The sequence below is a fragment of the Rhodanobacter sp. LX-99 genome (assembly GCF_018599185.1).
In the GTDB taxonomy this organism is placed as follows: Bacteria; Pseudomonadota; Gammaproteobacteria; order Xanthomonadales; family Rhodanobacteraceae; genus Rhodanobacter.
Genome location: NZ_JAHFVL010000001.1, coordinates 496,077 through 552,135, shown reverse-complemented (window position 1 = coordinate 552,135; position 56,059 = coordinate 496,077). Strand labels below are relative to the sequence as shown.

Genomic DNA, 56,059 nt, shown 5'->3' with positions numbered 1-56,059 from the left:
GATCTCCGCCGGCGGCGGCGTCTATCCGCGCAGCGCCAAGTCGATCCCGATCTCGCCGGAAGTGCGCGTGGCGCTGGGGCTCAAGCCCGACGTCGAGCACCTGGCGCCGACCGACCTGCTCAGTGCGGTGCTCAAGGCGCCGGTCGACCTGTTGTGGAACGGCGGCATCGGCACCTACATCAAGTCGTCCGGTGAAACGCACGCCGAGGTGAGCGATCGCGCCAACAACGGCTTGCGCATCAACGGCGCCGACGTCCGCGCGAAGATCATCGGCGAGGGCGGCAACCTGGGCATGACCCAGAAAGGCCGCATCGAGGCGGCGCAGCACGGCGTGCTGCTGAATACCGACTTCATCGACAACTCCGCCGGCGTGGACACCTCCGACCATGAGGTGAACATCAAGATCCTGCTGAACGACGCCGTGCAGCGCGGCGAGCTGGGCTTCGACGCGCGCAACGCGCAGCTCGCCGCGATGACCGACGAGGTGGGCCAGCTGGTGCTGTGGGACAACTACCGGCAGAACCAGGCGATCACCCTGATGGAGCACCAGTCGGTGCACCGCATCGGTTCGATGGCGCACTTCATCCGCACGCTGGAGGCCGAGGGCACGCTCGATCGTCAGGTCGAGAACCTGCCGTCGGAAGCCGAACTGGCCGAGCGCAAGAGCCGCGGGCTGGGCCTGACCCGGCCGGAGCTGGCGGTGCTGCTGTCGTACGACAAGATGCGCCTGTTCCAGCAGCTGCTGGACTCGGACGTGCCGGAAGACCCGTACCTGTCGAAGGAACTGGTGCGCTACTTCCCCGTGCCGCTGCACGAGAAGTACGCCGCGCACATGCAGCGCCACCGGCTGAAGCGCGAGATCATCGCCACGGCGGTGACCAATTCGACGATCAACCGCATGGGCGCCACCTTCATGATGCGCATGCAGGAAGACACCGGGCAGGGGCCGGCGGCGATCGCCAAGGCCTATACCGCGGCACGCGAGATCCTCGAAGCGCGCGAGCTGTGGGCGGAGATCGAGGCGCTGGACGCCAAGGTCGCCGAGAACACCCAGATCGACGCGATCAAGCAGATCTGGTCGCTGCTGCGCCACATGACCCGCTGGCTGCTGAACCGTCCCGGTGGTTCGCTGGACATCGCCGCCAACGTCGAGCGTTACCAGGCCGGCGTGTCGGCCCTGCGCAAGGCGTTGCCGGGCGTGCTGACGCCGACCGGCAAGGGCGATTTCTCCTCCAGCCAGGAAAAGTGGGAAGGCCTGGGCCTGCCGGCGGAACTGGCGCTGCGGATGGCCCGCATGCCGGAGCTGCGCGCGGCGCTGGACATGGTCGAGGTAAGCCAGCAGAGCGGCCAGCCGATCGAGAAGGTGGCCGGCGTGTTCTACGAACTGGGCGAGGCGCTGGACCTGGAGTGGCTGCGCGACCAGATCGAGGCGCTGCCGGTGGAAGGTCACTGGCACGCGCAGGCTCGCGGCTCGCTGCTGGACGAACTCAACCACCAGCACCGGGCGTTGTCGCTGCAGGTGTTGAGCCTCGGCGGCGGCAACAAGGATGTCTCGCCGGTGCAGGCGTGGCTGCAGCGCGACGACGCCACGCTGCAGTACACCCGCGGCATGCTGGCGGAAATCCTCACCCAGAACGCGGACTACCCGATCGCCTCGGTCGCGGTCCGTCGCCTGGCGCAGTTGGCACAGGTGCCGGTCTGAGCAAGCTCGCATCGTAAAGCGGTATGAAACGCCCGGCGCCCGCAAGGTCGCCGGGCGTTTCTTTTATCCCACGCCTTTCGCGTGTCGCTGCTGTTGCCGTAGGAGCCCGCTCGCGGGCGATGCTCTTCCGAATCCAGAATCAAGAGCATCGCCCGCGAGCGGGCTCCTACGGTAAGCTCGGCTGACCTCCGCAACGGATTCCCGCGTATGCGCTTCGCCTTCGTCGCCAGTGACATCAGCGTCGCCCAGCAGGCGCGGCGCAAACTGGTGGATCGCTATGGCGACGTGCCGCCGGAGCAGGCGGAGCTGATCGTGGCGCTGGGCGGCGACGGCTTCATGCTGCGCACCCTGCACGCGTACCGCGCGGTGGAAGTGCCGGTCTACGGCATGAAGCTGGGCCGGGTCGGCTTCCTGATGAACAAGCACAGGCTCGATGGCCTGCCGGAGCGGATCGCGCGCGCGCACACGGCGTCGCTGTTCCCGTTGCAGATGGAGGTCGTCGACGCGGCCGGCAACCAGCACACGGCGCTGGCGTTCAACGAGGTCTCGCTGCTGCGCCAGAGCAACCAGGCCGCGCACCTGGAAGTGCAACTCAACGGCACCGTGAAGCTGCCGAACCTGATCTGCGACGGCATCATGGTGGCGACTCCGGCCGGCTCCACCGCCTACAACCTGTCCGCGCACGGCCCTATCCTGCCGCTGGACGCGAACGTGCTGGCGCTCACCCCGATCAGCCCGTTCCGACCCCGGCGCTGGCGTGGCGCGATCCTGCCGCACCGCACCGAGGTGATCCTGCGCGTGCTCGACCCGGGCAAGCGCCCGGTCAGCGCCACCGCCGATTTCCACGAGGTGCGCGACGTGCGCACGGTGGCGATCCGCCAGTCCGGCGGGCAGGGCGTGCGGCTGTTGTTCGATCCCGAGCACAATCTGGAGCAGCGCATCCTCGACGAGCAGTTCGCGGCTGATTGAGGAGCGAGTGAAGAGGAGCGAGAAAAGAGAGAAGGCAGGGCTCGCGCATTTCTCTCTTCACTCACTCCTCGCTCAATGCGCTAGATTCGCGTCATGACCCAGCCAACCGTCCACGCCCCCGACTCGCCTGTCGACAACCGCCTGGTCGTGGCGATTTCCTCGCGCGCGCTGTTCGACCTCGGCGACAGCCACGCGCTGTTCGAGCGCGAAGGCCTCGACGCCTACCGCTCGTTCCAGATCGAGCACGAGGACGAAATCCTGCGGCCCGGCGTGGCCTTCCCGCTGGTGCAGAAGCTGCTCGGCCTCAACAAGCTGGCCGGCGACGTGCCGCCGGTCGAGGTGATCCTGCTGTCGCGCAACTCCGGCGACACCGGCCTGCGCATCTTCAACGCGATCCAGCATTACGGCCTGGAAATCAGCCGTGCCGCGTTCACCAGTGGCGCGCCGACGTCCGACTACATCGCGCCGTTCAAGGCCGACCTGTTCCTCTCGGCCAACGCCGAGGACGTCGGCCGCGCGCTCGCCGCCGGCGTGGCCGCGGCCACCATCCTGCCCAGCACCGCGCCGCCGCGCGCCGGCGAGCAGCTGCGCATCGCGTTCGACGGCGACGCGGTGATCTTCGGCGACGAGGGCGAACGCGTATCGCGCGAGGAGGGCCTGGAAGCCTTCCACCGCAGCGAAACCGAACACGCCGCCGAGCCGTTGTCGGTGGGCCCGTTCCGCGGCTTCCTCACCGCGCTGCATCGCCTGCAGACCGCGTTCCCGGCCGAGGACTCGCCGATCCGCACCGCCCTGGTCACCGCCCGTTCCGCGCCCGCGCACAAACGCGTGATCCTCACCCTGCGTCGCTGGGGCGTGCGCATCGACGAGGCGCTGTTCCTCGGCGGCCGCGACAAGGGGCCGTTCCTCGACGCGTTCGGCGCCGACATCTTCTTCGACGACTCGCCGGCCAACGTGGAGTCCGCGCGCAAGCACGTGGCGACCGGGCACGTGCCGCACGGGGTCAGCAACCACTGAGCGAGGTGTCGGCCGGGAATGGCGCGCGCCGGCTTACGCCCCGCGCCATCCCTCGAAGCCGGTGAACATGGCCGCCGCGATCAGCAAGGCGCCCACGCAGCGGGTCGCCAGCGTTCCGGCCTTCGGCTTGCCTTGCAGCCATGCGCGGGCGCGGTCGGCCATCAACGCCAGCCCGCCGTAAACGCATAGCTGGTTGAGCGCGATGATCAGCCACAGCACCAGCGCCTGCGCCGCGATCGGGCCGTGCTCCGGGCGCAGGAACTGCGGAAAGACCGCCAGCATGAACAGGTAGGCCTTGGGGTTGAGCAGGCAGGTCAGCATGCCCTGGCGGAACGTCGCCGCGTGCGAGCGCCGTGGGGCATCCGGCTGCAGGGCCGGCGCAGCGTCGCTGCGCATCAGCGAGAGGCCGATCCAGGCGATGTACAGCGCGCCGGCCAGCAGCAGCGCGTTGAATGCGCCGGGGATCAATTCCAGCAGCACGCTGATGCCCAGCGCGGTCATCACGACATGGCACACGCCGCCGGCGACGATGCCGGCCAGCGCGGCGAAGCCGCGGCGGCGCCCGCCGGCCAGCGTGCTGCCCAGCACGAAGGCCATGTCCAGGCCGGGCAGCACCATGATGCCGAAGACCAGCGCGAAGAACAGCCATAGTTGCTCGACGTGGTTCATGGCGAAACCCCGGCGCCCGTGCCGGCAAGCCAGCGCAGGCGCGAGCGCGGGGTCGGGTCCATCACCACGCGCTCCGGCGCGCCGCGCAGGAGGCCACCCGCCGCCAGCGATCGTTCGGCGGACGTCAGGATCGGCGCGAGCCGCCGGTCCAGCGTGGCCTCGTCCCGGATCACGCCCAGCCAGACCAGGAACGGTCCGTCGGTGCGGATCGGCAACTGCGGGAAGTTGTTCGGCACATCCAGCGACACCAGCACGCCGGCCGGGTGCACGCCCTCGATGCGGTAGGCGTCGAACGCGGCCTCGGCCTGTTTCGCGAAGGTGTCCTCGCTGCCTTTCTTCACCGCGAAGATCTGCGCGACCACGATGCCCTGCGCGCCGCGTTCCTCGGTCACCGGATCGACCGCCGGCAGCACGCTGATGCCGTGTTCCGGATGCAGCGGGCGCAGCAGCATCACGTTGTCGCTGTCCGGCAGGATCGCGTTGACCTTGATCCGGTGCTCCTTCCACAGCGGCCCGTAGTAGAACGCCGCGTTGACGATCGGGCGCGCATTGATGTCGTGGAAGCCGCGCAGCCAGGTGAACCGGTTCGAGTGCCCGCGCTCGGTGAACTGGCCGAACACCATCGCACCGAGCTGCTCGAATGCTTCCGGGAAATACGCGTCGAAGTATTTGGCGAAGTGCGCCAGCTCGCCGTCCGCCGTGACGTAGCGGCGGAATTCGACGACCTGGTAGTCCTTGAGGTGCTGCACGCTTTCCGTCATGGGGGCCTCGTTCGCGGGTTTGCCGTGTGCCGGCATGGCTGCAGCGAGCGCGATGCCCGCGACGATGCCGGGTAACAGTCGTTTGAAGTGGTTCATGGGTTCCCTGGCCTGGGCGCCGGGTGGCGCAGGACACACGCTAAAACCCATACAGGGCAAATTACGCCCTGATTTGTCGCTACCATGGCCGCCATGGCGAAACCCACCACCCGCGTGCTGGCGGTGCTCGACCTGCTGCAGAGCCACGGCCGCATGAGCGGCCCCGAACTGGCGCGCCGGGTCGGCGTCGACGTGCGCACGCTGCGACGCTACATCGTGATGCTGGAGGACCTCGGCATTCCGCTCACCGCCGAGCGCGGCCGCCACGGCGCCTACATGCTGGTCGCCGGCTTCAGGCTGCCGCCGATGATGTTCACCAACGACGAGGCGGTGGCGCTGTCGGTAGGCATGGTGGCGGCGCGCGGGCTGGGCCTGGCCGAGGCGGCGCCGGCGGTGGAAAGCGTGCAGGCGAAACTGGCGCGGGTCATGCCCGATGGCCTGAAGCGCCACGTGCGCGCGATCGCCGACACGGTCAAGGTCGACCTGCTGCCGGCCTCGAGTACGCCCGGCAGCAATGCGGCGCTGATCGCGTTGACCGGCGCGGCGCAGGCGCAGCGGCGCGTGTCCATGGGCTACGACTCCGCCGCGGGTGCCCACACCGAGCGCGAGTTCGACCCGTACGGCCTGGCTTGGCGGGCGGGTGCCTGGTACGCGGTGGGCATGTGCCACCTGCGCCACGGCCTGCGCTCGTTCCGGCTGGATCGGGTCGGCGAGGTGCGCCTGCTCGATCGATCGTTCCGCCGGCCGCCCGGTTTCGACGCCCTGGACCAGCTGCAGCGGAGCATCGCCACGATACCTCACGCCCACGCGATCGAGGTGCTGCTGCACGCGGATCTGCCGACGGCGCGCAAGGCGTTCTCGCTGGCGTTCGGCCTGCTCGAACCGGTGCCGGGCGGCGTGCTGCTGCGTACCGGCGCCGACGACCTGGGCTGGTTCGCGCGCCAGCTCGCCGGTTTGCCGTTCGGCTTCGAGATACGCGCGCCGGCGGCGTTGCGCGCCGAACTCGCGCGCTGCGCCACGCGCCTGCGCGAACTGGCGCGTCCGCGTCGACGCTGACGGCGGCGGCTTTCAGGCGTGGAACGCGCGGCTGTCCGCGGGCGCCTGTTCGCGCTCGCGCATGCCGTAGTCGCGGTCGACGCTGGCCACGCGCAGCCGGTAGTCGCTGAAGATGCCGGCGCGGCCCTGGCCCTGGGCGAGGCGGTGCGCCTCCGTTCGGCGCCAGCCCGCCACCGCCTCCTCGTCGCGCCAGAACGACAGCGAGAGGATTTTCCCCGGGGTCGAGAGGCTCTGGAAGCGCTCGATCGAAAGGAAGCCGTCGATGCCGTCGAGCAGCGGGCGCAGGCCGGCGGCGATGTCCAGATAGTCCTGTCCGCGTCCATCGGCCGGCACGAGTTCGAAGATCACCGCGATCATGGCTGCATGTCCTGCGCTGCGCGGATGAAGGCGTTCACGCTGCGGTACAGGGAGTGACGGTTGCGCTCCAGGTGCATCACGTGGCTGCCGTGGCCGATGCGCATGCGCCAGGTGAGCGGGCTGGCGCTGAACTTCGCCAGGAAGGCCGTGGCACCGGCGTCGTCGGTGACCGTGTCGTAGTCGCCGTACACCACGAAGACCGGAACCCTGACGGTCGAGGGGTCGTACGGATAGCCGCCGCCGGATGCCACCGCGTCGATGTCCGCCGCGGGGCCGGCGGGAATGCGCAGATCGCCCGGCGGGTCGCCCGCCACGTGCGGCACCGACGCGTCGAATTCGCCGGCCCAGCGCCGCGCGACGGCCGGTTCCAGCAAGGTCAGCCCCGGCGGCAGGACATGCTTGAAGCGCAGCTGTTGATAGCGTGCCTCGGCACTGATCGTCCACCACGCTTCGTGCACGGGTTCGGCAGGCTCGCCCGGCTTCGGCACGACCGGGCCGAACAGGGTGAGCGAGGCCAGCGCGCCGGGATGTTTCGCGGCGAACGTGGCGGCCGGAAGGGTGCCCCAGGAATGCGCGACCAGATGGACGCGGCCCATCCCGCGCTTCTTGCGCAGATAGTCGATGGCCACGCCGATTTCCCGCGCGGCTTCCGGGGCGCGGGTCACCGGCGAGGCATCTGCGGCGGCGTGTGCCATGGCCGCGGGGCGGCTGGACGCGCCAAAGCCGACGAAGTCCAGGCCGCAGGCGAGAAAACCCTGCCGCGCCATGAAGTCCATCCACGAATCACCGGGCGCGAATTCGAAACCGAACGCCAGCATGGTCGGGAAACTGGCGCCGTGCACGAACAGCACGACCTGGCCGTTCGCCTGCGCCGGAGTCACGCAGTGCAGGGCGACTTGCTGGCTGGCGTCGTGCGCGACGGGCAGGTGGATCGTGCTTGCGGAAAGGGCGGAGATCAGTCCGAGTGCCAGTAATCCCGACATGCATGCGGCCTTCATGGGTGAGCGATGCAGCCATGATGGGTCCGGTCCGCCGGCACATGTTTCGGCGGGCGGCGAAACATGCGCGTGTCCCGTTGTGGCAGCAGATCGCGCCGGCCGGGTCGTGCCGGCCTGCCGTCAGAGCATGCGCATGCGCTTCCACCATTGCGTGACCTGCTCCTCGCGCACGAAGGTGAACAGGCCGGCGCCGAGGATGATCGCGATGCCGATCGCCATCGGCCAGTCCAGGCGGTCGTGGAACAGCACGTAGCCGAGCAGCACGGCCCACAGCATCTGGCTGTACTGGGTGGGCGCGACGTGGTTGGCGGGCGCCTTCTGGGTAGCCAGCATCAGCAGCACCGAGGCGAGCGCGGCGAGCAGGCCGTAGCCGAGCAGGAGCAGCCATTGGTGCAGGGACGGCCAGACGAAGGCCGGCAGCATCAGCACGCCGGTCAGCAGGATCGAGCCGACCACGCCGGCGCCGTACAGGGTGACGCGCTTTTCGTGCGAGCCGGACAGGCGCAGGGCGATCATCGAGACGGCGCCGGAAAGGCCGCAGACGATCGCCGCCAGGTGGCCGACGCCGAGCACCCGGAAGCCCGGCCGCAGCACCACCAGCACGCCGATGAAGCCGGCCACCACCGCCGACCAGCGGCGCCAGCCCACGTGCTCCCCCAGCACCAGCACCGACAGGATGGTGACGAAGATCGGCAGCAGGAAGATCAGAGCGAACGCCTCGGCCATCGGCAGCGCGGTGAAGGCGATCACCGCCGCCGTGCTGCCCACCGCGCTGGCGAGCGCGCGCACCAGCCACAGCCCCTGGCGCTGCGCGACCAGCACCTCGTGCCAGCGGTCGTCGCGCTTGCGGATGAAGGGCAGGGCGCTCAGGCCCAGCACGGCGCCGAAGAACACCGCCTCGTAGGCCGGCAGCGAGCCGCGCAGCGATTTCACGAACGCGTCGCTGATGGCGTAGGCGGCAAATGCCGCGAAACCGAGCAGTACACCTTTGAACATGGGTTTTCGTCAGGGGGGACGTGGCGTGGGGGCGGGAGTCGTAGGGCCATCGTGGGCCGCGCTACAATACCGGCTTTTACGCCCCCTCTCCGGAGCTCCCATGGCTGTCAGTCTGAATCCGCTCGATCTGTACGATGTCCGTTCGCTGCTCACCGACGAGGAACGCATGGTGCAGGACACCGTCGGCCGCTTCGTCGACGAGCGCGTGCTGCCGATCATCGGCGACTGCTTCGACCAGGCGCGTTTCCCGAAGGAACTGATCCCGGAGATCGCCGCGCTCGGCCTGCTCGGCGCCACGATTCCCGAGACCTACGGCGGCGCCGGCATGAACGGCGTGAGCTATGGCCTGATCTGCCAGGAGCTGGAGCGCGGCGATTCGGGCCTGCGCAGCTTTGCCTCGGTGCAGAGCTCGCTGTGCATGTACCCGATCTACGCCTACGGCAGCGAGGAGCAGAAGCAGCACTACCTGCCGCAGATGTCGGCCGGCGAAGTGATCGGCTGCTTCGGCCTGACCGAACCGCACGGCGGTTCCGATCCGGCGAACATGAAGACCCACGCGAAGAAGGATGGCGGCGACTGGGTCATCAACGGCGCCAAGATGTGGATCACCAACGGCAACCTGGCGCACATCGCCATCGTGTGGGCGCAGACCGGGGACGGCATCCAGGGCTTCGTGGTGCCGACCGACACGGCCGGCTTCAAGGCGCAGGAAATCCACAAGAAGATGAGCCTGCGCGCCTCGGTCACCAGCGCGCTGTTCTTCGACAACGTGCGTGTGCCGGACAGCGCGCGGCTGCCGAACGCGAAGGGCCTGAAGGGGCCGCTGGGTTGCCTGACCCAGGCGCGCTACGGCATCACCTGGGGCCCGATCGGCGCCGCGCAGGCTTGCCTCAAGGAAGTGCTCGACTACACGAAGGAGCGCATCCTGTTCGGCCGTCCGCTCGCCTCCAACCAGGCGGTGCAGCTGAAGATGGCCGACATGGCCCGCCGCATCACCACCGCGCAGCTGCTGTCGCTGCAGCTGGGTCGGCTGAAGGATGCCGGCAGGATACAGCCGACCCAGGTCTCGCTGGCGAAGTGGAACAACTGCCGCATGGCGATCGACATCGCGCGCCAGTGCCGCGACATCCTCGGCGGCGCCGGCATCACCACCGAACACGGCGCGATCCGCCACGCGCTGAACCTGGAATCGGTGATCACCTATGAAGGCACCGAGACGGTGCACGAGCTGGTGGTGGGCCGCGAGCTGACCGGCATCAACGCATTCTGAGCGGAGCGTGGCGCGCATGGACCTCGATTCGCTGCGCATCGAAACCGATCGGCTGATCCTGCGTCCGCCGCGGGCGGAGGATTTCGATGCCTACGCGGCCAACATGGCCGACGCCGAGGCGGCGCAGTTCATCGGTGGCCAACAATCACGCGCCGCCGCCTGGCGCGGTTTCCTGACCCTGGCGGGCGCCTGGTCGATCCAGGGTTTTGCGATGTTCTCGGTGATCGAGAAAAGCAGCGGCCAGTGGATCGGCCGGCTCGGGCCATGGCATCCGGCCGACTGGCCCGGTACGGAAGTGGGCTGGGGCCTGGCGCGCGCCGCCTGGGGCAAGGGCTACGCGCTGGAAGGCTGCGTGGCGGCGGTCGACTGGACGTTCGACCGACTGGGCTGGAGCGAGATGATCCATTCGATCCATCCGGACAACCACGCCTCGCAGGCGCTGGCGCAGCGGCTCGGCTCGACCTGCCGCGGGCCGGGCAAGCTGCCGGCGCCGTACGAGGATTCGCCGACCGAGATATGGGCACAGACGCGCGAGCAATGGCGCCGTCGCCGCGCACGGCCATGAGTGCCTCCGTCCATGTCGACACGGCGGCGGCATTGCGCGAGGTACTCGCTGCGGCGGTACCGGACCTGCATCGCCTTTGCCGCGATCCGTGGACGCTGATCGGCAGCGCCGCGGCGCGGCTGGCCGGCGCGGAGGTGACGGTGGCCGATCTCGACGTGTTGACCAGCGTGCGCGATGCGGAAACCCTGATCGGGCATTGGCGGGCCCGGCGCGATGATACTTATGTGCCGCGCGGCGAAGAGCGTTTCCGTTCGTGTTTCGCCCGCTTCCGTTTCCCCGGGTTGCCGGTGGAAGTGATGGGCGGCCTCGAACTCTGCGGCGAACGCGGCTGGGAGCCGGTGCGGGTCGACCGGATCGTCACGCTGGATAGGGGCGGCCTCGCGGTCCCGATTCCCGTGGTGGCGGAACAGATCCGCGTGCTGGAAAGTTTCGGACGCCCCAAGGACCTGCAGCGCGCGGCGCTGCTGAAGCGCTTGAGCGAGGAACGGCAATGATCACCATCTACGGCATGCGTGCCTCCGGCAACTGCTACAAGCTGCAGCTGCTGCTGGACCAGCTGGGCCGCGACTACCGCTGGGTCGACGTGGACAGCGCACATGGCGAGACGCGCACGCCGGGCTACCTGGCGAAGAACCCGAACGGCAAGGTGCCGCTGCTGGAGCTGGACGACGGCCGCCGGCTGGCCGAATCCGACGCGATCCTCTGTTACCTCGCCGAAGGCACGCCGTTCCTGCCGGACGATCGCTGGCTGCGCGCGCAGACGCTGCAGTGGCTGTTCTTCGAGCAGTACAGCCACGAGCCGTGCATCGCGGTGGCGCGCTTCATCCGCGGCTGGCTGCCGCCCGACCACCCGCGCCAGGCCGAGGTTCCGGCGCTGCTGCAGAAGGGCGCGCAGGTACTGGCGGTGATGGAACGGCACCTGGCCGGGCGCGAGTGGTTCGTGGGCGAGCGCTACGGCATCGCCGACATCGCGCTGTACGCATACACCCATTGCGCCGGCGACGGCGGGTTCGATCTGTCCGCCTTCCCGAACATCCGTGACTGGCTGGCCCGCGTGCGGGCACAGCCTGGCCACACCCCGATGCAACATTGACCCTACCCACCTTGCCGATAACCGCCATGTCCCTACCGTTCACCCTCAGCGCTCGCCACAAGGGTTTCAACCGTGCCGAGATCGTCGACCAGAACTTCATCGAGTTCGTGCAGCTGTGGCGGGGCGACGTGCGCGCCGCGCCGCGCGACAGCGAGGCGGTGCTGCCGGGCAGCGCGCTGGATGCACGGGGGTTTCGCGAGCTGCTGGAATCGCAGCTGATCTCGCGCCACCTCGACCTGATGGCGCGCGTGCTGCGCGTGCAGAACAAGGTGTTCTACACGATCGGCTCCAGCGGCCACGAGGGCAACGCGATGGTGGCGCGGCTGGCCCGGCATACCGATCCGGCGTTCCTGCATTACCGCTCGGGCGGGTTCATGGCCGAGCGCTTCCGCAAGATCCCGGGGATGGACCCGGTGATGGATTCGGCGCTGAGCTTCGCCGCCAGCAAGGACGATCCGGCCTCCGGCGGCCGCCACAAGGTGTGGGGCAGCAAGCCGTTGTGGGTGCTGCCGCAGACCTCCACGATCGCCTCGCACCTGCCCAAGGCGCTGGGTACCGCCGTGGCGATCGAGCAGGCCCGGCGCATCGGCCACCCGCTGCCGATTCCCGAGGACAGCATCACGATCTGCTCGTTCGGCGACGCTTCCAGCAACCATGCCACCGCACAGACCGCGTTCAACACCGCGGCGTGGACGGCGTACCAGAAGCTGCCCGCGCCGGTGCTGTTCGTGTGCGAGGACAACGGCATCGGCATCTCGGTGAAGACGCCCAGCGGCTGGATCGCGAACAACTACCAGCATCGCGCGAACCTGGATTATTTCTTCGCCGACGGCCTCGACCTGGCCGAAGGCTACGCCCAGGTGCGGCGCGCGGTGGAGCATTGCCGCGGCACGCGCCGGCCCACCTTCCTGCACCTCAAGACCACCCGCGTGATGGGCCACGCCGGCACCGACTTCGAGATCGAGTGGCGCTCGATCGAAGAACTCTTTGCGGTGGAGGCGACCGATCCGCTGCTGCGCTCGGCCGGCATCGCGCTGGAGTCGGGCCTGTATTCGAAGGATGCGTTGCTGGACCTGTACGAGGCCACCCGCAAGCGCTGCTTCGCCGCCGCCGAGGACGCGGATTCGCGCCATCGGCTGACCTCGCTGGAAGACGTGATGAAGCCGCTGGCGCCGTACACGCCGGCCGCGGTGAAGGCCGAGGCCGAGCGCGCCGACTACGCGGAGAAGCGCCTGGCGGTGTTCGGCGGCGAGGCGAAGCTGCCGGAGAAACTGCCGCCGCGGCATCTGGCGATCCAGATCGGGCAGGCGCTGCACGACCTGCTGGCGAAGTATCCCGAGGCGCTGCTGTTCGGCGAGGACGTGGCGCAGAAGGGCGGTGTGTACACCGTCACCAAGGGCCTCAACAAGGTCTTCAAGGGCAGCCGCGTGTTCAACACGCTGCTGGACGAGACGATGATCCTGGGCCTGGCCCAGGGCTACGCGAACATGGGCATGCTGCCGCTGCCGGAGATCCAGTACCTGGCGTACTTCCACAACGCCTGCGACCAGATCCGCGGCGAGGCGGCGTCGCTGCAGTTCTTCTCCAACGGCCAGTACCGCAACCCGATGGTGATGCGCGTCGCCTCGCTGGGCTACCAGAAGGGCTTCGGCGGCCACTTCCACAACGACAACTCGATCACCGCGCTGCGCGACATTCCCGGGCTGGTGGTGGGTTGCCCCAGCCGCGGCGACGACGCGGCGATGATGTTGCGCACGTTGATGGCGCTGGCGAAAGTGGACGGCCGCGTGTGCGCCTTTCTCGAACCGATCGCGCTGTACATGACCAAGGACCTGTACGAAGCCGGCGACGGCCAGTGGCAGTTCGACTATCCCGCACCCGATCAGGCGATGACGCTGGGCGAAGGCCGCATCTACAACGAGGCGGCGAACGACCTGGTGGTGTTCACCTTCGGCAACGGCGTGCCGATGGCGCTGCGCGCCGCGCGCACGATCGAAAAGGAGCTGGGCTGGCAGGTGCGCGTGGTCGACCTGCGCTGGCTGGCGCCGCTCAACGACGCCTTCATCGCGGCGCAGGCGAAGACCGCCAAACGCATCCTGGTGCTGGACGAAGGCCGCAAGAGCGCCGGTGTGGGCGAGGGCGTGATCACCGCGATTGTCGAAGGCGGCTGCGGTGCCACGCCGCTCAAGCGCGTGGTCGGCGCTGACACCTTCACCCCGCTGGCCGGGGCGGCGCTGCTGGTGCTGCCGGGCGAGGCCGAGGTGGCGGCGGCGGCGCGGGAGCTGGCGAAGCGCTGACGGCAGCGGTCAACGCTCGCGCGTTTCCACCACGTGCAGGCGCGGGCCGGCCGGTGTGCTGTTGGCGTGCAGCGAGACCCGGTTGCGGCCGCCCAGCTTGGCGTCGTACATGGCCTGGTCGGCGCGATCGACCAGGGACTCCACGTCGTCGCCTTCCCGGCGCGCGGCGACGCCGATGCTGACGCTGAGCAGCAGCGAATCCTCGCTGACGGGTATTTCCAGCCGGTGCACGCGCCGGCACAGGCGGGTCGCCACCTGCATGGCCTGTTGCGCCGGGATGCCGTCGAGAAGGGCGACGAACTCCTCGCCGCCGTAGCGGCCGAGCAGGTCGGCGGGTCGCAGCTCGGTGGCCAGCGCCTTGGCCACGGCGACCAGGGCGCGGTCGCCGGCGTTGTGGCCCTGGCGATCGTTCAGCAGCTTGAAATGATCCAGGTCGAGGAACAGCAGCGCGATAGGCCGCGGCGGTCCGCTGGACAGCAGGGCGCTGGCGCGCTCGGTCCAGGCGCGGCGGTTCAGCACGTTGGTGAGCGCGTCGTGGTCGGCCAGCACCCGCACGATGTCGCGGTCGTGGCGCAACCTGAGCGCACGGTCGGCCAGGCCGATCGACAGCACGATCGCCTCGAACGCACCGCCGGCCAGGCTGGCGTCGTTGAGCCAGTCCAGTTGCGGCAGCGCGCCGCCGACCTGGGCGCTGGTCAGCGCGGTGAGCAGCAGCAGCGGCGTCCAGCCGGCCAGGAAGAACCATGCCTGGCGCGAACCGCGCGCCGCGGCGACGATGGCGGCCACCAGCAGCAAGGCGGCGCCGATCATCAGCAAGGGGTTGAGCAGGATCTGCGCCACCTCGACCAGCAACGGGATCCGGCTGCTGCGCATCAGCACCAGCTGGATCATGCCCACCGCCAGCGCCATGATCGGCACCCGCAGCAGCGGCGCGTAACTCTGCAGTTCGCAGAACCGCATCATGAACAGCGAGGCGAACGCGACCGACAGCGCCACGGCGGCCGAACCGGCCAGCAAGGCCATGCCCGACAGCCATTCCCACTCCATCGGATGGAACACGAAGCCGGTCTGGATGCCCTGGATCAGCGCGTAGCAGAGGATGTAGCCGGCGTACCAGGCGTAGGTGACGTCGCGCAGCATCAGCGCGAAGCACAGCGCCATCAGCACCATGGCCAGCATCACCGCGAAACAGGCGCTGGCGAAGACCAGCCACTGCGCGTCGGCGCGCGCGTACTCGTTCCAGGATTCCAGGTGGAAGCGTACCGGTGCGCTCAGCGTCTGCGACGGTTCGAACTTCAGCAGGATCGGCGCCGAGCCGGCCATGCTGGCGGGCAGTTGCCAGGCCAGCCGGCCGTGGCCGTGGGTCGATGCGCTGAAGTCGTCCAGCGCCAGTGTCTGCGGCTGATCGCTGCCGAACACGGTGACCGAGCCCAGCGTGGGCGGGTAGATCGTCAGCACCCGTGTCGTGTTGTTGTCCCAGGGCGGCTGTGGCGCGATCACCACCCAGCTGCCGGTGCTGTTCTGCGGGAACCGCTGCAGCAGGGACGGATCGAAACTCTTCAGCAGGCCGGCATGGTATTCGTGCAGCACGGATTGCGGCGTGTCGCCAGCGTGCGCCTCGCGCCAGGCACCGTTCAGCGGCGTGGCGGCGTGGACCACGCCCAGTCCGAACCAGAACAGGCCCAGCACGAAGCCGCACCATGATCGCCTTGGGCGGATCGATGTCGGCATTGTGACCAGCCTCTCCATTTGCCTCTCCCCGCTGTGCGAGCATCTTGCAGGACTGCAGGTGGATGGTGCGCGTGCAGGCCGCTCCGCGGCATCACGCCCCGGCATGCTCCAGGGCACAGGGCCGCCTGTCTCCTTGCCCGCCGGATCCCCGCCCCGTGACCTGCCATGGAGCGGGCGACAACAGCCGAACGTGCATCATCTTTTGTCCCCGTGTCAAGCACGGGCCGTGCCAATGCCACGGCCCGTGCCGCACAGCCAGGCCACGCGCCGTTTGCGGGCTCCCGGACGGACGGCACCCGGCATGGGGCGGCCGAAGTGGTTCAATCCGGACGCGGAGGGTCATCCGTCGCGGTATCGGGGGTGCATTGTGCGGAGCAGGGATATCGACGGCCAGTGACCATCGTCCTGCCGGCGCGAAGCCGCTCCGCCGGCCAGCCGGCCCGCAAAAGCCATCCAGGCCGGAGTGCCGGCCAGCCACAGGCGCAGCGGTTGCGACACGATGATCACGGCGGCTCCTCAGCCGAACGCCGGATGCAGGCGGCGTTGCCGGATCGTGTCGATGGCGATGCAGGCGAGGATGAGCAGGTCGGCAAGGCCGAAGCACACGAGCGGGCCGCCGTGGCGGATTCGGGATGGATGCGCGCCCCTGTCGCACGGCCGCGATGCTGGGCCGGTTGCCAGGGGCAGGCGAGCCGCGGCGCTGCGACCACTCACCCAGGCCGGCGCGCGCCCAGCGTCACCAGCAGTTCCTGCGCGCTGCGGATGCGCTCGCTGGCACCGGGCAGGTCGAGGATCACCTTCAGCTTGTCCTGGCCGTCCAGCTTGTACACGCGCGGCTGGCGCTGGATCAGCTGGATGATGGTCATCGGGTTCACCTCGGGCTTCTCGCGGAACACGATGCGGCCGCCGTTCGCGTCGAAGTCGAGCTTGCGGATGCCGAGCGGGGTGGCCATCAGTTTCAGGCTGGCCACGGCGAACAGCTGCTTGGTCGGACCGGGCAGCAGGCCGAAGCGGTCGATCATCTCCACCTGCAGGTCGCGCAGGTCGTCCTCGCTGCGTGCGCTGGCGATGCGCTTGTACAGGGTGAGGCGTGCGTGCACGTCAGGCAGGTAGTCGTCGGGGATCAGCGCGGGCAGGTGCAGCTCGACTTCGGTTTCGTGCTCGCTGCTGAGGTCGAAGTCCGGCACCTTGCCCGACTTCAGCGCGCGCACCGCGCGGTCCAGCAATTCGGTGTACAGGCCGAAGCCGATCTCCTGGATCTGGCCGGACTGCTCGTCGCCGAGCAGCTCGCCGGCGCCGCGGATCTCCAGGTCGTGCGTGGCCAGGGTGAAGCCGGCGCCGAGTTCTTCCAGCGAGGCGAGGGCTTCCAGCCGCTTCTGCGCGTCCGCGGTGATCGAGCGGCGGTCGGGCACCACCAGGTATGCATACGCGCGGTGGTGCGAGCGCCCCACGCGGCCGCGCAGCTGGTGCAGTTGCGCGAGGCCGAAGCGGTCGGCGCGGTCGATGATGATGGTGTTGGCGGTGGGGATGTCGATGCCGGTTTCGATGATGGTGGTGCACACCAGCACGTTGAAGCGCTGGCGGTGGAAGTCCGCCATCACGCCTTCCAGTTCGCGCTCCGGCATCTGGCCGTGGGCGATGCGGATGCGCGCGTCCGGCACCAGTTCCTCCAGCTCGCGCACGGTACGTTCGATGCTCTGCACCTCGTTGTGCAGGAAGTACACCTGGCCGCCGCGCGACAGCTCGCGCTGCAGCGCCTCGCGGATCGTCGCCGGGTCCCACGCCGAGATGAAGGTGCGCACGGCGCTGCGGTGCGCCGGCGGCGTGGCGATCAGCGACAGGTCGCGCAGGCCGGCCATCGCCATGTTCAGCGTGCGCGGGATCGGTGTGGCGGTCATCGTCAGCAGGTCGACCTCGGCGCGCAGCTTCTTCAGCTGTTCCTTCTGGCGCACGCCGAAGCGCTGCTCCTCGTCGACGATGACCAGGCCGAGGTTCTTGAACTTGACGTCCGGCTGCAACAGCTTGTGCGTGCCTACGATCACGTCGATCTGGCCGTCGGCGAGGCGCTTCAGCGCCTCGTTCACTTCCTTGGTCGACTTGAAGCGCGACAGCACGTCCACGCGCACCGGCCAGTCGGCGAAACGGTCGGCGAAATTGCGGTAGTGCTGCTGGGCGAGCAGGGTGGTCGGCACCAGCACGGCGACCTGCTTGCCGGCGGTGGCGGTGGCGAACGCGGCGCGCAGCGCCACCTCGGTCTTGCCGAAGCCGACGTCGCCGCAGATCACCCGGTCCATCGCGCGCGCTGCGGCAAGATCGTTCAGCACCGCCTCGATCGCGCTTTCCTGGTCGGGAGTTTCCTCGAACGGGAAAGTGCTGCCGAACTCTTCCACCAGCTGGCGATCGATCGGCAGCGATTCGCCGCCGCGGGCCTGGCGCTGCGCGTAGATCGCCAGCAGCTCGGCGGCGACGTCGCGCACCTTCTCGGCGGCCTTGCGGCGCGCGCGCTCCCACGCGTCGCCGCCCAGCGAATGCAGCGGCGCCAGCTCCGGCGCGGTGCCGGAGTAGCGGCTGACCAGGCCCAGCTGCGCCACCGGCACGTACAGCTTGTCGCCCTTGGCGTACTCGATGGTGAGGAACTCGCCGTCCATGCCGCCCACGTCCATCGACACCAGGCCCTGGTAGCGGCCCACGCCGTGGTCGACGTGCACGATCGGCGCGCCGGGGGTGAGCTCGGTGAGGTCGCGGATGATCGCTTCGGGGTCGCGCGCGGTGCCGCGGCGGCGCTTGCGGTCGCGCTCGCTGCGCACCCGTTCGCCGTACAGCTCGCGCTCGGTGAGCACGGTGATCGCGGGTTTGGTCAGCGCAAAACCTTGTTCGAGCGGGGCGATGGTGATGACGAAGCGTGGAAGGTTTTTTTCGTCATTCCGGCGAAAGCCGGAAGAGCTCTTCAACAGCGAATGCTGGTCATCCAGTGCCTTTTGGGCGTCCAGAGTCGCGGGATCCCAGTTTTCGCTGGGATGACGAACAAGAAAAGCTGCCCAGTTTTCGACGTGCTCGGGCTTCAGTCCCGCACTCGCCAGCGTCTCGATCAATGCTTCGCGCCGCCCCGCCGAATCCGCGGCGATCAACACCCGGCCCGGATAGCTGGCCAGGAAATGCCGCAGCGACGTGCCCAGCTCCTCGCCCTTGCGATTGAGCGGCAACTCCGGCGCCGGCTGGGTGCCGGTGTCGACGGCGTGCTCGTGGCCTGGATCGACCACCTCCACGCGCAGCCGCTTGTTGAGCCGCTCGCGCAACTGTTCCGGCGGCAGATAGAGTTCGGCCGGAGGCAGTACCGGGCGTTCGATGTCATGCGCACGCTGGTCGTAGCGTTCGGCGGTCTGCGCCCAGAACTGGTCGGCCGCTTCGCCGGCGCCTTCGCCGAGCACGAACAGCGCATCGTCGGCGAGGTAATCAAACAAGGTTGCCGTCTGGGGGAAGAACAGTGGCAGGTAGTACTCGATGCCGCCGGGCGTCACACCTTCCTTCATGTCCTGGTACAGCGGGCAGCGGCGCACGTCGATCGGGAAGCGCTCGCGCAGGTTGCCGCGGAACTCCTTCGCCGCTTCGTCGGTGAGCGGAAACTCGCGCGCGGGCAGCAGCTCGACCCGGTCCACCTGCTGCTGCGAGCGCTGGGTTTCCGGGTCGAAGCTGCGGATCGACTCCACTTCGTCGTCGAACAGCTCGATGCGGTACGGCTCGGCCGTGCCCATCGGGAAGATGTCCAGCAATGCGCCGCGTACCGCGAAGTCGCCCGGTTCGGCCACCTGCGGCACGTTGCGGTAGCCGGATGCTTCCAGCCGGCGCTGTTCGCTGGCGAGATCCAGCTTCTGCCGTTTCGCCAGCACCAGCCCGGAGCCGGTGATGTGCGAACGCGGCGCGATCCGCTGCATCAGCGTGGCCACCGGCACCACCAGCACGCCGCGCTTCACGTTCGGCAGCTGGTACAGCGTGGCGATGCGCTGCGAGACGATCTCCGGGTGCGGGCTGAACGCGTCGTAGGGCAGGGTTTCCCAGTCCGGGAAATGCAGCACCGGCAGGCCGCCGGCGAAGATCTTCAGTTCGGACTCCAGCGCCTGCGCGCGCTGGGTGTCGCGCGCCACCACCACCAGCAGGCCCTCGTGCGTGCGCGCCGCCTCGGCGAGCAGCAGCGCCCGGCCGGAACCGTGTGGCGGCGTCCAGTAGCGGCGTTGCTTGGGGGTGGTCGGCAGGGGCGGGTGCTTGATCGGACTGGTCATGGGGACGCATGGTCAAGGCGCCGCCATCGAGCCGCGCCGGGGAAAGCGGGCAAGTGTAACGCGATGGCTCCGACAGGCCCCACCCGCCGTTGCGGTTCTACAGCTTCAACGTGATCTGCGCCGTGCCCGGTTCGTCCGGCATCATCCGCTGAGTGAAGCCCAGTTCCTTGCACAGCTGCAGCATCGGCCGGTTCTCCTGCAGCACGTAGCCCCACAGCTCGGCGAGACCGCGACGGCGGCAGTCGTCGACCAGCCGCTGCATCAGTAGCGCGCCCAGGCCGAGCCGGCTCCAGTCCTGTTCCACCAGTACCGAGAACTCGGCGCTGTCGGTGGCCTCGTCGACGAAGATCCGGCCCACGCCGCGCATCTCGGCCGGCTTGATGGACTCGTCCATCAGCACATAGGCAGTCTCCAGCGCGGGGTCGATGCGGCACAGCCGCTGCGCCATCGGCGCGGGCAGCTCGGACATCGCATGCAGGAAGCGGCGGCGGATGTCCTCCGGCGACAGCCGGGTGAAGCAGCGTTGCATCGCGGCCACGTCACCCGGTTCGATCGGCCGCAACACCAGCTCGCGGCCGTCCTGGGTACGCACCTGCTCGCCGTGCGACGACGGCGCCACCTTGGGGCGCGCAAAGCGCTCGCTGCTGCGTGGCGGCAACGAGGCGTAACGGGACGGGGCAGAGAAGTCGATGGCAGGAATCATGGCAGTTCCATACTTTTGCGTATTGTGTGCAATGCAACATGAATTTGCAATGACGGGCCCTGCGGTGAGCTGCCGCATACACCGGAGCCACCGCTGTGATCGACCGGCCCATGTTGCAGTACGGGATAATGTGGCCATGGCAGACAGGGCACGTATCACGCCCGCACAATGCGAGGCTGGATTTCCTCGGAGCACGGCATGACCCGCAAACCGGCAAATGGTCTCACCGCGGCCCAGTTGGAAGCGCTGTGCGGCCACTGGCCCGGCGTCACCCGCGATACCAAGTGGGGCGTCGACATGGTGTTCAGCGTCGGCGGCAAGATGTTCGCCGTGATGCCGTCGGACGGCAGTGAAGGCGGGCGGTTGTCATTCAAGGTGGCCGACGACCGTTTCCTCGAACTCACCGACCAGCCCGGCATCATCCCGGCGCCGTACCTGGCCCGCGCGCACTGGATCTCGATCACCGAACCGCAGCGTTTCGCCACCGTGGAATTGGAGACCTTCATCCTCGATGCCTACACGCTGATCCGCGCGAAGCTGACGAAAAAATTGCAGACGGAGCTGGGGCCGCTGCCGACAGTCAAGGCAAGAAAATGAAACAGCATCTCGGCGCATTGGCGCTGCTGGTCGCCGACTACGACGAGGCGATCGCCTGGTACACCCGCGCGCTCGGTTTCGAGCTGGTCGAAGACACCGACATGGGCGGCGGCAAGCGCTGGGTGCTGCTGGCGCCGCCTGGTTCGCGCGAAACCCGTTTGCTGCTGGCCAGGGCGAAAGGCGACGAGCAGGCCTCGCGCATCGGCAACCAGACCGGCGGCCGCGTGTTCCTGCTGCTCCACACCGACGACTTCCAGCGCGACTGGCAACGCATGCGCGCCGCCGGCGTGCATTTCCGCGAGGAGCCGCGCCACGAGGCCTACGGCACGGTGGCGGTGTTCGAGGATCTGTACGGCAATGGCTGGGATCTGCTGGAACTGAAGCGCGACTGATCCAGCACGCAAACGTAGAGAAAACCGTTCTCCCTGAGCGTAGCGCAGCGGAGTCGAAGGGCCTCGTGACTACGGATGGCGCTTTCAAGCACTACCAGACCAGGTCGTCCGGCACCTGGAACTGCTTGTAGTACTCGTCGTCCGCGTCATTGCCGCTGCCGGTTTCGGCACGGCCGTGGTCGAGCACGATCATCGCTGCGTCGCGTTCATACACCTTGTCCGCGGCCGCACGCGGCAGCAGCTCGTAGCCATGGTCGTGACGCACGATCACCAGAGTGCCGCTGGCCAACTGCGCACGCAGCGCCTCGTTCACCAGCACGTCCTTGATCTTGTCGCCGTCGGTAAAGCGATAGGCGATCTCGCCCTCGCGCTTCACCTTGTGCGTCTCGACGATCTGCCGCACCTGCGCGCGCGCCTCGTGGGCCCGCGCCTGCGCATTGCGCTCGGCGGCCAGCGCGCGATCGCGCTCGGCCTTCTCCGCCTGCAACCGCTGCGCCTCCACCTGCTCGGCACTCGGCGCCACCGGCCCCTTGCCCTTGTGCTTCTTCGCCTGCTCGCGCACGACCTGCGCGGCCTTAGCCTTGTTGACCAGGCCAGCCTTGAGCAGTTGTTCTTGCAGGGGGTTGCGCATGGGGGGCGAGAGAGGCGGGCGGAACTGGGGGTGGGATTGTAGCGTGGGCTCGCGCGTTCAACCGTTACCGGTCAATCCGCATCGTCCGGCTCGAAGAAGCTCCAGCGCACATCGCCGAATTCTGTTTTCATGGCGGCCTCGACGGTGTTGATCGCCTCGATCAGGTGGTGGTTGCCGGCGGTGGGCTGCATGCGCGCCTTCACCGCGACCATCACGTCCGGGCCCATCTGCAGGGTGATCAGGTTCAGCACTTCGGCAACTTCCGGGCGCGCGTTGAGGAAGGCCAGCAGTTCCTCGCGGCGGCGCGGTTCCACGCCTTGGCCGATCAACAACGCCTTGACCTCGATCGCCACCAGCACCGCCACCACGATCAGCAGCACGCCGATCGCGATGGTGCCGGCGGCGTCGAACATCAGGTTGCCGGTGAGCATGGTGGCGCCCACGGCGATCGCGGCCAGGCACAGGCCGACAAGAGCGGCGAGGTCTTCGCCGAAGATCACCAGCAGCTCGCTGGAGCGCGTCTGGCGGAACCACGTCCACAGATCCTGGTCGCCGCGGGCCTTGTTCACTTCCTGCAGGCAGCCGCGCATCGAGATGCCCTCGACCACGATGCCGAAAATGAGCACGCCCAGCGCCAGCCACGGCCACTTGAGCGGCTCGGGATTCGTGAGCTTGTGGATGCCTTCGTAGATCGAGAACATGCCGCCCACGCTGAACAGCAGGATGGCGACGAGGAACGACCAGAAGTACAGCGCACGGCCCCAGCCCAGCGGGAACTCGTCGGACGGTGGGCGCCTGGCCTGGCGGATGCCGAGCAGCAGCAGGCCCTGGTTGCCGCAGTCGGCCAGAGAGTGCACCGCCTCGGCCATCATCGCGCCGGAACCGGTGACGAAGGCGGCGAACAGCTTGGCCACGAAGATGGCGAAATTGGCGCCCAGCGCGAGCAGGATGGCTTTGATCGGGTTGGCGGCGTGGCCGGACATGTGCGGTTCCTTCGGCAGTGGCCGTGAAGTGTAAGGCACCGCAAGAAATCCCGGCCAGCACCCATCGGCACCGTGGCAAGATGCGCGCATGACTTATCGGGAATCCCCGCCATCGCCGCGCCTGCACGGGCTGGTTGCCGCCTATTGGGGCGTCGACAGCGCGGTCGACGGCGAGCGGGCGGCGCAACGGATTCTTCCCGATGGCTGCGCCGACCTGATCTGCGATTTTGCCGGTGCATCGCCGCGGATGCGCTGGGTCGGCACGATGACCCGCGCCATCGAGGTGCAAGCCGGCGGCCGGCAGGACCTGTTCGGCATCCGCTTCGTGCCCGGTGGGTTGTTCCCGTTGCTGGGTGCGCCATTGTCGCTGCTGACCGACGGCAGCGCCGAATTTGCCGCGTTGCCGGCGCGCGCGTGGCGCCCACCGCTGGATGGGTGGTGCGAGGATCGCGATTTTGTCGCGCGGTGTCGTCGCGCCGACGCGAGTCTGCTGGCGATCCTGCCGCAGCTGCGACTGACGGATACGGCAAGGCTGCTGTGGCGGCTGCAGGCGGAACCGGCGCTGCCGTCGACGACCGCCGCGCTTGCCGAGGACATGGGCGTGGGCATGCGCACGTTGCAGCGGCGTTTCATGGAGCATGTCGGGGTCAGCCCGCGGCAGCATCTGCGCTGGCTGCGCTTCGAGCGGGCGAGGCAACTGCTGCAGCGGCGCGACCAGCGGCCCGTCGATGTCGCCCTGGCCGCGGGCTACAGCGACCAGGCGCATTTCGTGCGCGAGTTCCGCCGCTTCGCCGGCGTCACGCCCGGACGCTGGCGCTGACGCATTCGTTCAAGACGGCCGGGGCGCCACGATGCATGCTGGCGCCTCCATCCACTCGAGGAGTTCCATCATGACATCGCCCGTTTGCCGCAAGGCCACGCCCGTGTTGTACGTCGAAACCATCGCGCCCAGCCTCGCGTTCTGGCGCGACCGGCTGGGCTTTGCGGTCACCGCCGAGGTGCCGGGCGAGGGCGGGCCGGCGTTCGTGATCCTGCTCGGCAACGGCATCGAACTGATGCTGCAGACCACCGCCTCGCTCGCGGCCGATCCGCACGCGGCGGCGATGGGTTGGCGTGGCGATCGCAGCTGCCTGTTCGTCGAGGTGGACGACATCGACGAGCTGGCTGCCGCGCTGGAAAGCTGCGAGATCGTGGCGCCGCGGCACGACACGTTCTACGGCGCCACCGAGATCGGCTATCGCGAACCGGGCGGCCACTTCGTGACGTTCGCGCAATTCCGGCGCTGATGCGGCGTCGGGCCGGCGAAGTGCCGGTGCGTGGGCGGGATCAGCGGATGCCGACGCCCAGGCCCACGCCGAAGCGGACGTTGTTGCGGCCCTTGTTCATTTCCTCGGCGGTCCACACGTGCGATTGCGCCACGCTGACCAGCGGGAACACGTAGTCGGCCTCGCCGACCTTGCCGGCGCGGCTGCCGTTGAGCTTGCCGTCGACCGTCATGAGCGCGCCGGAGGGATAGTCCAGCGGCTCCACGTAGCCGGGCATCACCGCGATGAAGCGGCCGTTGCCGCTGTCGTTCGCCTTCGGCCGCTGCGAGGAGTCCAGCGGATAGGCCAGCAGTTCGATCTCGCTGTGGTCGGCGAGCACCTTGACCTGCACGATGCGGCCACCCCAGATCACCTCGCTGTTGCTGAAGTTCTCGGGTGATTGCGCCACCTGGAACGGCGCGGCGGTGACCGCGGCGCCGGTGGCCTTGTAGATCGGCGCCGGTGCGCAGGCGGCCAGCATCAGCAGGGCGGCCGGCACGGCGAGACGGGTCAGCATGAAGGCGGGGCGGGTGCGCATGGTCGTGCTCCTGGAGGAACGCTGGCTGGGTGCGTCGAGCTTAGCGGCGGCCCGGCGGCCGCGGTAGTCGCGAGGCGGGCAACGGGCTGGGCGTGTTCAGCTGGCTGCCGGCTTCGTCCAGCAGCCAGTCCAGCTTCCATTCGGCCGGGCGATCCTGCGACAGCAGGCTGGCCAGCACGCGCAGCGGTTCGCGCAGGGTGTCGTCGAGGTTCCACGGTGCGTTGAGGATGACCATGCCCGAACCGTTGAGGCGCAACGGCGTATCGTCCGGATGCACCAGCAGCTCGGCGCGCAGGATGCGCTTCACCCCGCTGTGCTGCAGACGGCGCAGGAACGGCTGCACCTGGCTGCGCAGCTTGATCGGGTACCACACGGCGTAGACGCCGGTGGGCCAGCGCAGCAGGGCCGACTTCAGCGCCTGCTCGATCAGCTTGTACTCGGCTTCCTGCGCCTCGTACGGCGGGTCGATCAGCACCAGGCCGCGCTTTTCCTTCGGCGGCAGCAGCGCTTTCAGCGCCTCGTAGCCGTCGCGCTGATGCACGTGCACTTGCGGGTTGCCGCGGAACAGCTCGCGCAGTTTGGCCGCTTCCTCGGTGTGCAGTTCGCACAGCCGCGCGCTGTCGCCCGGACGCAGCGCCCGGGCGACCTGCAGCGGCGAGCCGGGATACTGTTTCAGACCCTGCTCGTTGCCCGCGCCGCCGAGGATGCCGGCGCGCCAGCGCTGCAGCAGCGGCGGCACCTTCTCGGCCGGGTGCAGGCGCGCGATGCCGTCCTGGTGCTCACCGGTCTTGCGCGCCTCGAAGCCGTCCAGTGGATAGTTGCCGCTGCCGGCGTGGGTGTCGATGTAGCAGAACGGCGTGGGTTTGGCCTGCATCGCCTCGATCAGAGCGAGCAGCACGACGTGTTTCAGGACATCGGCGAAATTGCCGGCGTGATAGGCGTGGCGGTAATTCATGGCGGTCACGGCGGGCGGGGTGACCCAGTATAGGGGGCGGCGGCGTACTCCTCCCGCGGCGTCACATAACCTTTCCTGCACATCGACCGGTGCAGGCTCCGCCTGTTGCAGTTGCAACCGGCCGGGCATGCGGGCTTCGGCCGTCCCCCAGCGCGGAGAATCATCATGACTTTCTCGCCGAAAATCATCGTTTCGACGGCCGCCTTCGGCCTTTGCCTGGCGTTCGGTACGGTCAGTGCCCAGGACAGTGGAGGCATGGCGCCGGCAGCGGCATCGAGCAGCATGGGACAGATGGGAGGCATGCATCACAAGATGCATCGCGACAAGAACGGCAGCATGCACATGATGCCGGCCACCGTGAGCTCGGTCGACAGCAAGACCGGCATCGTCGAAGTGGACTCGGCCGGCATGTCGTTGCGCGTGCATTTCCCGCCGGCGTCGGTGGCCAACCTGAAGGCCGGCGACAAGATCACGCTGCACATGGGCTACAGCAAGTAGTCCGTCGGGGCGATGGGCGAACGTGGCGGCCACCCGTCACGACGCTGCTGGACCCCCGTCCAGAGTTGAGGCCAGCCGGCACGGACTTTATGCTGTGCCGGTGAACCGCTCGCTACGCCATGTCGCACGCTTGCCATCCTTCCGGGCGATGGGGTGGTTGGCGTGGCTGATCCTCGCGATCGCGCCGGTCCACGGCATGCCCGTCGGAATGATGGGCGACGCGCATCAGGGCGCGCCCGCGTCCATCGCGCATCCTGCCGATCGTGGCCAGCACATCATGCCGGCCCACTCCGACTGCTGTGGCGACCAGGATCATGGCCTGCATGGCTCGATGGGGTCCGCGCACTGTGCGGCGATGTGCGGCAGCGTCTTGCCGGCAGTCGCCATGACCGAACTTGTTCCGGTGGCCCCGGAGCGCTTGCGTGTCCCTTCGTCCTTCGCGCCCGCGCCCAGTGTGGTTTACGCCGCGCCGCTGCGTCCTCCGGCGGGCTGATTCCCGTTCACTTCGATAGCGCTTTCACGCCCGCTCGACGGCAGCGTGAACGCGACCCGTGACCGGCATCGACGGCCGATGCCCCGAAGGAGACAAACGTGAATCCATTTTCCCCGTCGCCCGCGACCGATCTGTCGCGACGGCGTTTCGTGCAGGGCCTCGCCATCGGCGGCGCTGCGGCCGGCCTCGGCCTGCTGCGCCCCTCGAATGCCTGGGCGCTGACCAGCCCGGGCCAGCCCACGGCACTGAGCGGCACCGACTTCGCGCTGGACATCGTCGAGACCGCCGTCAACTTCACCGGGGTGGCGCGGCCCGCGACCACCGTCAACGGCAGCGTGCCCGGCCCGCTGCTGCGCTGGAGGCAGGGCAGCACGGTGAACCTGCGCGTGACCAACCGCTTGCGCGTGCCCACCTCGATCCACTGGCACGGCATCGTCCTGCCGTTCCAGATGGATGGCGTGCCCGGCCTCAGTTTCGACGGCATCGCGCCGGGCGAAAGCTTTCTCTACCGGTTCCAGGTACGCCAGAGCGGCACCTACTGGTATCACTCGCACTCGGGGTTCCAGGAACAGAACGCGCTGTACGGTCCGCTGGTGATCGAACCGGCCGGCCCCGAGCGCTACCCGACCGATCGCGACTACGTGGTGATGCTCAACGACTGGACCGACGAGGATCCCGAGCGCATCTACGCCAAGCTGAAAAAGCAGAGCGACTACTACAACTTCGCCCAGCCGACCGTGCCGGATTTCTTCCGCGACGTGCGCGAGAAGGGACTGGGCCAGGCGCTGGCGATGCGCAGGATGTGGAACGCCATGCGCATGAACCCGACCGACCTGGGCGACGTCTCCGGCTACACCTATACCTACCTGATGAACGGCGCCGCGCCGGCGGGCAACTGGACCGGCATCTTCAAGCCCGGCGAGAAGATCCGGCTGCGCTTCATCAACGGTTCGTCGTCGACCATCTTCGACGTGCGCATTCCCGGCCTGAAGATGACGGTGATCGCCGCCGACGGCCAGGACGTGCAGCCGGTGCCGGTCGACGAATTCCGCATCTCGGCAGCCGAAACCTACGACGTCGTCGTCGAGCCGCAGGACGAGCGCGCGTACACGCTGTTCGCCCAGTCGATCGACCGCAGCGGCTACGCGCGCGGCACGCTGGCGCCGCGGCAGGGCATGTCCGCCGAGGTGCCGGCGCTGGACCAGCGCGTGTGGCTGGGCATGCAGGACATGATGGGCGCGATGCCGCACGCGGACCACGGCGGCGGCCACGCCGCGATGCCCGGCATGGATCATGCCGGCATGGATCACGGCAACATGGCCGTCATGGCGGCCGCAACGGCACCGGTCGTGCGCCACGCCCGTACCGAATACGGCCCCGGCGTGGACATGCATGTCGACATGCCGCGCACCAATCTCGACGATCCGGGCATCGGCCTGCGCGACAACGGCCGCCGCGTGCTGACCTACGCCGACCTGCACACCATCGGCGGGCCGATCGACGCGCGCGAACCCGGCCGCGAGATCGAGCTGCACCTGACCGGCAACATGGAGCGCTTCATGTGGTCGTTCGACGGCATCAAGTTCTCCGACGCCAAGCCAGTGCATTTCAACACCGGCGAGCGCCTGCGCATCGTGCTGGTCAACGACACCATGATGAACCACCCGATCCATCTGCACGGCATGTGGAGCGAGCTGGAGAATCCGGATGGCCGATTCCAGGTGCGCAAGCACACCGTCAACGTGCAGCCGGCGCAGCGCATCACCTATGCGGTCACGGCCGACGCACCGGGGCGCTGGGCCTACCACTGCCACCTGCTGTACCACATGGAGGCGGGCATGTTCCGCGAGGTGGTGGTGTCATGAGGATGCATCGTCGCGACACCACGATCGCGCCTCCGCGTTCGGCGTTGCTGGCCGCGCTGCTGCTGGCGTTGCCGCTGGCGGCAGCGGCGCAGAGCGCTCCCGCCGCGTCGAGCAGCACGGCGCCGATGGCCATGGGCGCCATGCCGGGCATGGATCACGCCGGCATGCACGGCATGGCGATGCCGGCCACTGCGGGCAGCGCCGCGAAACCGGCGGCGAAAGCGCCGGTCGAGAAGGCGAAGAGGCCGCACGCTCCAGCCACGCCGGCACCTTCGTCCACCGGGGCGCATGACATGGGCGGCATGGATCACGGCACGATGCCGCAAGTGGAGCACGGCGCCATGGTCGAGATGGATCACGGCCCGATGCACGGCATGGACCACCAGGCGATGCCTGGCATGAACCACGGCGCGGCGCACGGCACGGATTCGATGCCGGGCATGACAATGGGGCCGATGCAGGGCGGCCGCGCGCCTGCGGATGCACGCAGCGGCGATTATTCCCACGGCATCGCCGCCAGCCCCGTGCATGGGCTGCACATGCATGGCGGCGCACCGGCCGGCATGCTGCTGATCGATCAACTGGAGGCGTTCCACGGCCGCGACGCCAACGGCCAGAGCTGGGAAATCCAGGGCTGGTACGGCAGCGACAGCGACAAGCTGTGGCTGCGCAGCGAGGGCGAACGCAGCCGCGGCAAGCTCGAAGACGGCAACGTGGAGGTGCTCTGGAATCGCAACGTCGCCACGTTCTGGAGCACGCAGCTGGGCGTGCGCCGCGATTTCGGCGCAGGCCCGGCGCGCAGCTGGGCCGCGTTCGGCGTGCAGGGCCTGGCGCCGTACTGGTTCGAACTGGAGGCGACCGGTTATGCCGGCGCCGGCGGTCGCACGGCGGCACGCCTGCGCGCGGAATACGAGTTGCTGTTCACCCAGCGGCTGATCCTGCAGCCGGAAGCGGAGATCAACCTGTACGGCAAAAGCGATCCGCAGCGAGGCATCGGCCGCGGTATCTCCGATGTACAGTTCGGCCTGCGCCTGCGCTACGAGATTCGCCGCCAGTTCGCTCCGTACGTCGGGGTGAACTGGGTACGCCGCGTCGGCACCAGCGCCGACTACGCACGGCAGGATCGCCAACCCGTGCTCGACCGGCAGATCGGGGCCGGCGTGCGCATCTGGTTCTGAGGAGAACGCACCATGAAACAGCAGATCAAGCAGCATGGCATCACTGTCGCCGTTGTCCTGGGTATTCTTGCCATCGGCGGGGGAGTGTTCGTGTACTCGGGCCTCTACGACATGGGTGCCGATGCCCCTCACACCCGGCCTGTCTTCGCCGTCATGCAGGCCATGCGCGAGCGTTCGATCGAGGTGCACTCGAAAGACATCCAGGTGCCCAACCTCAACGACGAGCAGCTGATCCTGAAGGGTGCCGGCCAGTACGCGGCGATGTGCACAGAGTGTCACTTGAAGCCCGGCGGGAAGGATTCCGAAATCCGCCCGGGCCTGTACCCGCGGCCGCCGAACCTGTCGCAGGTGCGGGTCGCGCCGAAGGAGGCATTCTGGGTGATCAAGCACGGCATCAAGATGAGCGCGATGCCGGCGTGGGGACTCAGCCACGACGATCCCACCATCTGGAGCATGGTCGCCTTCCTGCAGAAGCTGCCCGACCTGACGCCGGCGCAATACAGGGACATGGTGGCGAAGGCCCCGCCGGATGAAGACATGGACATGGGCGACGAGGGTGGCCACAGCCACAGCCATGCAGCGACCGCCGCGGATGGCGAGGCTCACGAACACGCCGCCGGCACTCCGGCGGTCGAGGCGCCGCTGTCGATGGAGGGGATGAAGCCGAACGCGGCACCCGCGGCCGAGGCCGTGGCGCGGGCGTTCCAGGCGGCGCTGCAGCGCGGCGATCGTGCGGCCGTGCTCGCGTTGCTGGCGCCCGATGCCAGCATCAGCGAAGGCGGTCACACGCAGTCTCGGGATGAATACGCGAGCGGTCACCTGGGCGAGGACATCGCCTTCCTGAAAACCGCGCGGATCACGCCGGTCTGGCTGGGCTCGATGCCGATGGGCGATACCGCGATGGTCGGCAGCGAAAGCGACATGCAGACCACGGTCAAGGGCAAGCCGGCCACGCTGCGCAGCCGCGAGATGCTCAACCTCAGGAAAGACGGCGACAGCTGGAAGATCGTGTCCATCCAGTGGCAAACCACCCCGGCAGCAGGAGAATGACGATGAAGCGACGGCTTTCCCGCCTGGGCATCAGCCTGCTGTTTGCCGCGCTGTTCGCGCCGGTGGCGATGGCAGCGAACGCGTTCGATGTGTACAGCGATCCGTCCTGCGGCTGCTGCGGCGCGTGGATCGACTACATGCGCGCGCAGGGCTACACCGCCACCGTGCATCAGGATCAGCCGATGGCGGCGGTGAAGGCACGGCTCGGCGTGCCGCCGGGCGCCATGTCCTGCCATACCGCGCTGATCGACGGCTACGTGATCGAGGGGCATGTGCCGGTGGAGGACATCCGTCGCCTGCTGGCCGAGCGGCCGAACGCGCGCGGCCTGGCCGCGCCCGGCATGCCGATGGGCTCGCCGGGCATGGAGATGGGCGCGCCCGAACGCTACGACGTGGTGTTGATCGGCCGCGACGGCTCGACCCGGGTCTTTGCGAGCCACGGCCCGGGAGCGTGAGCGACACCGGTGCGTCATTGGCGTCGCTGCTTGCTTGACCCGTGTCAATGACGCGCTCGACCCATCTGCATTACAGTGGCCATGGCATGAAGCGCGCATTCCACATCCGTCCGCGTATCCGCCGCCGCCTTGCGTGGCTGGTGGCCTTGCTGCTGTTGTGGCAGCAGGTGGCGGTGGCCGCGTATGCCTGTACAGCCGTGCCGGCATCGCCGGCCGCGGTGGCGACGCAGGCGGATGCGTCTTCGATGGCGGCGATGGGCGAGGGTTGCGCGGAAATGCCGGCGGCCCCGGCCGACCCGATCTGCCGGCAACATTGCCAACCCGATCATGCCACCCAGGTCGATGTACGCACCGCCTCGGTGCCGTTCAATGCGCTGACCGCGCTGCCGCCGATGTTGTTGTCCGTGGCGGCCGTGACGTTGCCGTCGCATCGAACCCTGGCGCATCTCGACCGTTTGCGCGCACCACCGCCCACACCCATGTTGTTGTACTGCGCACTCCTGATTTGATCTGACACGTCGCGGTATCCACCGACGTGGCGTCGTGCCCGCTTTGGCAGGACGCAAATGCAGATCGACGGAGTGTTCACCCATGTTCTCCATTTATTTCGCCCGGCACCTGGTGGTGACGGGTCTGGTCGCGCTCCTGTGGGGGGCCGTGGCCGCGACGGCGCATGCCGCCGAGCCGCCGCTGACACTGGAAGCGGCTGTCCAGCAGGGCCTGGCGCGGGCGCCGCAACTTGAAGCACGCGCCGCCGACATCGCGGCCACGCGCGAGGAGGCGGCGCGTGCCGGCCAGCTGCCGGATCCCACGCTGACGTTCGGGCTTTCCAACTACCCGGTCACCAGCCCGGGCGCTTTCAGCCTGCGTTCGGACGAGATGACCGCGCGCACGGTCGGCGTGATGCAGGCCATTCCCTCGCGCACGGCGCGTCGCGCGGAGCGCGCCTTGGCCAGCGCGCGGATCGATGCGGCGCAGGCCGATCGCGTGGCTACCGCGCAGAGTGTGCGCGAGCGCATTGCCGATGCCTGGATCGACGTATGGGCGATCGGGCAGCAGCGTGCGTTGCTGGCCGACTTGCATGACGAGGCGGCGCTGGCCGTGCGGATCGCGCAGGCCCGTTTGCGCGGCGGCCAAGGCAGCGCGGTCGATGTGCTGGCCGCCCAGGCCGAGATCGCCACGCTGGACAACCGGCTGGAGGCGGTCGAGGCGGATCTCGCGGCGGCGCAAGCGGGCCTGCAGCGCTGGCTGGGGGCGCCGCCCGGCACGCTTGCCGCGACGCAGGATTTCGGTCGACTGCCGGTGGAAGCCGATCGCCTGGTGTCTACCATCGACCGGCAGGCGCCGATGCAGGCGTGGGCTGCACGCGAACAGGTGGCGCAGGCGGCGCTCGAACAGGCACGTGCGGCCAGGCATCCGGACTGGAACGTGAGCGCCAGCTATGGCAAACGCGCGCCGGGCCTGTCGGACATGGTGATGCTGGAGGTGGGCGTCAGCCTGCCGCTGTTCACGCGCAACCGGCAGGACCGCGGCATCAGCGCCCGGCAGGCGCAATGGGACGCGGTGCAGGCCGATCACGAGGACGCGCGCCGCGCCCAGCGCGAGGCGGTGACGCGGGCGGTGGCCAACTGGCAAGGCTGGGGGCGGCAGATCGCGCGCTACCGGCAAACCCTGCTGCCGCTGGCGCGTGACCGCGCACAAACCGCGCTGGCCGGCTACCGCGGCGGCGGTTCGTTGCAGCCGTGGCTGGATGCGCGCCGCGCCGAGATCGAACTGCGCCTGAGCTACGCCGATGCGCTGGCCGCACGCGCGCGGTTGTGGGCTTCGCTTGCCTATCTGCTGCCTTCGGAGGTGACGCCATGAAGCGTCCATTGGTGATCGTTGCCGCCGCCGTCGCGGCTGCTGCATTGCTCGTCGCCGGTTATCTCGGTGGCCGTCACCGGGCCGCTACCGAACCCGCGCAGGTGCGTTCGTCGGTGACTTCGCCGAGCGCTGCCGGCAAGGTGCTGTACTGGTACGACCCGATGGTGCCGGAGCAGCATTTCGACAAGCCCGGCCTGTCGCCGATGGGCATGGAAATGGTGCCCCGCTATGCCGATGCCGGGGCGGCCGGGGAGGTCGTGCAGATCGATCCGGCCACCGTGCAGAACCTGGGCGTGCGCACCGCGCTGGTCGAGCGCCGCGTCCTGTCGGGCGCGCTGCGCGTGCCCGGCACGGTGGCGTGGAATCCGCGCGAAGCCACCACGGTCAGCGCCCGCGTCGATGCGGTGATCAGCAAGTTGCGGGTGCGTGCGCCGTACACGCAGGTGACGGCGGGCGAACCGCTGGCCGAACTGCTGGCGCCGCAGTGGAGCAGCGCGCTGGCCGAGTACGACGCGCTGCAGGGCGCGCAGTCGGCCGACGCGAAGGCCCTGCGCGGCGCCGCACGCGAGCGCCTGCAGGTGCTGGGTCTGAACGCTGCGGACATCCGCGCGGCACATCGCGGCACGGGTGCGGCGGTCACGCTGCATGCGCCGCAGGCCGGCGTGGTCACTTCGCTGGAGGTACGGGAGGGGCAACGGGTCAGTGCCGGACAGACGCTGATGACGTTGAACGGCCTCGCCACGGTCTGGGTCGAGGCGGCGTTGCCGCAGGCGCTCGCCGGTGCGGTGCATGGCGGTACGCCCGTCACTGTCACGGTCGACGCGTTGCCGGGCCAGGAGTTTCACGGCAGCGTGGAGACGCTGCTGCCGGATATCGACAGCGCCACGCGCACCCGGCGCGCGCGCATCGTGCTGGCCAACCCGGACGGTCGGCTGAGTCCGGGCATGTTCGCCACCGTGCAACTGCGTCCGGCCGATGGCGAGGCAGTGCCGGTGGTGCCGGACGAGGCGCTGATCGCGACCGGCCGGCAGACGCGGGTGATCGTGGCGGAAGCGGACGGCCATTTCCGCCCGCTTGCCGTGCGTACCGGCCGCTCGGCCGATGGCTACACGGAAATCCTGGGCGGCATGCGCGGCGGCGAGAAGGTCGTCGTATCCGGCCAGTTCCTGATCGATTCGGAGGCCAGCCTGTCCGGCGCGCTGGAGCGCTTGGGCAATAGTCCGACTGTGCCCGCGCCGGCCGCCAGCGCAGCGAACCATGCGGTGTCCCACCCGATGCCGACGGGAGACAAGCGATGATTGCCGCGCTGATTCGTGCCGCGATCGCGAACCGCGTGGCCGTCTTGCTGGCCGCGCTGGCGCTGGCCGCCGTCGGCGCGTTTTCGGTCATGCGCACGCCGCTGGACGCCTTGCCGGACCTGTCCGATACCCAGGTGATCATCCGCACCAGCTGGGCCGGGCAATCGCCGCAGGTGGTCGAGGATCAGGTCACCTATCCGCTGGCCACCACCATGCTGTCGGTGCCCGGCGCCCGGACGGTGCGCGCGTATTCGTTCTTCGGCGATTCCTACGTCTATGTGCTGTTCGACGACAGCACCGACCTGTACTGGGCCCGCTCGCGCGTGCTGGAGTACCTGAGCCAGGTGCGCGATCAGCTGCCGGCCGGGGTCAACCCGTCGCTGGGCCCCGACGCCACCGGCCTGGGCTGGGTCTACGAATACGCGCTGGTCGACCGCAGCGGCAGGCACGATCTCGGCGAACTGCGTGCATTGCAGGACTGGTTCCTGCGCTACCAGCTGAAGACCGTGCCGGACGTCGCCGAGGTGGCCAGCCTCGGCGGCATGGAACGCGCCTGGCAGATCGTGCCGGACCCGCAGGCGCTGGCCGCGCGCGGCATCACCGTGGCGCAATTGGTGGACGCGGTGCGCGCGGCCAACGGCGCCGGAGGCGGCTCGGTGATCGAGCAGGGCGAGGCGGAGTTGATGGTGCGCAGCGAAGGCTACCTGCGCAGCAGGGAAGACTTCGAAAGCGTGCCGATCACCACCAGTGCCGCCGGTGTTCCGGTGCTGCTGGGCGAAGTCGCCACAGTGCGGCGCGGACCGAGTTTCCGGCGCGGCATCGCCGAGCTGGATGGCCAGGGCGAAGTGGCCGGCGGCATCGTCGTGCTGCGCTCGGGCAAGAACGCGAAGGCCGCGATCGTGGCGGTCAAGGCGAAGCTTGCCGAGCTCGAGCGCAGCCTGCCGGCCGGCGTCGAGATCGTGCCGACCTACGACCGCGCGCAGCTGATCGACGCGGCGGTGAGCAACCTGTGGGGAAAGTTGTTCGAAGAATTCCTGGTGGTCGCACTGGTCTGCGTGCTGTTCCTGGGCCATCTGCGCTCGGCGCTGGTGGCGGTGGTCAGCCTTCCGCTGGGCGTGCTGGCCGCGTTCATCGCGCTGCACCTGCAGGGCGTGACGGCGAACCTGATGTCGCTCGGCGGCATCGCCATCGCGATCGGCGCGATGGTCGACGCGGCGGTAGTGATGATCGAGAACGCGCACAAGCACTTGGAGCGCTGGCGCGATGCGCATGATGGCGGGGAGCCGCAAGGCACGTCGCGCTGGTCGCTGCTCGCCGACGCGGCGGCCGAAGTGGGTCCGGCGCTGTTCGTCAGCCTGCTGATCATCGCGCTGTCCTTCATCCCGGTGTTCGCGCTTCAAGGACAGGAGGGCAAGCTGTTCAAGCCGCTGGCGTTCACCAAGACCTACGCGATGGCCGCGGCGGCCGGGCTGGCGGTGACCCTGGTACCGGTGTTGATGGGTTACCTGATCCGCGGGCGCATCCGTCCGGAGCACGCCAACCCGCTCAACCGTGGCCTGATCGCGCTGTACCGGCCGATCCTGGAAGCGGTGCTGCGCTATCCGAAGGCGACCCTGGCGCTGGCCGGGCTGTTGCTGCTCACCTCGCTGCTGCCGCTCGGCCGGCTCGGCAGCGAATTCATGCCGGCGATGGACGAAGGTACGCTGCTGTACATGCCCACCGCGTTGCCGGGGCTGTCCGCGGGCAAGGCCTCGCAGTTGCTGCAGTTGACCGATCGCATGATCAAGACCGTGCCGGAAGTCGATCATGTATTCGGCAAGGCCGGCCGTGCCGACACGGCTACCGACCCGGCGCCGCTGGAAATGTTCGAAACCACGATCACCTTCAAGCCGAAATCGCAATGGCGGCCAGGCATGACGATGGCGAAGATCAAGGCGGAGCTGGACAAGGCGGTGCACGTGCCGGGCCTGACCAACCTGTTCGTGCCGCCGCTGCGCAACCGCATCGACATGCTGGCCACCGGCATCAAGAGCCCGATCGGCATCAAGGTGCTGGGCAGCGATGTCGGCAGCTTGCAGAGGGTGGCCGACCGGATCGAGGCGGTGGCGCGCGGCGTACCCGGCGTGAGTACGGCGATTGCCGAACGGGCCGCCAACGGACGCTATGTCGACGTGCGCATCCGGCGCGCCGACGCCGCACGCTATGGCCTGACCCAGCAGCAGGTGCAGCAGCTGGTGGCGACTGTGGTCGGCGGCGAGCCGATTGGCCAGGCCGTCGAAGGGCGCGAGCGCTACCCGATCGTGTTGCGCTATCCGCGGGCGGCGCGCGATTCGCTGGCCGCGCTGGCGCAGCTGCCGATCGTCGCGGCAAACGGCGCGCAGCTGACGCTGGGGCAGGTGGCTGACATCAAGGTGGTCGCCGGGCCGCCGATGCTGAGAAGCGAAAACGGCCAGCTGGCGACTTACGTCTACGTCGATACCGCTGGCCGCGACCTGGGCGCGGTGGTGGCGGATCTGCAGCGCGCGGTGGCGCAGCAGGTCCGGTTGCCGCCGGGCGTCACCGTGGCGTGGTCGGGCCAGTTCGAATATCTGGCGCAGGCGATGCAGCGACTGACCCTGGTGGTGCCGATCGTTCTGCTCATCGTCTTCGTGCTGATCTACGCGGTGTTCCGCCGGATGAGCGAGGCGGCGCTGATCATGGCCAGCGTGCCGTTGGCGCTGGTCGGCGGGCTCTGGCTGATCTGGTTGCTGGGCCATGCGGTGTCGGTGGCGACGATGATCGGTTTCATCGCGTTGGCCGGCGTTGCCGCCGAATTCGGCGTGGTGATGATGCTGTACCTGCGCCATGCGTGGGATCGCCAGCTGGCAGCTGATCCGCAATCGGGTATGGCCGAACTGGATGAGGCGATCCGCGAAGGCGCGGTGCAGCGCGTGCGGCCGAAGGCGATGACCGTCGCGGTGATCCTTGCCGGCCTGCTGCCGATCCTGCTCGGCCATGGTGCCGGCTCCGAAGTCATGCAGCGCATCGCCGCGCCGATGATCGGCGGCATGCTCACCGCGCCGCTGCTGTCCATGCTGGTCATCCCCGCCGCGTTCCGCCTGCTGGTGCTGCGCCGGTTGCGTCGGGCCGGCCAGGCGAACGTCTCGTTTCACTCCAACCTGCAAGGAAACTGATCCATGAAAAAGCCCCTCGTCGCCCTGGTACTCACCGGCGCGCTGATCGCCACTTCCGCCATGGCTGCTGCCCGGCAGATGGACTCCACCACGCACGCTATGGCCGACGTGCACGACGCCAGACCAGCGGATGCGCAGGGCGTGGGCGTGATCAAGGTCATCGATGCAACCCAAGGCACCATCACACTGCAGCACGAGGCGATTGCCTCCATCCATTGGCCGGCGATGACGATGCCGTTCAAGGTTGCTTCGCCCGATTTGCTGAAGCACGTGAAGGTCGGTGACAAGGTGCAGTTCGGCCTGCGTCCGGCAGGCATGGCCAGCACGGTGACGTCGATCGTGGTGCTGCCGTAAACGGGTGAGCGTGTACCTGCATGGGCAGGTGCACGCTAGGCTGTCGAAGAAAATCCAGTGTCGGGCAGTGGCCACCACGCGGAGCGTGTGCGCAGTCGTCGGCAAGTTGCATGAGTTCCGTCTCCAGTCGTTGCAGGTCCTCCAGCTTGCGGCGCACATCGAGGAGCTTGTGCTCGGTCAGTCGACGTGTCTGCGCGCAGGCCCGCTGCCCCTTGAGCTGCAGCAGTCCAGCAATCTCCTCCAGCGTGAAGCCCATGGTCTTGGCGCGGCGGATGAACTGCAGGCTCGCCACGTCCGACGGCCCGTAGCGGCGCACGCCACCCAGCGGCCGCTCGGGCTCACGCAACAGGCCCACCCGCTGGTAATAGCGCACGGTTTCGACGTGCATGTCGGCAGCCAGGGCCAGTCGACCAATGGTGAGGGCAGCCGCCATGCTTGACTCCGTAGTCGGGTACGGAAGTTAGTATGCGCCCATGACTACGCTACCGGCCAAATCGACGTTGCCCGCCGTGATCGCTGCGCTGCTCGCCGCAATCGGCGCCTCCATATGCTGCGTGGTGCCGCTGCTGCTGGTGCTGTTGGGCATCAGCGGCGCGTGGATCGCCCAGCTCACCGCGCTCGACCCCTGGCGCCCATGGTTCATTGCGGCCACGCTGCTTTGCCTGGGCTTGGTGTTCTGGACACTGTACGGACCCTCGTCGCGTTGTCGCACTGAGGGCGTCTGTGTTGAACCCGCCGTCTTGCGTCGGCGCCGACTCTGGCTGTGGGCAGCCACGGTACTGATCGTGCTTTTATTGCTGTTTCCCTATGTCGTGGGCTGGTTTTTGTAGGAGATAAACGATGCGTCAGTGGATATGTGCAATGGGCGCCATCCTATGGCTGGGCGTGGCCCATGCGGCGACGCCCACCACGGCGGTGTTGCATGCAGCGAACATGACCTGCCCGACCTGCAGCATCACGATCGAGAAGGCGTTGAGCCGCGTGCCTGGCGTGACGCACACGAAGGTCGATCTCAATGCCGCCACGGTCGCGGTGACGTTCGACGCAGATCGCACCACGCGGCCCGTGTTGGCGCGCACGATTACCGAGGCGGGTTTCCCGGTCACGGACAAAGACCATGGCGGCTGAACTCATCCTGCGCAGCACGCTGACCTGCCCGCATTGCGGCCACCAGGTCACCGAGACCATGCCGACCGACGCCTGCCAGTTTTTCTACGACTGTCCCGGCTGCGGCAAATTGTTGCAGCCCAAACCGGGCGACTGTTGCGTGTTCTGTTCCTGGGGCAGCGTGCCGTGCCCGCCGGTCCAGCAGCGGAGAAGCTGCTGCGGTTGACGATCGGGGCTGCGGGTGGCGAGTGCCGCTTCACGTCCCCGGTTGCCTTTGCCGCTCGCTCTGCGCATAGTTGGCCGGCCATGCCAGCCTTTCGCACACTCCGCTGCTTGCCGCAACACCACCCCATCGTGGTGCGTGGAGTGCTGCTGCTCTTGCTGGCGATCGTGACCTTTGCCTCGATGCCGAGGTGGATCGTGCACGGTCATGGCGGCGCGCACGAAACGGCTCCCTCGCTCGCCATCGGCGTATCCGGCGACCATCATCACGATGATGCCGGCGAGCCGATCGTGCCGCTTCCGGACGGGTCGCACGTCCATGCGCATTACCTGGGTGGGGCGACGGCGACGTTGCCGGCGACACTTGCCGGCTTGTGCCAGATGGCGGCGCCGGGTGACGCATGCCCGCCCTGGCAAGATGCGTCGGCATCCGATGGCCCACTGACACGCCTGCACCGCCCTCCCATTGCCTGACGGCAACGTTCCGATAGCCGCATCGCGGCCTGAAATCGTTGACTGTGCATTCGATGGGAGAACATCGTGCTTTCCTTACGTTGTCTATGCCTCCTGCTGCTGGCAGGCGGATTTGGCGCGCCTGCGTTCGCGGGCGAAGCGCTTTCGTTGCCGCAGGCGGTAACCCGTGCGCTCGCGCACAACCCGGCCATCCGTGCCGGTGACCGGACGGTCGTCGCCGCCGAACGGCAGGCGGATCTTGCCGGGCTGACCCCACCCTGGGTGGTGGGCGCGGATGTGGAAAATCTGGGCGGTACCGGGTCGGTAGCCGGCGTCCAGGCGGCAGAAACCACGGTGCGGCTGGGCCGCGTCCTTGAGCGGGGCGGCAAACGCGACGCCCGCCGGGCGGTGGGCGCCATCGACATCGAGCGGTCGCGCAATGCGCTGGACCAGACCCGCCTGGAACTGGCCACCGAGACGACCCGGCGTTTTGTCAAAGTGCTCGCCGACCAGGCGCGCAGCACCGTGGCGGCGCAGGACCTTGCCCTTGCGCACGAGCTGACCGCGACCGTGCGCCGCTGGGTGCAGGCCGGTCGCAGTCCGGAATCGGATCTCGACCTGATGCAGATCGCCGAGGCGCGGGCCGACATCGAGGTGGAGCACGCGTCGCACGAACTGGCCAGTGCCAGGGTCTCGCTTGCTGCCTTGTGGAATGCCGTCGAGCCTGATTTCGACGCGGTGGCCGGCAACCTGTTCGAACTGCCCGCGGTGCCGTCGTATGAGGCTCTCGTTTCACGCTTGTCCGACAATCCCGTCTTGCGTGGCCTGGCGCTGGACACGCGCGCGGCGCAGGCGCGCGAACGCGTGGCCGCCGCCAGCGCCAGGCCGGATGTCAGCGTGCACGTCGGCGTGCGGCGGCTGTCCGCCTTCAACGACATGGCGCTGATCGCCGGCGTCTCGCTGCCGCTGGGCAGCGCCGGCCGCTCGGCGCTGAGCGTGGCCCAGTCCGTGGCCGAGACCGAGGCGGCCGATGCGCGCGCACAGGCGCAGCAGATGGACGTCCGCCAGCGGCTGTTCTCGACGTACCAGGAACTGATCCACGCGCGCACCGCCTTCGAAGCGCATCGCGACCGCATGATTCCGAAGGCCGAGACCGCGCTGACGCTGACCCGCGAGGGTTTCGAGGCCGGGCGCTTCAGCTTCGTCGCACTGTCGCAGGCCCAGCGCACGCTGCTCGAACTGCGCAACGCGCAGATCGACGCGGCCGTCCGTTACCACACCTTGTTGACCGACATCGAACGGATGACGGCCACTGCCGGAGTTTCGTCCCCATGAAAGTCGCTCACCTCAAGCGCGCCGCACTGGTGCTGCTGATCGTCACCTCCCTTACCCTCGGTGCCTGTGGCGATCGTGCGACGCAGGCCCCGGCCGAAGGCGAACACGCGGCCGCCGGCGCGTTCGAGCGCGGCCCGCACAACGGCCGCCTGTTGCGCGACGGTCCGTTCGCGCTCGAAGTCACCGGCTACGAAGCCGATGTGCCGCCGGAGTTCCGCCTGTACGGCTACCGCGATGGCAAGCCGTTGCCGCCGGGCGCGCTGCAGCCGGTGGTCGAGGTCAGACGTCTGGACGGCGAAACCACCCGGTTCACGTTCCGGCCCGAAGGCGACGCGCTGGTCGCCGGCGCCACGGTGGACGAGCCGCATTCGTTCGACGTCAAGGTCAGTGTCGTCCACGACGGCAGGACGCATGCGTGGAACTACGCCGCGTACGAAGGGCGCGTCACGATCCCCGCTGCGACCGCGGCGGCCTCGGGGGTGAAAACCGCCATCGCCGGTCCCGCCACGATCCGCGACGTGCTGCCCCTGATGGGGCGCGTGGCGATCGACCGCAGTCGCCAGGCCATGGTGCGCGCGCGTTTCCCGGGCATCGTCCGCAGCGTGTCGGTGAGCCTGGGCGATCGCGTGCGCCGCGGGCAGACGCTGGCCACGGTGGAAGGCAACGACAGCATGCGCCGCTACGCCGTCACCGCGCCGCTGGACGGCGTGGTGCTGGCTCGCAACACGAACGTCGGCGACGTCGCCGGCGAGGCGCCGCTGTTCGAGATCGCGGACCTGTCCTCGGTCTGGATCGAACTCGACGCGGTCGGTCGCGACGCCGATCGCCTGCGGCCCGGGCAAAGCGTGAGTGTGCGGCCGGCCAGTGGCGGCGAGGCGTTGGCGACCCGCATCGAGGCCCTGGTGCCGATCACCAACGCGGGCATGAGCGTGGTGGCCCGTGCGCGGATTCCCAACCGGGACGACGCCTGGCGCCCGGGCATGGCGGTGGTCGGCGAGGTCGCCGTCGCCCAGCGTGACGTGCCGCTGGCGGTGAAGATCTCGGGCCTGCAGCGCTTTCGCGACTTCACCGTGGTGTTCGCCCAGGTCGGCGACACCTACGAGGTGCGCATGCTCGAGCTGGGCGATCGCGACGACGCCTCGGCCGAGGTGCTCGGCGGCCTCAAGCCCGGCACGGCCTACGTGAGCGAGCAGAGTTTCCTCATCCGCGCGGACATCGAAAAGTCCGGCGCCAGCCACGACCACTGAGGACGCCCGCATGCTTGAACGACTTGTACGTGCCGCGATCGCGCACCGCCTGCTGGTGCTCGTGCTGGCTCTGGGGCTGGGGGCGCTGGGCGTCTGGAACTATTCGAAGTTGCCGATCGACGCGGTGCCCGACATCACCAATGTTCAGGTGCAGATCAACACCGAGGCACCCGGCTATTCGCCGCTGGAAGCGGAGCAGCGCCTGAGCTGGCCGATCGAGACGGCGCTGGCCGGCCTGCCGCATCTGCAGCAGACGCGCTCGATTGCCCGCTACGGATTGTCCCAGATCACTGCGGTGTTCGAAGACGGTACCGATGTGTACTTCGCGCGGCAGCAGGTGGCCGAGCGGCTGAAGGAGGTCAGTGCGCAATTGCCGGCGGGCATGCAGCCGACGCTGGGGCCGGTGGCCACCGGCCTGGGCGAGATCTTCATGTACGTGGTCGAGGCCGCCCCCGGTGCGCGGCGTGCCGACGGCGGGCCGTGGACGCCGACGGAACTGCGTTCACTGCAGGACTGGGTGATCCGGCCGCAGCTGCGCAACCTTGCCGGGGTTACCGAGGTGAACACGATCGGCGGCTTCGTGCGCCAGTTCCACGTCACTCCCGACCCGGCCCGGCTGGCCGCCTACGGGGTGAGCCTGGTCGACGTGCAGCAGGCGCTGGAACGCAACAATGCGAATGTCGGCGCCGGTTACATCGAGCGCTTCGGCGAGCAGTACCTGATCCGCGTGCCCGGGCAGATCGCCGACCTCGATGGCTTGCGCGAGGTCGTGGTCAAGCAGCAAAACGGCGTGGCGTTGCGCGTGCGCGACGTGGCCGAGGTCGCCGAGGGCGAGGAATTGCGTACCGGTGCGGCGACCGAGAACGGCCACGAGGCCGTGCTGGGCACCGTGTTCATGCTGATCGGCGAGAACAGCCGCGTCGTGGCCCGGCGGGTCGCGGCCGAGCTGCAGGAAATCAACCGAAGCCTGCCTGCCGGGGTCAGCGCACGCGCGGTCTACGACCGCACGCAGCTGGTCGACCGGGCCATCGCCACGGTGCAGAAGAACCTGGCCGAAGGCGCGCTGCTGGTGATCGTGGTGCTGTTCCTGCTGCTGGGCAACCTGCGTGCGGCGTTGATCACCGCGGCGGTCATTCCGCTGACCATGCTGATGACGATCAGCGGCATGGTCGGCAACGGCATTTCCGGCAACCTGATGAGCCTGGGCGCGCTCGACTTCGGCCTGATCGTCGATGGCGCGGTGATCATCGTGGAGAACTGCCTGCGCCGCTTCGGCGAGGCGCAGCAGCGCCTGGGCCGCATGCTGAGCCGGGACGAGCGTTTCGCGCTGGCGGCCAGCGCCACCGCCGAGGTGATCAAGCCGAGCCTGTTCGGCCTGTTCATCATCGCCGCCGTGTACCTGCCAATCTTCAGCCTCTCGGGGGTCGAGGGAAAGATGTTCCATCCGATGGCGTTCACCGTGGTGATCGCGATCGCCGCCGCGATGATCCTGTCGCTGACTTTCGTGCCCGCGGCGGTGGCGATGTTCGTGACCGGCCGCGTGGCCGAGAAGGAGAACCGGGTGATGCTCGCTTTCCGCCGCGCCTACGCGCCGCTGCTGGAGCGGGTGATCGCGTGGCGGGTGGCGGTGGTCGCCGCGGCGGCCGTGCTGGTGGTCGCCGCCGGGCTGCTGGCCGGCCGGCTCGGCACCGAGTTCATTCCCGACCTGGACGAAGGCGACATCGCCCTGCATGCGCTGCGCATCCCCGGCACCGGCCTGACCCAGGCGATCGGCATGCAGCAGCAACTGGAGGCGCGCATCAGGCAATTTCCCGAGGTCAGTCACGTGTTCGCCAAGCTGGGCACGGCCGAGGTGGCGACGGACCCGATGCCGCCCTCGGTCGCCGATACCTTCATCATGATGAAGGAGCGCAAGGACTGGCCCGACCCGCGCAAGCCCAAGACCGAGCTGGTGCGCGAGATGGACGCGGCGGTACGCGCCATACCCGGCAACAACTACGAATTCACCCAGCCGGTGCAGATGCGCATGAACGAGTTGATCGCCGGCGTGCGCGCGGAGGTGGCGATCAAGGTCTTCGGCGACGACCTCGACACGCTGGTGAAGCTGGGCGAGCGGGTGGAGAAAGTCGCCGCCGGCGTGGCCGGGGCGGCCGACGTCAAGCTGGAGCCATCCACCGGCCTGCCGTTGTTGACGATCCAGCCCGACCGCATCGCGCTGGCGCGCTACGGCCTGTCGGTCGCCGACGTGCAGGACACGGTGTCCATCGCGTTGGGCGGCGGCCCCGCCGGCCAGGTGTTCGAGGGCGATCGGCGCATCGACATCGTGGTGCGCCTGCCGGAGGCGCAGCGCAGCCGGCTGGAGGGTCTGAGTGCTTTGCCGATCCCGTTGCCGGCGCGTGACAACCCATCGGCCCCGACGACGGTGCCGCTGGGCGAGGTGGCGCATATCGAACTGTCCACCGGGCCGAACCAGATCAGCCGCGAAAGCGGCAAGCGGCGGGTGGTGATCACCGCCAACGTACGCGGCCGCGACCTGGGTTCGTTCGTGGATGAGTTGCGCGACGCCGTGGCCGTCGAGGTCAGCCTGCCGCAGGGCTACTGGATCGACTACGGCGGCACCTTCGAGCAGTTGATCTCGGCTGGCCAGCGTCTGCAGGTGGTGGTGCCGGTGGTGTTGCTGCTGATCTTCGGCCTGCTGTTCATGGCGTTCGGTTCGGCCCGGGATGCCGCCGTGATCTTCAGCGGTGTGCCCTTGGCGCTGACCGGCGGCGTGCTGGCGTTGTGGTTGCGCGGCATCCCGTTCTCCATTTCCGCCGGCGTGGGCTTCATCGCGCTGTCGGGCGTGGCGGTGCTCAACGGCGTGGTGCTGGTGTCGTTCATCCGCCGGCTTCTCGACGACGGAATGGACCTGGACAGCGCCATTCGCGAAGGTGCGCTGACCCGCCTGCGGCCGGTGCTGATGACCGCGTTGGTGGCGTCGCTTGGCTTCGTGCCGATGGCACTGAACGTGGGCACCGGCGCCGAGGTGCAGCGCCCGCTGGCCACGGTGGTGATCGGCGGCATCCTGTCCTCGACGTTGCTGACCCTGCTGGTGCTGCCGGCGCTGTACCGGTGGGTGCACGGCGTCGGTGCCGGCAAGGCGCGTCGACTGGCTTCAGCCGACTGAAGAGGCCCTCGGCCACCCGGTCGGGTGGCCGAGGGCCTGGGCGTGTTTCAGCGGGTACTGCGTGCGGCGTCGCGCAGCACGCCGAATCCGGAGCGCAGCAACAGCACGGCCAGCCCGAGGGCGACGAGCCGGTCGGGCCATGCGGCGTCGAACGCCCACACGCCGGCAGCGGCGAGCAGCACCGACAGGTTCGCGGCCACGTCGTTGCGCGAACAGGTCCAGACCGACGACATGTTGAGGTCGTCGTCGCGGTGCCGGTACAGGAGCAGCAGGCACAGGCCATTGGCGAACAGGCCCAGCAGGCTGAACGCGCCCATCCACGCAAACAGCGGTTCGGCCGGGTGCCACGCGCGCCAGCCCAGCTGCACCAATACGAGCAGCCCGGCCGTCACGATCAGGCCGCCCTTGATGCGTGCGACCTGGGTCTTGGCATGCATGCTGCGGCCGACGGCCCACAGGCTGGCGAGATAGGTCAGCGCATCGCCCAGGTAGTCGAAGCTGTCCGACAGCAGCGCCGAGGAGTGTGCCTGCATGGCGGCCACGATCATGACCGCGAAGGCGGCGGCGTTGATGGCGAGCACGGTCTTCAGCACGCCGCGCTGGCGCAGCGCCAGTTGTGTGGCCGCGGCTCCGCAGCATGTGTCGCAATTGGCCATCAGTGCGGATCTCCCGCGGTATCGGAGGATGTCTTGCAGAACAGGGCGTAAAGGAATGGCTGGGTGGTGCCGAACGGTGTCGCGTGGAATTCGAGCGTGCTGTCGACCAGCGCGAAGCCGTCGCCGAGCACGCGAGCAAGTCCCTCGGCGTCGTAGCGAACCGTATCCAGCCCGCTGCACTTCAGCGGGCCCTGCGGGCCGAACGTGGCCAGTATCGCGTGGCCGCCCGGCTTCAGCGCACGGGCCAGCTGCCGCAGGTAGCGCGCGCGTTGTTCCGCCTCGGTCAGGAAGTGGAACACGGCGCGGTCGTGCCACAGGTCGTAGCGCGCTTCCTGCAGCGGCGCGTCGAGCAGGTCGGCCGCCAGCCAGGTCACCGCGTTCGCCGTTTCGCCCAGGCGTTCGCGGGCGACGTTCAATGCCGCCGCGGAAATGTCGAGCACGCTGAGGTCGCGGTAGCCGCGCGCGAGCAGGTCGTCGACCAGGGTCGACGCGCCGCCGCCGACGTCGAGCACGGCCGCGTTGCGATCGGGCGCGGCGCGTTCGATCAGCGCCAGCGAGGTATCCAGATGCGGGCGGTACCAGCTGACCGCATCCGGCGCCTTGGTCCGGTAGACCGTTTCCCAGTGCTGCTGCATGTCGGTCATGGGTTGTTCCTCGGGAAGGCCGGTGACCATGGATCAGTCGACCATGCTGTGGCTTTCGGCGGTGCCGAGCAGTTCGGGCTGCGTGGCGGTACGTGCCCGCCGGTTCAGCAGCGGGTGCATGAACACCGCGGCGAGGATCACCGCCACGCCGGCGTAGAACCAGCGGTCCAGCTCATGCTGCTCGCCCAGCAGCACGATCGCCAGCATGATCGCGTAGACCGGCTCCAGGTTGGTCACCATCTGCGTGCCGAACGCGCTCATGTGGCGCAGCGCCACCAGCGCCAGCGCGAACGGCAGCAGGGTGCAGCCGAACGACAGCGCCAGCAGCAACAGCGCATCGTGCGTGCCCGGCAGCATGAACGCCGGGCCGGCATGCGGGATGAACGGTGCGAGCAGGGTGAGGAAGACGGTGCCGGTGCCCAGTTCGATGAAGGTCACCGTGAGCGGGTCGCCGTGCTCGACCAGGCGCTTGTTGAGCGAGCCGAAGAACGCCACGAACAGCGCCGACAGCACGCCCACCGCGATGCCGAGGCGCATGTCGTGCGGGACGCCGCCCACCACCATCACCACGCCCGGCACCACCGCCACGCCGATCAGCAGCTCGCGCGGGTCGAACCTGCGCCTGGCGATCCACGGCTCGATGAAGGCCAGGAACACCGGCCCCAGCGCGATGCAGGTGGCGCCGACCGACGCATTCGACAGCTTGATCGCCGCATAGAAAGTCAGCCAGTGCAGCGACACCAGCACGCCGATGCCGGCATACGCCCAGATCAGCCGCGCCGGCATCGCGCGCAAGCCGCGCCAGACCCGCGGCATCAGCAGCAGCGCCGCCACCACCAGCAACATGCGCCACCACACCAGCGGCAGCGCCGGCAGCGTGATCAACTTGCCGAGAATCGCAGTGAAGCCCCACAGCAACACGCAGAAATGAATCTGCAGACGGGCCTGGTTGACGGGTTGCATGGGGAATTCGCGCGAAGAAGAGTGCCGGCATTCTAGCGCCGGCCATCGTGTGTGACGTGCCGGTGCCTATTTCTTCGCCGCCGGCTTGCCTGCCGGCATCATCTTGCCGGAGCTGCGCAGCTGCTGCAGGACGGCACGGCAGGTGTTGTCGCCGGCGTCGCCGTGGCTGGGCGCGACCAGCGCGAGCAGGGCGGCGGCCGGGGCGGCGACCACGCCCAGCGCGACCGCGCCGGCGCCGCGCGCCAGCAGCGGACCGGCCTGCACGCCGACGTTCGGGTTCTTCAGCGTGCCGCGGACGTACAGCGGCGAGCGCAGCGAGAACACGCGGAAACCCTTGGTGTGCGGTTTCACGTCCAGGTCGAGTTTTTCGTCGGCGAAGTTCACCGTGCCGGTGACGTCGATGACGGCGTCGTCGGTGTCGAACACGAACAGGCGCATGTCGAACAGGCCGTTGCTGGCGGCCATGTCGGCGGCCGCGCAGTTGATCTGCACGGTCTTGTCGCCGAACAGCTTGCCGATGACGATGTTGGCCACGTTGAGGCCGGCGGTTTCCAGCAGGGTCTTGCTGATCGCGCCGTCGTTCATCAGCAGCTTCAGCTCGCCGTTCGCGCTGCCGAGCAGGGCGGCGATGGAATTGCCCTGCGCATCGAGCGCGGCTTCGCCGTTGATCTCGCCGAAGCTGGTGCGCATCGGCTCGAAAGTCGGGAACAGCTGCTTGAGCCTGAGATGGCGCGCGTCGAGTTTCAGCAGGCCGCGCATCGGTGCCCGGCTGCCGTCGAGGGTGATGTTGCTGCGCACGGTGCCGCCGGCCAGCCCGAAGCTCAGCGGGTCCAGGTACAGGGCGCCGTTGTTCAGGACCAGGTGGGTGCCTAGCGAGTCGATCGGCAGCGCCTCGCCGCGCACGATGCGCGCGCCGGTGAAAGTCACGTCCGCATCCATCGCCTGCCAGCGGTCGGTGCGGAACGGTTCGACCGGCAGCAGCTTGTCGGCGGGCTGCGGCGTGGCGTCGCCGCGCTGCTTTTTCCCGGCGTTGGAATCGGCGCCGATCAGCGGGGCCAGGTCGGCGAACTGCAGCAGCTTCGAGTGCACGTCGCCGCTCAACTTGGGGCGCTTGCCGCCGGTGACGAACACCATGTTGCCGGCCAGGTCGCTGCCGCCGACGCGGCCGCGGAAGTCCTGGTAGCTATAGCGGCTGCCGCTGCGGTGCAGTTCGGCCTTCAGGTGGCCTTCGGTGGCGTACGGCGGGGTGTCGGGCAGGGTGATGCCGGTGATCGGATATAGCTTGGCCATGTTGGAGCCGGACAGCCACAGGCGTACGTCCAGCGCGCCCAGGTGCAGCGGATCGGTCAGCGTGCCGACCAGGGCGATGCGGCTGTCGCCGATGCGCACGTCGGCCTGCAGCGGGAACGGCGTGGTCGTGTCCTGCAATGCCAGCACGGCGCCGGTCTTGCCGTGGCCCTTGAGCGGGCTGCCCTGGTAGCTGCCTTCGGCAGTCCAGCCGAACTGATAGGCGATGGATGCCTTCGTCTTGTCCTTGTCCGGCCCGGCATCGCCGCTGGCCAGGGTTTTCTTCGCCGCGGCGCCCAGCGTCTTGCCGGCCTCCTCGCGCGCGGCGCTGGATTGCCGGGCCACGATCTGGTCGTACGGGATCGCCGCCTGCAGCGGCTCCACCACCAGCTTGAGCTTCACGCGGCGGGCCGCGTCGTCGAGCGTGAGCAGCCCCTGGTCGAAACCGATCGTGCCCAGCTGCAGCTTCCAGGCGGAAGGCGCCGTGCTTTCCGGCAGCGCGAAATCCCAGCTGGCACGCCCCGATTTGTCGCGCTCGAGATCGGCCGTGGGATGCACCAGCTGCAGCGTGGGCACGTCGATGCGGTGTGCCAGCAACGGCAGCGGCGACAGCCGGAAGCGCAGCGCGTCGAGGTGGGCGAACTGCGGCTGGGTCGCCCAGTCCGGGTTGGCGATGCTGATGTCGCGCGCGGTGAATTCGGGCCACGGCAACCACGAGCCGGGCCAGCTGCCGTTGCGATCGCGCTGCCAATCCACGGTCAGCTCGCCATTGATCGCGAATGGTCGGCCGATCGCCTGGCTGACCTTGTCGCCGATGAACGGCTTCATGCGGTTCCAGTCGAACGTGGCGACCACGATCAGCAGCACCACGACCAACGCCAGCACGATGCCCGCGATCCAGCTGAGTGCTTTCCGGCTGCGTTTCATCCGTCACTCCTGCGGCGGTTGGCCCGCACGTCGTCCGGACGTGCCGGGGCACCGGCACAAGTCATAGCCGGAGACATGCAAAGGTTATGTGGTGATGGCCCGGCGCTTTCAGACCTCGTTCACGCGCGGTCGACGGGCGAACCCTGTTCGATGCGTCCCGGTTGCCGGGCGCGGATCAGGCCGCGACCTGGATCTCCGCTCGCCGGCTGACGCAGTAGACCGCCGCCGGCGGCAGGTTGAGCAGGGCACTGCCGACGCGGCGGGCCTGCAGGTTCAGCCGCGCGAGCAGGGCCGGCGGCAGCGGACAGCGCGGGCCGTAGGTGAACTGGTAGAACATGCCGCCGCTGCGCAGCTGGCGTTCGAACGCGCCCTGCACGATCGCGGCGACCTGGGCTGGCGGCATCGACAGCAGCGGCAGGCCGCTGACCACGGCACAGGCGCGTTCGTCGCCGAACAGCGACTCGGTATCGCCTAGCCGGGCGGCGTCCATGCGCAGGATGGTCGCCTCCGGGTAGCGCCGGCTCAGTGCGTCGGCGAAGTGCGGGTCGGCCTCGATCAGGGCCAGCCGGTGCAGCGGCACGCCGCGCGCCAGCAGGGCGCGGGTCAGTGCGCCGGTGCCCGGCCCCAGTTCGATCACCGGCCCGCCCAGCGCGCTGGCGTGGCTGGTCATCAGCCGCGCCAGTGCAGCGCCGGACGGCGTCACCGCGCCGATGCCGCGTGGATCGCGCAGCCAGGCGCGCAGGAAGGCCAGGGTGTCGTTCAACGGCATGTCACGGTTTCCGGCGTCGGCAAGAAAAGCAAGGTAACCGACGCGGGTGAACAAAATGTTCGTGGCGGCGTCAGGGTGCCGGCTTCGCCTCGCGTACCGGCACGTCGATGCCGCACAGGTCGACCTTGCCGGCCGGCTTGGGATAGAACGCGTTGCGGCCGTTGCGTTTCGCCTCGACCAGCGCGGCGAAGCTGGCGCTGTCGGTGCGCAGCACCTGGATCGCCGGGCGGTCTTTCGCCGGCATGTCGGCCGCCAGCCGCACCGATTCGATGGTGACGCGCTGCCGCGGTTCCGTGTAAAAGCCCATCGGCTCGGGACCGCGCGGCAGCCCGGACAGCAGCGGCATGCCCTCCAGCACGCGGCCGGCCACGGCGAGGTTGTGGTCCAGTCGGCGCGCCTGACCGATCACCGCGTACAGCGAGCTGCCGCTGCCGGTCTCTGGCGCCACGTCGCGCGCCACGCCGACCGTGCCGTAGCAGTGCGCCACCCACTCCTGCCCGCTGGCCGGGTCGCGCCCCACCGGGAAGCCCTCGCTGAAACCCACCTCGGGCGCGTACACGTCGCCGTCCGGCAGCGCCGTCCACGGCAGCTTCGGGTCGATCGCGCGGGTGAACTCCGGCGGCAGCGTCTTGCTGGCCTTGCCCAGCGAGCGGATCTTGCTCTTGTCGCCGTTCTCGTCGTCGTTGGGGTCGCCCCACTGGGTGACGAAGTTGTCCTGCACGCGGATGATCGCCAGCCCGTCGAAATAGTGCCCGCGCACCAGGGTGCGGATGTTCGCCGCGTGCAGCGGGGTGAAGTCCGGCGCCAGCTCGATCACCACGCGCCCGGTCGGCAGCTGCATGAACAGCAGGTTCTGCGGGTCCGGCGTGCGCCACTCGGCCGGCGTGGACCTGGCCAGGATTTCCTTCGCGGTCGGCGTGGGCTTGTCCTGCTCGGCGGCGAGGGCGGGCAGTGCCAGCAGGCCGGTGGTCAGCGCGAATGCGGCAATGAGATGGCGGCGAAGCATGGCGTCCCCCTGGGCGATGGATATGGCAAGGGTTGCAACTTAGCAGAGTCCCCGGTGCTCACGTCGACGGCTTGAGCACGCCGCTGCGGCATGACACGATCGCGCCGATGACCAGCAGACCCGCCGAAACGCAGCACCTGCGCGACCTCGCGCGGCTACGCCGCGTCCGCGACCGGATCGACCGGGAGTACGCGCAGCCGCTGGACGTCGAGGCGCTCGCCCGCGGCGTGGACATGTCGGCCGGTCATCTCAGCCGCCAGTTCCGCCTCGCCTACGGCGAGTCGCCGTACAGCTACCTGATGACGCGGCGGATCGAACGCGCGATGGCGCTGCTGCGTCGTGGCGACCTCAGCGTCACCGAGGTCTGCTTCGAGGTCGGCTGCGCGTCGCTGGGCACCTTCAGCAGCCGCTTCGCCGAACTGGTCGGCACGCCGCCCAGCGTGTATCGGCGCGAGGCGGCGCTCGCGACGGAGGGGATGCCGTCGTGCGTGGCCAAATTGGTGACGAGGCCGATCAGGTGACCCGGCCGATCAGGAATCGAGAAGCGCCGGCCTGCCGGTCCGCTCTAGCATGACGGCCCGACCACACCCAGGATGACTGCCATGGATATCACCATTCACTCGAGTTTCCTCCCGCACACCGGCGCGGACGCGGCGCTGGCCTTCTATCGCGACACCCTCGGCTTCGAGGTGCGCAAGGACGTCGCCTATCAAGGCATGCGCTGGATCACGGTCGGCCCCGCCGGCCAGCCCGGCACGTCCATCGTCCTGCACCCGCCGGCCGCCGCCCCCGGCATCACCGACGACGAGCGCCGCACCATCGCCGAGATGATGGCCAAGGGAACCTACGGCATGATCATCCTGGCCACCGCCGACCTCGACGGCACCTTCGAGCGGCTGCAGGCCAGCGGCGCCGAAGTCATCCAGGAGCCGACCATGCAGCCGTACGGGATTCGCGACTGCGCCTTCCGCGATCCTTCCGGCAACCATATCCGCATCAACGAAGTGCGCTGAACCGTCCGGCGATGCCGGTGGAGGCACGATGAGCAAGGCCACGAGGAAGGACACGCAGTCGCCCGCGCCGCACGTCGCCGACCGCCACGACCTGATCCGCGTGCACGGCGCGCGCGTGAACAACCTCAGGGACGTCAGCGTCGAGCTGCCGAAACGCCGGCTGACGGTGTTCACCGGCGTCTCCGGCTCGGGCAAGAGCTCGCTGGTGTTCGGCACGATCGCCGCGGAGTCGCAGCGGATGATCAACGAGACCTACAGCAGCTTCGTGCAGGGCTTCATGCCGACGCTGGCGCGGCCCGAGGTCGACGTGCTCGACGGGCTGACGACCGCGATCATCGTCGACCAGCAGCGGATGGGTGCCGACCCGCGCTCCACCGTCGGCACCGCGACCGACGCCAACGCGCTGCTGCGCATCCTGTTCAGCCGGCTCGGCAAGCCGCACATCGGCTCGCCCGGTGCGTTCGCCTTCAACGTCCCGTCGGTCAGTGCGGCGGGCGCCATCACCGTCGAGCGCGGGAACCGGACCCGCACGGTGAAGGAGACCTTCAACCGCCTCGGCGGCATGTGCCCGCGCTGCGAAGGCCGTGGCTCGGTCACCGACATCGACCTGGCCCGGCTGTACGACGACAGCAAGTCGCTCAACGAGGGCGCGCTCACGATTCCCGGCCACAGCATGGACGGCTGGTTCGGCCGCATCTTCACCGGCTGCGGCTACTTCGACCCCGACAAGCCGATCGGCAAGTTCACGAAGAAGGAACTGCACGACCTGCTCTATCGGGAGCCGACCAGGATCAAGGTCGGCGGCATCAACCTGACCTACGAGGGCCTGATTCCGAAGATCCGGAAGTCGATGCTGTCCAGGGACATCGACTCGCTGCAGCCGCACGTGCGCGCCTTCGTGGAGCGGGCGGTGGCGTTCAGCACCTGCCCCGAGTGCGGCGGCACCCGGCTCAGCGAGGCGGCGCGGTCGTCGAAGATCAGGAAGGTCAACATAGCCGACGCCTGCGCGATGCAGATCAACGACCTCGCCGCGTGGGTGCGCGGCCTCGACGAACCGTCGGTGGCGCCGCTGCTCGCCACGCTGCTGCAGACGCTCGACTCGTTCGTGGAGATCGGGCTGGGCTACCTCTCGCTCGAACGGCCGTCGGGCACGCTGTCGGGCGGCGAGGCGCAGCGCGTCAAGATGATCCGCCACCTCGGCTCATCGCTCACCGACGTCACCTACGTCTTCGACGAGCCCAGCATCGGCCTGCACCCGCACGACATCCAGCGCATGAACGGCCTGCTGCTGCGGCTGCGCGACAAGGGCAACACGGTGCTCGTCGTGGAGCACAAGCCGGAGGCGATCGCGATCGCCGACCACGTCGTCGACCTCGGCCCCGGTGCGGGTTCGGCCGGTGGCACGGTCTGCTTCGAGGGCAGCCTCGAAGGCCTGCGCGCCAGCGGCACCATCACCGGCCGTCATCTGGACGACCGCGCGTCGCTGAAGCCGTCGCTGCGCAAACCATCGGGCAAGCTCGAGGTGCGCAGTGCCAGCACGCACAACCTGAAGAGCGTCGATGTCGACGTGCCGCTCGGCGTGCTGGTCGTGGTGACCGGCGTGGCCGGATCGGGCAAGAGCTCGCTGATCCACGGCTCGGTGTCCGGCCGCGACGGCGTGGTGTCGATCGACCAGGGCACGATCGGCGGTTCGCGACGAAGCAACCCGGCGACGTACACCGGGCTGCTGGAGCCGATCCGCAAGGCGTTCGCGAAGGCCAACGGAGTGAAGCCGGCGCTGTTCAGCGCCAACTCCGAGGGCGCCTGTCCCGCCTGCAACGGCGCCGGCGTCATCTGCACCGATCTGGGCGTGATGGCCGGCGTCGCCATCGTCTGCGAGGAGTGCGAGGGGAAGCGGTTCCAGGCCGACGTCCTCAAGTACACCTTCGGCGGGAAGAACGTCAGCGAGGTGCTCGCGATGCCGGTGACCGAGGCCAGGGAGTTCTTCGGTGCCGGCAAGGCGCACACGCCGGCCGCGCACGCCATCCTCGACCGGCTCGCCGACGTGGGCCTGGGTTACCTCAGCCTCGGCCAGCCGCTCACCACGCTGTCCGGCGGCGAGCGGCAGCGGCTCAAGCTGGCTACCCGCATGGGGGAGAAGGGCGGCGTCTACGTTCTCGACGAACCGACTGCCGGCCTGCACCTCGCCGACGTCGAGCAGTTGCTCGGCCTGCTCGACCGGCTGGTCGATGCCGGCAAGTCGGTCATCGTCGTCGAGCACCACCAGGCGGTCATGGCGCACGCCGACTGGATCATCGACCTCGGCCCCGGTGCCGGCCACGATGGCGGCGAGGTCGTCTTCGAGGGCACCCCCGCCGATCTTGTCGCCGCCCGTTCCACTCTCACCGGCAAACACCTCGCGGCTTACGTCGGCAGCCGATCTTGATCCTCGCGACAGTGAGGGATCATCACGGCCACGAGATGGTCGACGGCGTTTGCCGGGTCCGGTGGGTTCGACGGCGGGTTTCCGGCGAGGTCATTTGAAATCGACCACGTCGCCTCCCTGGGGGAATTCGCGGTCGACGACGCGCGGCGGGAAATCCCGCCATCGCCGCGATCCCAGGTCATTCCAATCCTCGAAGCGCCCGAGCAGGAGGACGCGACTCAGGGAGTAGGGCATGCCTTCGCCTTGCAGCGGACTGGGCGAATCCGACACATGGAAGTGCAGGTGGGGTTCGGTCGAATCGCCGGTGAATCCGACCTCGGCGAGGACTTGTCCTGCGCTGACATGGTCTCCCCTGGCGACTTTCAGGCTCCCCGGGCGGAGATGCTCGTAGGTGGCGAATTGCCCGCCTTCGAGCGCCAATGAAATGTAGTTCCCCGCGGCATCCGGGTGCGGGTGGGCATGGTTGTCGGAGATCCTTGCAGCCTCCGTGATGCCGTCCCGTGCTGCGGCCACGCGGGCGTCGGCGACGGCCAGCACTTCGGCACCATAGGAAAGCGAGCTGGAAGCTAGGCCGGAAGCATTCCTCAGCGTCCTTCCCTGCGCATCGACCTTCATCCAGTCGATCGCGAAGCGGCCAGGCAGCCGGGCATGTCCG

The 56,059-nt window shown here is 68.7% G+C and carries 54 protein-coding genes (2 of these 54 only partly in view); 34 read left to right on the top strand and 20 right to left on the bottom strand.

From position 1 onward, the window contains the following. The 3 genes from KK131_RS02785 to KK131_RS02775 form a co-directional block, all read left to right on the top strand. Window positions 1-1,702, top strand: the 3' portion of a protein-coding gene (locus tag KK131_RS02785; protein WP_214555132.1) for an NAD-glutamate dehydrogenase domain-containing protein. Its footprint begins 3,224 nt before the window's first position; only the last 1,702 of its 4,926 coding nucleotides appear in the window; the start codon falls outside the window, past its left edge; its stop codon occupies window positions 1,700-1,702. Between the two features lie 207 nt (window positions 1,703-1,909). After that, the gene (locus KK131_RS02780) at window positions 1,910-2,671 is read left to right on the top strand and encodes an NAD kinase (RefSeq protein ID WP_214555130.1); all 762 of its coding nucleotides are present in this window, start codon (window positions 1,910-1,912) and stop codon (window positions 2,669-2,671) included. A 93-nt stretch (window positions 2,672-2,764) separates the two neighbouring features. Next, window positions 2,765-3,688 (top strand): 5'-nucleotidase, encoded by a 924-nt coding sequence (locus KK131_RS02775; RefSeq protein ID WP_214555129.1) that lies wholly within the window; start codon window positions 2,765-2,767, stop codon window positions 3,686-3,688. Window positions 3,689-3,721: 33 nt separating this feature from the next. On the opposite strand, the gene KK131_RS02770 is transcribed toward KK131_RS02775, so the two are convergent. Further along, on the bottom strand, window positions 3,722-4,357 hold the full coding sequence (locus KK131_RS02770) for a LysE family translocator (RefSeq protein ID WP_214555127.1): 636 nt from the start codon (window positions 4,355-4,357) through the stop codon (window positions 3,722-3,724). Then, a complete protein-coding gene (locus KK131_RS02765; RefSeq protein WP_214555125.1) occupies window positions 4,354-5,214 on the bottom strand; it encodes an NIPSNAP family protein in 861 nt (286 codons plus the stop codon). The genes KK131_RS02770 and KK131_RS02765 overlap by 4 nt, the downstream gene beginning before the upstream one ends. A 93-nt stretch (window positions 5,215-5,307) precedes the next feature. Here KK131_RS02765 and KK131_RS02760 point away from each other — a divergent pair, with 93 nt between their 5' ends. After that, complete coding sequence (locus KK131_RS02760; protein WP_250887139.1) at window positions 5,308-6,270, top strand: YafY family protein; 963 nt, start codon at window positions 5,308-5,310, stop codon at window positions 6,268-6,270. Window positions 6,271-6,282: 12 nt separating this feature from the next. Here the strand turns inward: KK131_RS02760 and KK131_RS02755 are convergent, their stop codons facing one another. From KK131_RS02755 to KK131_RS02745, 3 genes are all read right to left on the bottom strand, one after another. Continuing rightward, window positions 6,283-6,627: an antibiotic biosynthesis monooxygenase gene (locus KK131_RS02755; RefSeq protein ID WP_214555123.1), complete on the bottom strand. Its 345-nt coding sequence runs from the start codon at window positions 6,625-6,627 to the stop codon at window positions 6,283-6,285. Then, window positions 6,624-7,610, bottom strand: a complete 987-nt coding sequence (locus KK131_RS02750) for an alpha/beta fold hydrolase (RefSeq protein WP_214555122.1) — start codon at window positions 7,608-7,610, stop codon at window positions 6,624-6,626. The genes KK131_RS02755 and KK131_RS02750 overlap by 4 nt, the downstream gene beginning before the upstream one ends. 135 nt (window positions 7,611-7,745) lie before the next feature. Continuing rightward, on the bottom strand, window positions 7,746-8,621 hold the full coding sequence (locus KK131_RS02745) for a DMT family transporter (RefSeq protein WP_214555121.1): 876 nt from the start codon (window positions 8,619-8,621) through the stop codon (window positions 7,746-7,748). 100 nt (window positions 8,622-8,721) lie between these two features. On the opposite strand from KK131_RS02745, the gene KK131_RS02740 reads away from it, so the two are divergent. The 5 genes from KK131_RS02740 to KK131_RS02720 are packed head-to-tail and all read left to right on the top strand — an operon-like array spanning window position 8,722 to window position 13,846. Further along, window positions 8,722-9,891 carry an acyl-CoA dehydrogenase family protein gene (locus KK131_RS02740; RefSeq protein ID WP_214555119.1) on the top strand — a complete coding sequence of 390 codons (1,170 nt, stop codon included), beginning with the start codon at window positions 8,722-8,724 and terminating at the stop codon, window positions 9,889-9,891. 16 nt (window positions 9,892-9,907) lie between these two features. After that, on the top strand, window positions 9,908-10,456 hold the full coding sequence (locus tag KK131_RS02735; protein ID WP_214555117.1) for a GNAT family N-acetyltransferase: 549 nt from the start codon (window positions 9,908-9,910) through the stop codon (window positions 10,454-10,456). Then, a complete protein-coding gene (locus KK131_RS02730) occupies window positions 10,453-10,950 on the top strand; it encodes a hypothetical protein (protein ID WP_214555115.1) in 498 nt (165 codons plus the stop codon). The genes KK131_RS02735 and KK131_RS02730 overlap by 4 nt, the downstream gene beginning before the upstream one ends. Next, window positions 10,947-11,549 (top strand): glutathione S-transferase family protein, encoded by a 603-nt coding sequence (locus KK131_RS02725; RefSeq protein ID WP_214555114.1) that lies wholly within the window; start codon window positions 10,947-10,949, stop codon window positions 11,547-11,549. The genes KK131_RS02730 and KK131_RS02725 overlap by 4 nt, the downstream gene beginning before the upstream one ends. A 26-nt stretch (window positions 11,550-11,575) precedes the next feature. After that, window positions 11,576-13,846, top strand: coding sequence for a thiamine pyrophosphate-dependent enzyme (locus KK131_RS02720; protein ID WP_214555112.1), 2,271 nt, complete (start codon window positions 11,576-11,578; stop codon window positions 13,844-13,846). Between the two features lie 9 nt (window positions 13,847-13,855). Here KK131_RS02720 and KK131_RS02715 read toward each other — a convergent pair whose 3' ends face one another. From KK131_RS02715 to KK131_RS02705, 3 genes are all read right to left on the bottom strand, one after another. Continuing rightward, entirely contained in the window at window positions 13,856-15,595 is a 1,740-nt protein-coding gene (locus tag KK131_RS02715; RefSeq protein WP_214555110.1) for a diguanylate cyclase, read from the bottom strand. A 692-nt stretch (window positions 15,596-16,287) separates the two neighbouring features. Further along, window positions 16,288-19,854: a transcription-repair coupling factor gene (gene mfd, locus KK131_RS02710; protein WP_214555108.1), complete on the bottom strand. Its 3,567-nt coding sequence runs from the start codon at window positions 19,852-19,854 to the stop codon at window positions 16,288-16,290. A gap of 97 nt (window positions 19,855-19,951) precedes the next feature. Beyond that, window positions 19,952-20,557, bottom strand: coding sequence for a GNAT family N-acetyltransferase (locus tag KK131_RS02705; protein ID WP_214555107.1), 606 nt, complete (start codon window positions 20,555-20,557; stop codon window positions 19,952-19,954). A 198-nt stretch (window positions 20,558-20,755) separates the two neighbouring features. On the opposite strand from KK131_RS02705, the gene KK131_RS02700 reads away from it, so the two are divergent. Beyond that, window positions 20,756-21,154 (top strand): MmcQ/YjbR family DNA-binding protein, encoded by a 399-nt coding sequence (locus KK131_RS02700; protein WP_214555106.1) that lies wholly within the window; start codon window positions 20,756-20,758, stop codon window positions 21,152-21,154. Continuing rightward, a complete protein-coding gene (locus tag KK131_RS02695) occupies window positions 21,151-21,546 on the top strand; it encodes a VOC family protein (RefSeq protein ID WP_214555105.1) in 396 nt (131 codons plus the stop codon). The genes KK131_RS02700 and KK131_RS02695 overlap by 4 nt, the downstream gene beginning before the upstream one ends. 91 nt (window positions 21,547-21,637) lie before the next feature. Here the strand turns inward: KK131_RS02695 and KK131_RS02690 are convergent, their stop codons facing one another. Together KK131_RS02690 and KK131_RS02685 are read right to left on the bottom strand one after the other, a co-directional pair. Then, window positions 21,638-22,177 (bottom strand): DUF2058 domain-containing protein, encoded by a 540-nt coding sequence (locus tag KK131_RS02690; RefSeq protein WP_214555103.1) that lies wholly within the window; start codon window positions 22,175-22,177, stop codon window positions 21,638-21,640. A 71-nt stretch (window positions 22,178-22,248) separates the two neighbouring features. Beyond that, complete coding sequence (locus KK131_RS02685) at window positions 22,249-23,160, bottom strand: cation diffusion facilitator family transporter (RefSeq protein WP_214555101.1); 912 nt, start codon at window positions 23,158-23,160, stop codon at window positions 22,249-22,251. Window positions 23,161-23,248: 88 nt separating this feature from the next. Here KK131_RS02685 and KK131_RS02680 point away from each other — a divergent pair, with 88 nt between their 5' ends. After that, window positions 23,249-23,980, top strand: a complete 732-nt coding sequence (locus tag KK131_RS02680) for an AraC family transcriptional regulator (RefSeq protein ID WP_214555099.1) — start codon at window positions 23,249-23,251, stop codon at window positions 23,978-23,980. A 70-nt stretch (window positions 23,981-24,050) separates the two neighbouring features. Then, entirely contained in the window at window positions 24,051-24,446 is a 396-nt protein-coding gene (locus KK131_RS02675; protein ID WP_214555097.1) for a VOC family protein, read from the top strand. 40 nt (window positions 24,447-24,486) lie between these two features. Here the strand turns inward: KK131_RS02675 and KK131_RS02670 are convergent, their stop codons facing one another. Continuing rightward, window positions 24,487-25,002: a Slp family lipoprotein gene (locus KK131_RS02670; protein WP_214555095.1), complete on the bottom strand. Its 516-nt coding sequence runs from the start codon at window positions 25,000-25,002 to the stop codon at window positions 24,487-24,489. 40 nt (window positions 25,003-25,042) lie between these two features. After that, window positions 25,043-25,957: a 23S rRNA (adenine(2030)-N(6))-methyltransferase RlmJ gene (gene rlmJ, locus KK131_RS02665; protein ID WP_214555093.1), complete on the bottom strand. Its 915-nt coding sequence runs from the start codon at window positions 25,955-25,957 to the stop codon at window positions 25,043-25,045. 165 nt (window positions 25,958-26,122) lie between these two features. On the opposite strand from rlmJ, the gene KK131_RS02660 reads away from it, so the two are divergent. From KK131_RS02660 to KK131_RS02610, 11 genes are all read left to right on the top strand, one after another. Continuing rightward, window positions 26,123-26,455 (top strand): hypothetical protein, encoded by a 333-nt coding sequence (locus KK131_RS02660; protein ID WP_214555091.1) that lies wholly within the window; start codon window positions 26,123-26,125, stop codon window positions 26,453-26,455. A gap of 148 nt (window positions 26,456-26,603) precedes the next feature. After that, a complete protein-coding gene (locus tag KK131_RS02655) occupies window positions 26,604-26,948 on the top strand; it encodes a hypothetical protein (protein WP_214556628.1) in 345 nt (114 codons plus the stop codon). Between the two features lie 98 nt (window positions 26,949-27,046). Beyond that, window positions 27,047-28,813: a copper resistance system multicopper oxidase gene (locus KK131_RS02650; RefSeq protein WP_214555090.1), complete on the top strand. Its 1,767-nt coding sequence runs from the start codon at window positions 27,047-27,049 to the stop codon at window positions 28,811-28,813. Continuing rightward, on the top strand, window positions 28,810-29,991 hold the full coding sequence (locus tag KK131_RS02645) for a copper resistance protein B (RefSeq protein ID WP_214555089.1): 1,182 nt from the start codon (window positions 28,810-28,812) through the stop codon (window positions 29,989-29,991). Before KK131_RS02650 ends, KK131_RS02645 begins: the two co-directional genes overlap by 4 nt. 12 nt (window positions 29,992-30,003) lie before the next feature. Beyond that, the gene (locus tag KK131_RS02640) at window positions 30,004-31,041 is read left to right on the top strand and encodes a c-type cytochrome (RefSeq protein WP_214555088.1); all 1,038 of its coding nucleotides are present in this window, start codon (window positions 30,004-30,006) and stop codon (window positions 31,039-31,041) included. Between the two features lie 2 nt (window positions 31,042-31,043). Then, window positions 31,044-31,496 carry a DUF411 domain-containing protein gene (locus KK131_RS02635; RefSeq protein ID WP_214555087.1) on the top strand — a complete coding sequence of 151 codons (453 nt, stop codon included), beginning with the start codon at window positions 31,044-31,046 and terminating at the stop codon, window positions 31,494-31,496. Between the two features lie 140 nt (window positions 31,497-31,636). Beyond that, window positions 31,637-32,005: a hypothetical protein gene (locus tag KK131_RS02630; RefSeq protein WP_345777224.1), complete on the top strand. Its 369-nt coding sequence runs from the start codon at window positions 31,637-31,639 to the stop codon at window positions 32,003-32,005. 82 nt (window positions 32,006-32,087) lie between these two features. Then, the gene (locus tag KK131_RS02625; RefSeq protein WP_214555085.1) at window positions 32,088-33,359 is read left to right on the top strand and encodes a TolC family protein; all 1,272 of its coding nucleotides are present in this window, start codon (window positions 32,088-32,090) and stop codon (window positions 33,357-33,359) included. Next, entirely contained in the window at window positions 33,356-34,657 is a 1,302-nt protein-coding gene (locus KK131_RS02620) for an efflux RND transporter periplasmic adaptor subunit (RefSeq protein WP_214555084.1), read from the top strand. Before KK131_RS02625 ends, KK131_RS02620 begins: the two co-directional genes overlap by 4 nt. After that, entirely contained in the window at window positions 34,654-37,830 is a 3,177-nt protein-coding gene (locus KK131_RS02615; protein ID WP_214555083.1) for a CusA/CzcA family heavy metal efflux RND transporter, read from the top strand. The genes KK131_RS02620 and KK131_RS02615 overlap by 4 nt, the downstream gene beginning before the upstream one ends. Window positions 37,831-37,833: 3 nt before the next feature. Next, the gene (locus KK131_RS02610; protein WP_214555082.1) at window positions 37,834-38,184 is read left to right on the top strand and encodes a copper-binding protein; all 351 of its coding nucleotides are present in this window, start codon (window positions 37,834-37,836) and stop codon (window positions 38,182-38,184) included. Here the strand turns inward: KK131_RS02610 and KK131_RS02605 are convergent. Beyond that, a complete protein-coding gene (locus tag KK131_RS02605; protein WP_250887180.1) occupies window positions 38,069-38,572 on the bottom strand; it encodes a MerR family DNA-binding protein in 504 nt (167 codons plus the stop codon). The genes KK131_RS02610 and KK131_RS02605 overlap by 116 nt on opposite strands. An 85-nt stretch (window positions 38,573-38,657) precedes the next feature. On the opposite strand from KK131_RS02605, the gene KK131_RS02600 reads away from it, so the two are divergent. The 7 genes from KK131_RS02600 (at window position 38,658) to KK131_RS02570 (ending at window position 45,714) form a co-directional block, all read left to right on the top strand. Then, entirely contained in the window at window positions 38,658-39,014 is a 357-nt protein-coding gene (locus KK131_RS02600) for a mercuric transporter MerT family protein (RefSeq protein ID WP_214555080.1), read from the top strand. Window positions 39,015-39,024: 10 nt separating this feature from the next. After that, the gene (locus tag KK131_RS02595) at window positions 39,025-39,312 is read left to right on the top strand and encodes a heavy-metal-associated domain-containing protein (RefSeq protein WP_250887140.1); all 288 of its coding nucleotides are present in this window, start codon (window positions 39,025-39,027) and stop codon (window positions 39,310-39,312) included. Continuing rightward, the gene (locus KK131_RS02590; protein ID WP_214555079.1) at window positions 39,302-39,517 is read left to right on the top strand and encodes a GDCCVxC domain-containing (seleno)protein; all 216 of its coding nucleotides are present in this window, start codon (window positions 39,302-39,304) and stop codon (window positions 39,515-39,517) included. Before KK131_RS02595 ends, KK131_RS02590 begins: the two co-directional genes overlap by 11 nt. 140 nt (window positions 39,518-39,657) lie before the next feature. Next, window positions 39,658-39,987 carry a hypothetical protein gene (locus tag KK131_RS02585; protein ID WP_214555078.1) on the top strand — a complete coding sequence of 110 codons (330 nt, stop codon included), beginning with the start codon at window positions 39,658-39,660 and terminating at the stop codon, window positions 39,985-39,987. 66 nt (window positions 39,988-40,053) lie between these two features. Then, window positions 40,054-41,301 carry a TolC family protein gene (locus KK131_RS02580; RefSeq protein ID WP_214555077.1) on the top strand — a complete coding sequence of 416 codons (1,248 nt, stop codon included), beginning with the start codon at window positions 40,054-40,056 and terminating at the stop codon, window positions 41,299-41,301. Further along, window positions 41,298-42,548, top strand: a complete 1,251-nt coding sequence (locus KK131_RS02575) for an efflux RND transporter periplasmic adaptor subunit (RefSeq protein ID WP_214555075.1) — start codon at window positions 41,298-41,300, stop codon at window positions 42,546-42,548. The genes KK131_RS02580 and KK131_RS02575 overlap by 4 nt, the downstream gene beginning before the upstream one ends. 10 nt (window positions 42,549-42,558) lie before the next feature. Then, window positions 42,559-45,714: a CusA/CzcA family heavy metal efflux RND transporter gene (locus tag KK131_RS02570; protein WP_214555073.1), complete on the top strand. Its 3,156-nt coding sequence runs from the start codon at window positions 42,559-42,561 to the stop codon at window positions 45,712-45,714. A 47-nt stretch (window positions 45,715-45,761) separates the two neighbouring features. On the opposite strand, the gene KK131_RS02565 is transcribed toward KK131_RS02570, so the two are convergent. The 6 genes from KK131_RS02565 to KK131_RS02540 form a co-directional block, all read right to left on the bottom strand. Beyond that, the gene (locus tag KK131_RS02565) at window positions 45,762-46,370 is read right to left on the bottom strand and encodes a cation transporter (RefSeq protein WP_214555072.1); all 609 of its coding nucleotides are present in this window, start codon (window positions 46,368-46,370) and stop codon (window positions 45,762-45,764) included. Next, window positions 46,370-47,014 carry a class I SAM-dependent methyltransferase gene (locus KK131_RS02560; RefSeq protein WP_214555071.1) on the bottom strand — a complete coding sequence of 215 codons (645 nt, stop codon included), beginning with the start codon at window positions 47,012-47,014 and terminating at the stop codon, window positions 46,370-46,372. The genes KK131_RS02565 and KK131_RS02560 overlap by 1 nt, the downstream gene beginning before the upstream one ends. Window positions 47,015-47,047: 33 nt before the next feature. Further along, complete coding sequence (locus KK131_RS02555) at window positions 47,048-47,977, bottom strand: DMT family transporter (protein WP_214555070.1); 930 nt, start codon at window positions 47,975-47,977, stop codon at window positions 47,048-47,050. Window positions 47,978-48,043: 66 nt separating this feature from the next. Next, entirely contained in the window at window positions 48,044-50,191 is a 2,148-nt protein-coding gene (locus KK131_RS02550; RefSeq protein ID WP_214555069.1) for an AsmA family protein, read from the bottom strand. A gap of 175 nt (window positions 50,192-50,366) precedes the next feature. Continuing rightward, a complete protein-coding gene (locus tag KK131_RS02545; protein WP_214555068.1) occupies window positions 50,367-50,960 on the bottom strand; it encodes a phospholipid methyltransferase in 594 nt (197 codons plus the stop codon). 70 nt (window positions 50,961-51,030) lie between these two features. Beyond that, window positions 51,031-51,966: a peptidylprolyl isomerase gene (locus KK131_RS02540; RefSeq protein ID WP_214555067.1), complete on the bottom strand. Its 936-nt coding sequence runs from the start codon at window positions 51,964-51,966 to the stop codon at window positions 51,031-51,033. Window positions 51,967-52,037: 71 nt separating this feature from the next. On the opposite strand from KK131_RS02540, the gene KK131_RS02535 reads away from it, so the two are divergent. From KK131_RS02535 to KK131_RS02525, 3 genes are all read left to right on the top strand, one after another. Continuing rightward, window positions 52,038-52,487 (top strand): helix-turn-helix transcriptional regulator, encoded by a 450-nt coding sequence (locus tag KK131_RS02535; RefSeq protein ID WP_250887141.1) that lies wholly within the window; start codon window positions 52,038-52,040, stop codon window positions 52,485-52,487. Window positions 52,488-52,568: 81 nt separating this feature from the next. Beyond that, window positions 52,569-52,979: a VOC family protein gene (locus KK131_RS02530; protein WP_214555066.1), complete on the top strand. Its 411-nt coding sequence runs from the start codon at window positions 52,569-52,571 to the stop codon at window positions 52,977-52,979. 28 nt (window positions 52,980-53,007) lie between these two features. After that, window positions 53,008-55,404: an excinuclease ABC subunit UvrA gene (locus KK131_RS02525; RefSeq protein ID WP_214555064.1), complete on the top strand. Its 2,397-nt coding sequence runs from the start codon at window positions 53,008-53,010 to the stop codon at window positions 55,402-55,404. 90 nt (window positions 55,405-55,494) lie between these two features. On the opposite strand, the gene KK131_RS02520 is transcribed toward KK131_RS02525, so the two are convergent. Continuing rightward, a protein-coding gene (locus KK131_RS02520; protein WP_214555062.1) for a M23 family metallopeptidase crosses the window boundary here: on the bottom strand, window positions 55,495-56,059 show its 3' portion. It continues 536 nt past the right edge of the window; only the last 565 of its 1,101 coding nucleotides appear in the window; its start codon lies off the right edge, out of view — the gene reads right to left on this strand; it ends in the stop codon at window positions 55,495-55,497.

Coding starts and splice junctions, on each gene's coding strand:
- KK131_RS02780 (WP_214555130.1), top strand. CDS start 1,910: ATGCGCTTCGCCTTCGTCGCCAGTGACATCAGCGTCGCCCAGCAGGCG.
- KK131_RS02775 (WP_214555129.1), top strand. CDS start 2,765: ATGACCCAGCCAACCGTCCACGCCCCCGACTCGCCTGTCGACAACCGC.
- KK131_RS02770 (WP_214555127.1), bottom strand. CDS start 4,357: ATGAACCACGTCGAGCAACTATGGCTGTTCTTCGCGCTGGTCTTCGGC.
- KK131_RS02765 (WP_214555125.1), bottom strand. CDS start 5,214: ATGAACCACTTCAAACGACTGTTACCCGGCATCGTCGCGGGCATCGCG.
- KK131_RS02760 (WP_250887139.1), top strand. CDS start 5,308: ATGGCGAAACCCACCACCCGCGTGCTGGCGGTGCTCGACCTGCTGCAG.
- KK131_RS02755 (WP_214555123.1), bottom strand. CDS start 6,627: ATGATCGCGGTGATCTTCGAACTCGTGCCGGCCGATGGACGCGGACAG.
- KK131_RS02750 (WP_214555122.1), bottom strand. CDS start 7,610: ATGTCGGGATTACTGGCACTCGGACTGATCTCCGCCCTTTCCGCAAGC.
- KK131_RS02745 (WP_214555121.1), bottom strand. CDS start 8,621: ATGTTCAAAGGTGTACTGCTCGGTTTCGCGGCATTTGCCGCCTACGCC.
- KK131_RS02740 (WP_214555119.1), top strand. CDS start 8,722: ATGGCTGTCAGTCTGAATCCGCTCGATCTGTACGATGTCCGTTCGCTG.
- KK131_RS02735 (WP_214555117.1), top strand. CDS start 9,908: ATGGACCTCGATTCGCTGCGCATCGAAACCGATCGGCTGATCCTGCGT.
- KK131_RS02730 (WP_214555115.1), top strand. CDS start 10,453: ATGAGTGCCTCCGTCCATGTCGACACGGCGGCGGCATTGCGCGAGGTA.
- KK131_RS02725 (WP_214555114.1), top strand. CDS start 10,947: ATGATCACCATCTACGGCATGCGTGCCTCCGGCAACTGCTACAAGCTG.
- KK131_RS02720 (WP_214555112.1), top strand. CDS start 11,576: ATGTCCCTACCGTTCACCCTCAGCGCTCGCCACAAGGGTTTCAACCGT.
- KK131_RS02715 (WP_214555110.1), bottom strand. CDS start 15,595: ATGGAGAGGCTGGTCACAATGCCGACATCGATCCGCCCAAGGCGATCA.
- mfd (WP_214555108.1), bottom strand. CDS start 19,854: ATGACCAGTCCGATCAAGCACCCGCCCCTGCCGACCACCCCCAAGCAA.
- KK131_RS02705 (WP_214555107.1), bottom strand. CDS start 20,557: ATGATTCCTGCCATCGACTTCTCTGCCCCGTCCCGTTACGCCTCGTTG.
- KK131_RS02700 (WP_214555106.1), top strand. CDS start 20,756: ATGACCCGCAAACCGGCAAATGGTCTCACCGCGGCCCAGTTGGAAGCG.
- KK131_RS02695 (WP_214555105.1), top strand. CDS start 21,151: ATGAAACAGCATCTCGGCGCATTGGCGCTGCTGGTCGCCGACTACGAC.
- KK131_RS02690 (WP_214555103.1), bottom strand. CDS start 22,177: ATGCGCAACCCCCTGCAAGAACAACTGCTCAAGGCTGGCCTGGTCAAC.
- KK131_RS02685 (WP_214555101.1), bottom strand. CDS start 23,160: ATGTCCGGCCACGCCGCCAACCCGATCAAAGCCATCCTGCTCGCGCTG.
- KK131_RS02680 (WP_214555099.1), top strand. CDS start 23,249: ATGACTTATCGGGAATCCCCGCCATCGCCGCGCCTGCACGGGCTGGTT.
- KK131_RS02675 (WP_214555097.1), top strand. CDS start 24,051: ATGACATCGCCCGTTTGCCGCAAGGCCACGCCCGTGTTGTACGTCGAA.
- KK131_RS02670 (WP_214555095.1), bottom strand. CDS start 25,002: ATGCGCACCCGCCCCGCCTTCATGCTGACCCGTCTCGCCGTGCCGGCC.
- rlmJ (WP_214555093.1), bottom strand. CDS start 25,957: ATGAATTACCGCCACGCCTATCACGCCGGCAATTTCGCCGATGTCCTG.
- KK131_RS02660 (WP_214555091.1), top strand. CDS start 26,123: ATGACTTTCTCGCCGAAAATCATCGTTTCGACGGCCGCCTTCGGCCTT.
- KK131_RS02655 (WP_214556628.1), top strand. CDS start 26,604: ATGGGGTGGTTGGCGTGGCTGATCCTCGCGATCGCGCCGGTCCACGGC.
- KK131_RS02645 (WP_214555089.1), top strand. CDS start 28,810: ATGAGGATGCATCGTCGCGACACCACGATCGCGCCTCCGCGTTCGGCG.
- KK131_RS02640 (WP_214555088.1), top strand. CDS start 30,004: ATGAAACAGCAGATCAAGCAGCATGGCATCACTGTCGCCGTTGTCCTG.
- KK131_RS02635 (WP_214555087.1), top strand. CDS start 31,044: ATGAAGCGACGGCTTTCCCGCCTGGGCATCAGCCTGCTGTTTGCCGCG.
- KK131_RS02625 (WP_214555085.1), top strand. CDS start 32,088: ATGTTCTCCATTTATTTCGCCCGGCACCTGGTGGTGACGGGTCTGGTC.
- KK131_RS02620 (WP_214555084.1), top strand. CDS start 33,356: ATGAAGCGTCCATTGGTGATCGTTGCCGCCGCCGTCGCGGCTGCTGCA.
- KK131_RS02615 (WP_214555083.1), top strand. CDS start 34,654: ATGATTGCCGCGCTGATTCGTGCCGCGATCGCGAACCGCGTGGCCGTC.
- KK131_RS02610 (WP_214555082.1), top strand. CDS start 37,834: ATGAAAAAGCCCCTCGTCGCCCTGGTACTCACCGGCGCGCTGATCGCC.
- KK131_RS02605 (WP_250887180.1), bottom strand. CDS start 38,572: ATGCACGTCGAAACCGTGCGCTATTACCAGCGGGTGGGCCTGTTGCGT.
- KK131_RS02600 (WP_214555080.1), top strand. CDS start 38,658: ATGACTACGCTACCGGCCAAATCGACGTTGCCCGCCGTGATCGCTGCG.
- KK131_RS02595 (WP_250887140.1), top strand. CDS start 39,025: ATGCGTCAGTGGATATGTGCAATGGGCGCCATCCTATGGCTGGGCGTG.
- KK131_RS02590 (WP_214555079.1), top strand. CDS start 39,302: ATGGCGGCTGAACTCATCCTGCGCAGCACGCTGACCTGCCCGCATTGC.
- KK131_RS02575 (WP_214555075.1), top strand. CDS start 41,298: ATGAAAGTCGCTCACCTCAAGCGCGCCGCACTGGTGCTGCTGATCGTC.
- KK131_RS02570 (WP_214555073.1), top strand. CDS start 42,559: ATGCTTGAACGACTTGTACGTGCCGCGATCGCGCACCGCCTGCTGGTG.
- KK131_RS02565 (WP_214555072.1), bottom strand. CDS start 46,370: ATGGCCAATTGCGACACATGCTGCGGAGCCGCGGCCACACAACTGGCG.
- KK131_RS02560 (WP_214555071.1), bottom strand. CDS start 47,014: ATGACCGACATGCAGCAGCACTGGGAAACGGTCTACCGGACCAAGGCG.
- KK131_RS02555 (WP_214555070.1), bottom strand. CDS start 47,977: ATGCAACCCGTCAACCAGGCCCGTCTGCAGATTCATTTCTGCGTGTTG.
- KK131_RS02550 (WP_214555069.1), bottom strand. CDS start 50,191: ATGAAACGCAGCCGGAAAGCACTCAGCTGGATCGCGGGCATCGTGCTG.
- KK131_RS02545 (WP_214555068.1), bottom strand. CDS start 50,960: ATGCCGTTGAACGACACCCTGGCCTTCCTGCGCGCCTGGCTGCGCGAT.
- KK131_RS02540 (WP_214555067.1), bottom strand. CDS start 51,966: ATGCTTCGCCGCCATCTCATTGCCGCATTCGCGCTGACCACCGGCCTG.
- KK131_RS02530 (WP_214555066.1), top strand. CDS start 52,569: ATGGATATCACCATTCACTCGAGTTTCCTCCCGCACACCGGCGCGGAC.
- KK131_RS02525 (WP_214555064.1), top strand. CDS start 53,008: ATGAGCAAGGCCACGAGGAAGGACACGCAGTCGCCCGCGCCGCACGTC.